At 65.9% G+C, this 56,636-nt stretch carries 51 protein-coding genes, 1 tRNA gene and 2 pseudogenes (2 of these 54 running past the window's edge); 25 read left to right on the top strand and 29 right to left on the bottom strand.

What is annotated here, in order from left to right; translation table 11 throughout:
- Positions 1-154 carry the end of an antitoxin Xre/MbcA/ParS toxin-binding domain-containing protein gene (locus AWJ14_RS22240; RefSeq protein WP_139112660.1) on the top strand. Its footprint begins 506 nt before the window's first position, so only the last 154 of its 660 coding nucleotides appear in the window; its start codon lies off the left edge, out of view; it ends in the stop codon at positions 152-154.
- A gap of 3 nt (positions 155-157) precedes the next feature.
- Positions 158-781, top strand: a complete 624-nt coding sequence (locus AWJ14_RS14445; RefSeq protein ID WP_083220277.1) for an RES family NAD+ phosphorylase — start codon at positions 158-160, stop codon at positions 779-781.
- 33 nt (positions 782-814) lie between these two features.
- On the opposite strand, the gene AWJ14_RS14440 is transcribed toward AWJ14_RS14445, so the two are convergent.
- The 4 genes and pseudogenes from AWJ14_RS14440 to AWJ14_RS14425 all read right to left on the bottom strand — a co-directional run bounded on the left by AWJ14_RS14440 (position 815) and on the right by AWJ14_RS14425 (position 4,213).
- On the bottom strand, positions 815-1,591 hold the full coding sequence (locus AWJ14_RS14440; protein WP_066180431.1) for an SDR family NAD(P)-dependent oxidoreductase: 777 nt from the start codon (positions 1,589-1,591) through the stop codon (positions 815-817).
- The gene (locus AWJ14_RS14435; protein ID WP_245304285.1) at positions 1,588-2,319 is read right to left on the bottom strand and encodes an SDR family oxidoreductase; all 732 of its coding nucleotides are present in this window, start codon (positions 2,317-2,319) and stop codon (positions 1,588-1,590) included. The genes AWJ14_RS14440 and AWJ14_RS14435 overlap by 4 nt, the downstream gene beginning before the upstream one ends.
- Positions 2,316-3,331 (bottom strand): annotated as a pseudogene (locus tag AWJ14_RS14430) (bifunctional riboflavin kinase/FAD synthetase). The gene AWJ14_RS14435 and the pseudogene AWJ14_RS14430 overlap by 4 nt, the downstream one beginning before the upstream one ends.
- Positions 3,332-3,352: 21 nt before the next feature.
- Entirely contained in the window at positions 3,353-4,213 is an 861-nt protein-coding gene (locus tag AWJ14_RS14425; RefSeq protein WP_245304284.1) for a TIGR01459 family HAD-type hydrolase, read from the bottom strand.
- A 237-nt stretch (positions 4,214-4,450) separates the two neighbouring features.
- Between AWJ14_RS14425 and groES the strand changes: the two genes are divergently transcribed.
- The 4 genes from groES to AWJ14_RS14405 all read left to right on the top strand — a co-directional run bounded on the left by groES (position 4,451) and on the right by AWJ14_RS14405 (position 8,033).
- On the top strand, positions 4,451-4,747 hold the full coding sequence (gene groES / locus AWJ14_RS14420; RefSeq protein ID WP_066180429.1) for a co-chaperone GroES: 297 nt from the start codon (positions 4,451-4,453) through the stop codon (positions 4,745-4,747).
- A 69-nt stretch (positions 4,748-4,816) separates the two neighbouring features.
- On the top strand, positions 4,817-6,460 hold the full coding sequence (gene groL / locus AWJ14_RS14415; RefSeq protein ID WP_066180428.1) for a chaperonin GroEL: 1,644 nt from the start codon (positions 4,817-4,819) through the stop codon (positions 6,458-6,460).
- Positions 6,461-7,090: 630 nt separating this feature from the next.
- The gene (locus AWJ14_RS14410; RefSeq protein ID WP_139112659.1) at positions 7,091-7,459 is read left to right on the top strand and encodes a hypothetical protein; all 369 of its coding nucleotides are present in this window, start codon (positions 7,091-7,093) and stop codon (positions 7,457-7,459) included.
- A 190-nt stretch (positions 7,460-7,649) separates the two neighbouring features.
- On the top strand, positions 7,650-8,033 hold the full coding sequence (locus AWJ14_RS14405; protein WP_066180422.1) for a DoxX family protein: 384 nt from the start codon (positions 7,650-7,652) through the stop codon (positions 8,031-8,033).
- 103 nt (positions 8,034-8,136) lie between these two features.
- On the opposite strand, the gene AWJ14_RS14400 is transcribed toward AWJ14_RS14405, so the two are convergent.
- From AWJ14_RS14400 to AWJ14_RS14375, 6 genes are all read right to left on the bottom strand, one after another.
- Positions 8,137-8,430 (bottom strand): hypothetical protein, encoded by a 294-nt coding sequence (locus AWJ14_RS14400; protein ID WP_066180420.1) that lies wholly within the window; start codon positions 8,428-8,430, stop codon positions 8,137-8,139.
- Positions 8,431-8,892: 462 nt separating this feature from the next.
- A complete protein-coding gene (gene hisG, locus AWJ14_RS14395) occupies positions 8,893-9,588 on the bottom strand; it encodes an ATP phosphoribosyltransferase (protein ID WP_066180418.1) in 696 nt (231 codons plus the stop codon).
- Complete coding sequence (locus AWJ14_RS14390; protein ID WP_066180672.1) at positions 9,585-10,706, bottom strand: ATP phosphoribosyltransferase regulatory subunit; 1,122 nt, start codon at positions 10,704-10,706, stop codon at positions 9,585-9,587. The genes hisG and AWJ14_RS14390 overlap by 4 nt, the downstream gene beginning before the upstream one ends.
- Before the next feature lie 13 nt (positions 10,707-10,719).
- Complete coding sequence (gene hisS / locus AWJ14_RS14385) at positions 10,720-12,378, bottom strand: histidine--tRNA ligase (protein WP_066180416.1); 1,659 nt, start codon at positions 12,376-12,378, stop codon at positions 10,720-10,722.
- 156 nt (positions 12,379-12,534) lie between these two features.
- Positions 12,535-13,020, bottom strand: coding sequence for a BA14K family protein (locus AWJ14_RS14380; RefSeq protein WP_139112658.1), 486 nt, complete (start codon positions 13,018-13,020; stop codon positions 12,535-12,537).
- Between the two features lie 42 nt (positions 13,021-13,062).
- Positions 13,063-13,923, bottom strand: a complete 861-nt coding sequence (locus tag AWJ14_RS14375) for a hypothetical protein (protein WP_210183546.1) — start codon at positions 13,921-13,923, stop codon at positions 13,063-13,065.
- 42 nt (positions 13,924-13,965) lie between these two features.
- Here AWJ14_RS14375 and copM point away from each other — a divergent pair, with 42 nt between their 5' ends.
- Positions 13,966-14,337: a CopM family metallochaperone gene (gene copM, locus AWJ14_RS14370; RefSeq protein ID WP_425349640.1), complete on the top strand. Its 372-nt coding sequence runs from the start codon at positions 13,966-13,968 to the stop codon at positions 14,335-14,337.
- Positions 14,338-14,419: 82 nt separating this feature from the next.
- Here copM and AWJ14_RS14365 read toward each other — a convergent pair whose 3' ends face one another.
- Positions 14,420-14,770, bottom strand: coding sequence for a hypothetical protein (locus tag AWJ14_RS14365; protein ID WP_066180408.1), 351 nt, complete (start codon positions 14,768-14,770; stop codon positions 14,420-14,422).
- Positions 14,767-15,414, bottom strand: coding sequence for a DNA-3-methyladenine glycosylase I (locus AWJ14_RS14360; protein ID WP_066180406.1), 648 nt, complete (start codon positions 15,412-15,414; stop codon positions 14,767-14,769). The genes AWJ14_RS14365 and AWJ14_RS14360 overlap by 4 nt, the downstream gene beginning before the upstream one ends.
- 253 nt (positions 15,415-15,667) lie before the next feature.
- Here AWJ14_RS14360 and AWJ14_RS14355 point away from each other — a divergent pair, with 253 nt between their 5' ends.
- Both AWJ14_RS14355 and AWJ14_RS14350 read left to right on the top strand, forming a co-directional pair.
- Positions 15,668-16,435: a L,D-transpeptidase gene (locus AWJ14_RS14355; RefSeq protein ID WP_066180404.1), complete on the top strand. Its 768-nt coding sequence runs from the start codon at positions 15,668-15,670 to the stop codon at positions 16,433-16,435.
- Between the two features lie 170 nt (positions 16,436-16,605).
- On the top strand, positions 16,606-17,322 hold the full coding sequence (locus AWJ14_RS14350) for a L,D-transpeptidase (RefSeq protein WP_066180402.1): 717 nt from the start codon (positions 16,606-16,608) through the stop codon (positions 17,320-17,322).
- Positions 17,323-17,391: 69 nt separating this feature from the next.
- On the opposite strand, the gene glcF is transcribed toward AWJ14_RS14350, so the two are convergent.
- From glcF to AWJ14_RS14335, 3 genes are all read right to left on the bottom strand, one after another.
- A complete protein-coding gene (glcF, locus tag AWJ14_RS14345; protein WP_066180400.1) occupies positions 17,392-18,732 on the bottom strand; it encodes a glycolate oxidase subunit GlcF in 1,341 nt (446 codons plus the stop codon).
- Positions 18,733-18,827: 95 nt separating this feature from the next.
- Entirely contained in the window at positions 18,828-20,042 is a 1,215-nt protein-coding gene (gene glcE / locus AWJ14_RS14340; protein WP_066180398.1) for a glycolate oxidase subunit GlcE, read from the bottom strand.
- The gene (locus tag AWJ14_RS14335; protein ID WP_066180396.1) at positions 20,039-21,520 is read right to left on the bottom strand and encodes an FAD-linked oxidase C-terminal domain-containing protein; all 1,482 of its coding nucleotides are present in this window, start codon (positions 21,518-21,520) and stop codon (positions 20,039-20,041) included. Before AWJ14_RS14335 ends, glcE begins: the two co-directional genes overlap by 4 nt.
- Before the next feature lie 239 nt (positions 21,521-21,759).
- Between AWJ14_RS14335 and AWJ14_RS14330 the strand changes: the two genes are divergently transcribed.
- The 10 genes from AWJ14_RS14330 to AWJ14_RS14285 all read left to right on the top strand — a co-directional run bounded on the left by AWJ14_RS14330 (position 21,760) and on the right by AWJ14_RS14285 (position 31,323).
- Positions 21,760-22,779 carry a LysR family transcriptional regulator gene (locus AWJ14_RS14330; protein WP_083220276.1) on the top strand — a complete coding sequence of 340 codons (1,020 nt, stop codon included), beginning with the start codon at positions 21,760-21,762 and terminating at the stop codon, positions 22,777-22,779.
- Between the two features lie 151 nt (positions 22,780-22,930).
- The gene (locus AWJ14_RS14325) at positions 22,931-23,770 is read left to right on the top strand and encodes an FCD domain-containing protein (protein ID WP_066180666.1); all 840 of its coding nucleotides are present in this window, start codon (positions 22,931-22,933) and stop codon (positions 23,768-23,770) included.
- Positions 23,771-23,781: 11 nt separating this feature from the next.
- Positions 23,782-24,552 carry a (Fe-S)-binding protein gene (locus tag AWJ14_RS14320; RefSeq protein ID WP_066180394.1) on the top strand — a complete coding sequence of 257 codons (771 nt, stop codon included), beginning with the start codon at positions 23,782-23,784 and terminating at the stop codon, positions 24,550-24,552.
- Positions 24,553-24,571: 19 nt separating this feature from the next.
- Entirely contained in the window at positions 24,572-26,008 is a 1,437-nt protein-coding gene (locus tag AWJ14_RS14315; protein ID WP_066180391.1) for a LutB/LldF family L-lactate oxidation iron-sulfur protein, read from the top strand.
- A complete protein-coding gene (locus AWJ14_RS14310; RefSeq protein ID WP_066180389.1) occupies positions 26,005-26,676 on the top strand; it encodes a LutC/YkgG family protein in 672 nt (223 codons plus the stop codon). Before AWJ14_RS14315 ends, AWJ14_RS14310 begins: the two co-directional genes overlap by 4 nt.
- A gap of 91 nt (positions 26,677-26,767) precedes the next feature.
- Positions 26,768-27,409: a LysE family translocator gene (locus tag AWJ14_RS14305; RefSeq protein WP_066180387.1), complete on the top strand. Its 642-nt coding sequence runs from the start codon at positions 26,768-26,770 to the stop codon at positions 27,407-27,409.
- Position 27,410: 1 nt separating this feature from the next.
- Positions 27,411-28,049 carry a hypothetical protein gene (locus AWJ14_RS14300; protein ID WP_066180386.1) on the top strand — a complete coding sequence of 213 codons (639 nt, stop codon included), beginning with the start codon at positions 27,411-27,413 and terminating at the stop codon, positions 28,047-28,049.
- Between the two features lie 31 nt (positions 28,050-28,080).
- Positions 28,081-28,815: a 16S rRNA (uracil(1498)-N(3))-methyltransferase gene (locus AWJ14_RS14295; protein ID WP_066180382.1), complete on the top strand. Its 735-nt coding sequence runs from the start codon at positions 28,081-28,083 to the stop codon at positions 28,813-28,815.
- A 145-nt stretch (positions 28,816-28,960) separates the two neighbouring features.
- On the top strand, positions 28,961-30,334 hold the full coding sequence (locus AWJ14_RS14290; RefSeq protein WP_066180380.1) for a glutamate--cysteine ligase: 1,374 nt from the start codon (positions 28,961-28,963) through the stop codon (positions 30,332-30,334).
- Positions 30,335-30,441: 107 nt separating this feature from the next.
- Positions 30,442-31,323, top strand: a complete 882-nt coding sequence (locus tag AWJ14_RS14285) for a DUF937 domain-containing protein (RefSeq protein ID WP_066180378.1) — start codon at positions 30,442-30,444, stop codon at positions 31,321-31,323.
- A 233-nt stretch (positions 31,324-31,556) separates the two neighbouring features.
- On the opposite strand, the gene AWJ14_RS14280 is transcribed toward AWJ14_RS14285, so the two are convergent.
- Positions 31,557-31,835 carry a DUF1127 domain-containing protein gene (locus AWJ14_RS14280; RefSeq protein WP_066180376.1) on the bottom strand — a complete coding sequence of 93 codons (279 nt, stop codon included), beginning with the start codon at positions 31,833-31,835 and terminating at the stop codon, positions 31,557-31,559.
- Between the two features lie 143 nt (positions 31,836-31,978).
- Here AWJ14_RS14280 and AWJ14_RS14275 point away from each other — a divergent pair, with 143 nt between their 5' ends.
- Positions 31,979-32,938, top strand: a complete 960-nt coding sequence (locus AWJ14_RS14275; RefSeq protein WP_066180374.1) for a LysR substrate-binding domain-containing protein — start codon at positions 31,979-31,981, stop codon at positions 32,936-32,938.
- A gap of 30 nt (positions 32,939-32,968) precedes the next feature.
- Here the strand turns inward: AWJ14_RS14275 and AWJ14_RS14270 are convergent, their stop codons facing one another.
- Positions 32,969-33,388: an MAPEG family protein gene (locus AWJ14_RS14270; RefSeq protein WP_066180372.1), complete on the bottom strand. Its 420-nt coding sequence runs from the start codon at positions 33,386-33,388 to the stop codon at positions 32,969-32,971.
- A 171-nt stretch (positions 33,389-33,559) separates the two neighbouring features.
- On the opposite strand from AWJ14_RS14270, the gene AWJ14_RS14265 reads away from it, so the two are divergent.
- On the top strand, positions 33,560-34,630 hold the full coding sequence (locus tag AWJ14_RS14265) for a hypothetical protein (RefSeq protein WP_066180370.1): 1,071 nt from the start codon (positions 33,560-33,562) through the stop codon (positions 34,628-34,630).
- Positions 34,631-34,645: 15 nt separating this feature from the next.
- On the opposite strand, the gene AWJ14_RS14260 is transcribed toward AWJ14_RS14265, so the two are convergent.
- From AWJ14_RS14260 to AWJ14_RS14250, 3 genes are all read right to left on the bottom strand, one after another.
- The gene (locus AWJ14_RS14260) at positions 34,646-35,230 is read right to left on the bottom strand and encodes a hypothetical protein (RefSeq protein ID WP_066180368.1); all 585 of its coding nucleotides are present in this window, start codon (positions 35,228-35,230) and stop codon (positions 34,646-34,648) included.
- Positions 35,230-36,729: an IMP dehydrogenase gene (gene guaB / locus AWJ14_RS14255; protein ID WP_066180365.1), complete on the bottom strand. Its 1,500-nt coding sequence runs from the start codon at positions 36,727-36,729 to the stop codon at positions 35,230-35,232. The genes AWJ14_RS14260 and guaB overlap by 1 nt, the downstream gene beginning before the upstream one ends.
- Positions 36,730-36,964: 235 nt before the next feature.
- Complete coding sequence (locus AWJ14_RS14250) at positions 36,965-37,939, bottom strand: MBL fold metallo-hydrolase (RefSeq protein WP_066180363.1); 975 nt, start codon at positions 37,937-37,939, stop codon at positions 36,965-36,967.
- A 198-nt stretch (positions 37,940-38,137) separates the two neighbouring features.
- Between AWJ14_RS14250 and AWJ14_RS14245 the strand changes: the two genes are divergently transcribed.
- Entirely contained in the window at positions 38,138-39,553 is a 1,416-nt protein-coding gene (locus tag AWJ14_RS14245; RefSeq protein ID WP_066180663.1) for an MFS transporter, read from the top strand.
- Positions 39,554-39,574: 21 nt separating this feature from the next.
- On the opposite strand, the pseudogene AWJ14_RS22865 reads toward AWJ14_RS14245, so the two are convergent.
- From AWJ14_RS22865 to AWJ14_RS14235, 3 genes and pseudogenes are all read right to left on the bottom strand, one after another.
- Positions 39,575-39,856: pseudogene (locus tag AWJ14_RS22865) on the bottom strand (SAM-dependent methyltransferase); the annotation flags it as partial.
- 4 nt (positions 39,857-39,860) lie between these two features.
- A partial coding sequence (locus tag AWJ14_RS22860; protein WP_245304283.1) for an RlmE family RNA methyltransferase occupies positions 39,861-40,270 on the bottom strand: 410 nt, incomplete at its 3' end.
- On the bottom strand, positions 40,267-41,904 hold the full coding sequence (locus AWJ14_RS14235; protein ID WP_066180660.1) for a Ppx/GppA phosphatase family protein: 1,638 nt from the start codon (positions 41,902-41,904) through the stop codon (positions 40,267-40,269). The genes AWJ14_RS14235 and AWJ14_RS22860, both read right to left, overlap by 4 nt.
- Before the next feature lie 353 nt (positions 41,905-42,257).
- Between AWJ14_RS14235 and AWJ14_RS14230 the strand changes: the two genes are divergently transcribed.
- Positions 42,258-42,331, top strand: a tRNA-Gln gene (locus AWJ14_RS14230).
- A 406-nt stretch (positions 42,332-42,737) separates the two neighbouring features.
- Here the strand turns inward: AWJ14_RS14230 and AWJ14_RS14225 are convergent.
- From AWJ14_RS14225 to AWJ14_RS14210, 4 genes are all read right to left on the bottom strand, one after another.
- Positions 42,738-43,598, bottom strand: coding sequence for a hypothetical protein (locus AWJ14_RS14225; protein WP_066180358.1), 861 nt, complete (start codon positions 43,596-43,598; stop codon positions 42,738-42,740).
- A gap of 3 nt (positions 43,599-43,601) precedes the next feature.
- Positions 43,602-46,352, bottom strand: coding sequence for a vWA domain-containing protein (locus AWJ14_RS23060; RefSeq protein ID WP_066180356.1), 2,751 nt, complete (start codon positions 46,350-46,352; stop codon positions 43,602-43,604).
- 12 nt (positions 46,353-46,364) lie between these two features.
- A complete protein-coding gene (locus AWJ14_RS14215; protein ID WP_066180354.1) occupies positions 46,365-47,351 on the bottom strand; it encodes a hypothetical protein in 987 nt (328 codons plus the stop codon).
- Positions 47,352-47,641: 290 nt separating this feature from the next.
- Entirely contained in the window at positions 47,642-48,595 is a 954-nt protein-coding gene (locus AWJ14_RS14210; protein ID WP_066180352.1) for a helix-turn-helix transcriptional regulator, read from the bottom strand.
- A gap of 186 nt (positions 48,596-48,781) precedes the next feature.
- On the opposite strand from AWJ14_RS14210, the gene AWJ14_RS22850 reads away from it, so the two are divergent.
- On the top strand, positions 48,782-50,512 hold the full coding sequence (locus tag AWJ14_RS22850) for a bifunctional helix-turn-helix transcriptional regulator/alpha/beta hydrolase (RefSeq protein ID WP_245304282.1): 1,731 nt from the start codon (positions 48,782-48,784) through the stop codon (positions 50,510-50,512).
- A gap of 221 nt (positions 50,513-50,733) precedes the next feature.
- A complete protein-coding gene (locus tag AWJ14_RS14200) occupies positions 50,734-52,893 on the top strand; it encodes a UvrD-helicase domain-containing protein (RefSeq protein ID WP_342587263.1) in 2,160 nt (719 codons plus the stop codon).
- Here the strand turns inward: AWJ14_RS14200 and AWJ14_RS14195 are convergent.
- Both AWJ14_RS14195 and AWJ14_RS14190 read right to left on the bottom strand, forming a co-directional pair.
- Positions 52,890-55,973 carry a DEAD/DEAH box helicase gene (locus AWJ14_RS14195; RefSeq protein ID WP_066180349.1) on the bottom strand — a complete coding sequence of 1,028 codons (3,084 nt, stop codon included), beginning with the start codon at positions 55,971-55,973 and terminating at the stop codon, positions 52,890-52,892. The genes AWJ14_RS14200 and AWJ14_RS14195 overlap by 4 nt on opposite strands.
- 2 nt (positions 55,974-55,975) lie before the next feature.
- Positions 55,976-56,636 carry the end of an EH signature domain-containing protein gene (locus AWJ14_RS14190; RefSeq protein WP_066180347.1) on the bottom strand. The gene runs 770 nt beyond the window's last position, so only the last 661 of its 1,431 coding nucleotides appear in the window; its start codon lies beyond the right edge, outside the window — the gene reads right to left on this strand; its stop codon occupies positions 55,976-55,978.

The raw sequence follows: 56,636 nt of genomic DNA, 5'->3' as shown, positions 1-56,636 counted from the left end.
TATTTTCGGGGATTGGGGCCGGGCAGAAGGCTGGCTCAGGGATGCGTGCCCGGCGTTAAACGGTGTGGTGCCCATCGCCCTGCTCGAATCCGAAACTGGAGCGCGTCTGGTGGAGGACGAGTTGTTGCGGATCGAACATGGCATTTTCCTCTAAGCCATGAGGCTGTGGCGCATATCCAGCCATGCCGATCTCTCCGGACGCGGCGGACTGGTCGTTGACGGACGCTGGCACCAGAAGGGGAACCCGGTCGTCTACTGCTGCGATCATCCATCAACTGCGCTTCTGGAAATCCTCGTCCACATGGACAAATCCCGCATTCCGCCAAATTTCCAGCTTCTCGGCATCGAGTGCCCCGATCGCATCGAGGTCTTCAATGACACCGCAGCCTCGCGGTTGGAATTAAGCCAAACCGAGACAACCGTTCTTGAACAGATAGCTCGAGGCTATTCTGCAAACGCAATTGCAGCCAATCCCGGCGTTTCCCGCGCGACCATCGACGGATATTTCCGCGCCTTCTCAAGCAAGCGGACGTCCCCTCTTTCCCGAAATGATGCGCAATGGATATCCGGGATCATGAATGCGCCGTCGATCGCTCTCGATGTTTCGCAAGCCATCGGCACGGCGCTGCTGCAGGACCGTCGGTTCCCCTTGATCCGGGTGCGCTCGGCTGTCATGCCCGCGGCCTGGAACTACCTCATCAATCCGCTTCATCCCGACTGCGCGGACATCGCCATCGCCGAGACCATTGAGTATCCCTTCGATTCCCGACTGCTTCGATAAGCGTTTGGCGCCGGCGCAGCGAGAACTGAAGATCTAACACACCAGCCGCCGGTAGATCAGTCGCCGCATCAGGGCCGTGACCGTTCGCGGCATGAGCCGGCCGGCAATGGCAAAGGCGTGCGTGGCGCGCCCTGGAACAGAGGTCTTTCGCCCCGACAGCATGTCCGCGAGGATCTGGATTGCGGCCAGGTCCGGGTCCATGCGCCGGCTTGCGTCGGCGCCCTTGGGCGCGTGGCGCTCGGCATGGGCGGTGCGCAGCGGACCGGGAAAGGCCACCGTGATGCCCACGCCCTTCCGCGCCGCCACAGCGCGCAGGCCTTTCGCATGGACCGCCAGCACGTCCTTGGAGGCGGCATAGCTTGCACCACCGGGATAGCCGGTGAAATGCGACAGCGAGGAGACGAAGCCCAGCGTCGCCGACGGCGTGAAGGCACCCGTTCCGAGCAGGCGGGACGCGATCACCATCGGCGCCTCGGCATTGACGCGCAGGATCTCGAGATGGGCTTCGGCCGAAATATCCTCGAAGCGCCCGGTGGCGTTGATGCCGGCATTGAGGATGACGAGATCGTAGGGCCCAGCGGTGACGAGGTCCGGCAGGGTGCGATCGAGGCTTTCGCGGCTTGCCAGGTCGCATCGGATGAAGTCCACCTGTGCGGTGTCGATGCCGGCGGGGTCCTTGTCGAGCACGGTAACCTCGCAGCCCTCGGCGAGCAGGCGCCGCACGAAGGCCGCGCCGAGGCCGTGGGCGCCGCCGGTCACCAGCGCGCGGCCGGGTTTGCGTCCGGCCGCATGGCCCTGCCCCGCGCTCACAGCCGCCGTCCCAGATAGGCGCCGCCAGAAAGATAGCGCAACCAGGACAGCGTGACCGGCGAGCGGCGGGAGGCGATCGCCGAGGCCATCATCGCCGCCACGTCCCCCGGCTCGAGAAACAGCGCCCGCATCCGCCCCGGATCATGGCCGGCCTTGGCATGCATGTCGGTCTTGGTCGGGCCGGGATGCAGCACCTGAACCGATACCCGTCCGCCCCATTCCGAGCGGAGCGAGCGGGCGAGCCCGTGCAGCCCGGCCTTCGACGCCGCATAGGCGGGAAACGTGGCCGATCCCGTGTGGGCGACCGAGCCGATGAAGGTCAGCGTTCCGCGGGATTTCGCAAGCAGCGGGAACAGCGCCTGCGCCTGCAGCATCGCCGCCACCAGGTTGACATCCAGGGTCTCGCGGATCGCCTCCGGGCCGTCGAGGCCATCGGCCGGCGCGAAACCGACACCCGCATTGAGCACAGCATTGTCGAGGCTGTCCCAGCCGAAATCACGGATGCCGCGGAGAAGGACTTCGGTCGACCGTTCCGGATCGCGCTGGTCGGCGACGATGTAGCCGGCGCCGCGCGGGAGCGCACCTGCCATCTCGATCTGGGATTTGCGGCCCGACAGCAGGAGCTTGTGATGCCTCGCGAGTTTCTTCGCGACAGCCAAGCCAAGACCGGAAGTGCCGCCGGTGATGAGGATGCGGCGCGCCCCGGAACGGGTCACCGAACCGGTCACCCGCCGGTCCCGAATGTCATGGCGCCGTCGAGCGGCGACAGCGGCGTGAGCGCGGCCAGCACCGCGCGGGCTTCGGCCTCGTCGCGCTTCATCTGTGCCACGAGCGGGTCGAGCCCGTCGAATTTCTCCTCGCCCCGGAGCCGGGAGACGAAGGATACGGTGCAGGTTTCGCCGTAAAGATCGCCTGAAAAGTCGAACACGAAGGTTTCGAGCAGCAGGTCCGCGCCCTCCTGCTCAACGGTCGGGCGACGGCCGAAACTCGCCACGCCGTCATAAAACCGTCCGTCGGCACGACGAAAGCGCACCGTCCGTCGGCACGACGGAAGCGCACCGCATAGACTCCCGGAACCAGCGCGGTCTCGGGCGGCAGCGCCATGTTGGCGGTCGGGTAGCCGAGGCTGCGGCCGAGCTTCTTGCCGTGCGTCACCTCGGCACTGACCGCATAGCGGTAACCCAGCAGGCCATTGGCCGTGCCGATATCGCCCTTCGACAGCGCCTCGCGGATGCGGCTCGACGACACCACCTCGCCGCCCTCGTCGCGGTAGGCCTCGACCAGCGTCACGCCGAAGCCGAAACGCTTGCCGGCGTCGATCAGGAAATCGGGATCGCCCTGCCGGCCCTTGCCGAAATGGAAGTCATAGCCGGTGACCACATGGGCCACGCCGAGCCGGCCGACCAGGATGTCTGTGACAAAATTGTTCGCCGAACGGGAGGCGAAATCGCGGTCGAACTGCTGCTCGAACACGGCATCGAACCGCATCAGGTCGAGAAGGCGCGCCTTGAGCGGCGCCGGCGTCAGGCGGAAGACCGGCGTGTCGCGGGCAAACACCGTGCGCGGATGCGGCTCGAAGGTGAGCGCGCTTGCGCACAGCCCGTGCCGCACCGACAGGTCCACGGCTTCCGACAGCACCTGCTGGTGCCCGCGATGGACGCCGTCAAAATTGCCGATGGCGACGACACCGCCCCTGAGCGCGGCAGGCACCTGGCCAAAATCTTGAATGCGCTGCGCCATCAGTCCCCCGTTCCGCGCCGCTCAGGCCAACCATTCCATCCAGTAGGACGGCGCCACGCCGGCTCTTTCAAGGAAGGCATGCAGCCGCGCCTCGTCGGTCGCCCGGCCCTCGCCATATTCGCGGGCATGGATGCCGCGCGCGATGAAGAGCGACGGCACGCCGTTGTCCATGGCGCCGCGGATGTCGGTCGTCACGCCGTCGCCGATGGCCAGCACGCGACCGGTATCGACCTCGCCGCGGATCGCCCGCGCCCGGGCCAGCGCTTCGCGGTAGATCGGCGCATGCGGCTTTCCGGCGATGCGGGTGGTGCCGCCCATGTCGGCGTAGAGATCGGCGAGCGCGCCGGCGCAGGGCACCAGCCGGTCGCCGCGCTCGACCACGCGGTCCGGATTGGCGCAAATGAACGGCAGGTCGCGTTCGCGGAACGTCTCGAGCAGAGCGCGATAGTCTTCCGGCTTTTCGGTTTCGTCCTCGAACAGTCCGGTGCACAGCACCGCCCCGGCGTCCGGGGCATCGACCAGCGCGACATCGAGACCGTCGACCAGCATCCGGTCGCGTTCGGGCCCCACGAAATAGATCGCGCGCGGCGCTTCCCTGACCAGTTGCCGGGTGACATCGCCCGAGGTCACCATATCGTCGAAACAGTCGGGATCGACGCCGATGGTTTCGAACTGGAGCCGCACATCGGAGGCCGGGCGCGGCGAATTGGTGATCAGGATCACCGTCTGCCCGCGTGCGCGCGCCGCCTTCAGCGTCTCGACCGACAGAGGGAACGGGTTGACGCCATTGTGGATCACCCCCCATACATCGCACAACAGGACGTCGACGCGGTCGGTGAGTTGATCGAGTTCGGTAATTCGGATCGCGGAAGGCATGGGCATGTTCGGGTGGTTCCTTTCGGGCACACGATGTCGCCCAGCTTGCAGCCGAATACAAGTCCCATGCAGCATTTTGCAAAGACCGGGCACGATCGCATGCAGCGCCCCTGCTTGACTCTTCGCGGCGCCATCCCTATTTCAACTCCGCTAGCACTCGACCAAGGGGAGTGCTAACACCATCGCCGTGGGGTCCTCAGACGGCCTCAGCCGCTTCTGTCATTCGATCAAGGAATTTAGACAATGGCAAAAACCAAGTTTCGTCCGCTCCACGACCGCGTTGTCGTTCGTCGTGTCGAGTCCGAAGAAAAGACCAAGGGCGGGATCATCATTCCGGACACCGCCAAGGAAAAGCCGCAGGAAGGCGAAATCATCGCAGTGGGTTCCGGCAATCGCGATGAAGCCGGCAAGCTCGTCCCGCTCGACGTCAAGGCTGGCGACCGCGTTCTGTTCGGCAAGTGGTCCGGCACCGAAATCAAGCTCGATGGCGAAGACCTTCTGATCATGAAGGAAAGCGACATCATGGGCGTTCTCGGCTGAGCCGGGATTTCATCCGTCAATCCAATTCTGCATCAACACGATGGGCCCCAGGCCCGGGAGTTAAGCTAAATGGCTGCTAAAGAAGTTAAATTCGGTCGTACCGCCCGCGAGAAGATGCTCCGCGGCGTCGACATCCTCGCCGATGCGGTGAAGGTCACCCTCGGCCCCAAGGGTCGCAACGTCATCATCGACAAGTCCTTCGGCGCTCCGCGCATCACCAAGGACGGCGTCACCGTCGCCAAGGAAATCGAACTGGAAGACAAGTTCGAGAACATGGGCGCACAGATGGTCCGCGAAGTCGCTTCGAAGACCAACGACATCGCCGGTGACGGCACCACCACCGCCACCGTTCTGGCCCAGGCGATCGTGCGCGAAGGCGGCAAGGCCGTCGCCGCCGGCATGAATCCGATGGACCTGAAGCGCGGCATCGACCTCGCCGTCAACGAAGTCATCGCCAACCTTCAGAAGAAGGCCAAGAAGATCAAGACCTCGGCTGAAGTCGAGCAGGTCGGCACGATCTCGGCCAACGGCGAAACCCAGATCGGCAAGGACATTGCCGAAGCCATGCAGAAGGTCGGCAACGAGGGTGTGATCACCGTCGAGGAAGCCAAGACCGCCGAAAGCGAACTCGAAGTCGTCGAAGGCATGCAGTTCGACCGCGGCTACCTGTCGCCTTACTTCGTCACCAACCCCGACAAGATGGTCGCCGAACTCGACGACGTCTACATCCTTCTCCACGAGAAGAAGCTGTCGAACCTGCAGGCCATGCTGCCCGTGCTCGAAGCCGTGGTGCAGACCTCCAAGCCGCTGCTCATCATCTCGGAAGACGTGGAAGGCGAAGCACTCGCAACGCTCGTGGTCAACAAGCTGCGTGGCGGCCTGAAGATCGCAGCCGTCAAGGCTCCCGGCTTCGGCGACCGCCGCAAGGCCATGCTCGAAGACATCGCCATCCTGACCGGCGGCCAGGTGATCTCCGAAGACATCGGCATCAAGCTTGAAAACGTGACGCTCGACATGCTCGGCCGCGCCAAGAAGGTGACGATCACCAAGGAAACCACCACCATCGTCGATGGCGCTGGCAAGAAGAAGGAAATCGAAGGCCGGATCACCCAGATCAAGGCCCAGATCGAGGAAACCTCTTCGGACTACGACCGCGAGAAGCTGCAGGAGCGTCTTGCCAAGCTCGCCGGCGGCGTCGCCATCATCCGCGTCGGCGGTGCGACCGAAACGGAAGTCAAGGAGCGCAAGGACCGCGTCGACGACGCGCTCAACGCGACCCGCGCTGCCGTTCAGGAAGGCATCGTGCCGGGCGGCGGCACCGCGCTGCTGCGCGCTTCGGTCGCCATCAGCGTCAAGGGCGGCAACTCCGACCAGGAAGCCGGTATCAACATCATCCGTCGCGCCCTGCAGGCTCCGTGCCGCCAGATCGCCGACAATGCCGGTGATGAAGCCTCGATCGTCGTGGGCAAGATCCTCGACCAGAAGAGCGACAACTTCGGCTACAACGCCCAGACCGGTGAATATGGCGACATGATCACCATGGGCATCGTCGACCCGGTCAAGGTCGTCCGCACCGCGCTTCAGGACGCAGCCTCGATCGCAGGCCTGCTGATCACCACCGAAGCCATGATCGCCGAGCTTCCGAAGAAGGAAGCAGCCGGCGGCGGCATGCCCGACATGGGCGGCATGGGCGGCATGGGCGGCATGATGTAACAGGGCCTGTCCCTGCTGCAGCTTGCGGCACCGCGAATGCCGGTTCCCGCAAGGCTTCGGGCCAGAAGATGGCCCGAAGCAGAGTGCGGATCCGAGAAAGGGTGGTCTTCGGACCGCCCTTTTTTTTGTCGCGCTGCCGTATCAAACCGAACGCAACAGTCGGAACCCGAACAGCGCCGCGAATGAAATCGTGACGAGATTAGGACAAGTTTAACCATTAACTGAAAATAAAGGGTAAGATTGACGTAGACACATAGCGTTATTTTTATGTTTCGCAGCCCTGTGACTGCAAGACGAAGACGACGCGGTGGGTGCTGATCGACGGTAGCGACCTGTCCAGGAGGCTGGAGGCGCGGATCAGGAACGGCTCCCTCGCACCAGAGCATCCTGCAGACAGGCGAAGACGCCCGACACAGGACGATATGCTCTCGGGTCAAAGAGACAGGACGACTTCCGCAGGTCCGGTTGGACGCAGGGAAGCCGCTCTGGACACCGAACGTGCATGACGCACGCCGGACTCACAGGCATCGTTGAAATGCTCGAATTGATCAGGCTCCGCCGGGGTGGACAGTGTTCAAGATTACGAAAGCGAACGATCTGGAGGGTTTTGGCGCGCCGCCGAAAGGTTTCGTGACTCCCGATCAGGATCTCGTTTCACATTACTGCAGAATAGAAAGCTGGACCGCCAATCTCGGAACCGGAGTGTTTTATATCGGCGCCGCCGCACGGCACCACCACGGCCTGCCCGATGACGGCGATTTCGGGCTTCTGAGCCTGGTCCGCTGCTACGATCCGCTGGACAGGCAGAAGGTGCTCGAACTCTACGAGGTGGCGGCCATGCGGCCATCCTCGTTCTGTTTTGCCACCACCATCTGCCATGACGACGGCACCACCGTGCCGATCGTCTGCACGGGCGAATCCTCCTCCTTCTCCGACGACGGCGGCGGCGCGATCAACGGCATCTTCATTTTCCCGACCTTCCGCCTGAACCAGAAATAGCGCTTGCGCGGCTTCGCCCGCGGGCAAGCCGCGCACACGGCCCGACATGACGGGCGAGCGACCTGCTGCGGCGGGGCGGGCAACCGCCCTCGCCTCCTTCGGCTTTGTGAACAATATGTTCAGAATTGTTCATATTTTCATCGGACCGCACTCGGGGTAGACCTGCCGTCACACTCAAACAGGAGCCCCCATGTCCACCAATCTCCAACTTCTCCTCAGCCGCGTGCTGCTGAGCATCATCTTCATCAGTTCCGGCTTCGGCAAGCTCGGCAATGTCGAGGGCACCGCCGGATACATGGCCAATCTCGGCGTTCCGGCCCCCGGGCTGACCGTATGGCTGGTCATCGCCCTGGAAGCACTCGGCGGCCTCGCCATTCTCGCCGGCTTCTTCACGCGCTATGCAGCCTGGGCGCTGGCAGCCTTCTGCGTTGCCTCCGCCTTCCTCGCCCACTACCAGCCGGCCGATCAGATGCAGATGATCAGCTTCATGAAGAACCTGGCGATCGCCGGCGGCTTCCTGGCGCTCGCGAGCAGCGGCGCCGGCGCCTGGTCGGTCGACGCCCGCCGTCGCTAAACCGCGCCACAGCCTGCCGCGCAGGCACGCAGAGCGAGACCCGGCGCCTTCGGACGCCGGGTTTCTTGTATTGCCCGTCGGCTTGTCGCGGCGGCGCGTCCGGTCAGCCGTCCTGCGACCGGCGGCCGACAAGCCGGGCGACGGCCACGATCGCGACAGCGGCAAAGCCGAGGATGACCAGCGTCTCCACCAGCGCCGATCCGAAATAGCCGCTGCCACCGAGCGCCATCATCAACAGACCGATGGTCAGGCCACCGGCGATCAGCACGCTGAACATCGCCGGCGCGAATTCGCCGCGCAGGATCTGCGGATCGGCGTGGGCCGCAGCGATCCGGGTGAGTATGGCAAGCAGAACCAGTGCCGACAGGAACACTGCCGATCCAATGGTGAATTCCATGGTGAACCCCTCGCTCCCAAACCGTCACGCGGTCAGCGAGGTGCCACGCACCGCACTGACCGCGGAACGAACCTGTTCCGGGGAAAGGCGGCTTGGTGGTTGGCGGAGCCGTTTCGCGCCCGGGCGGAGATGAAGCCGAGGCGGACGAAGGACGCGTTCAGGCCGGGTCTGTCCCCGGACCTCCGAGATTGCGCCATTCCGGGAGAAAAACAAGCGGGCGACACGGCCGCACGAAAAATATTTCGCAAATCCCGGTCCGGCCCGTGATCCGGGCGGCGCGGCCGCGCGTAGACCGGTTCATAGGCACCGGATGATGCGCCCCCAAACCATCATTTCGCGGTCTATCCGGCTGGCAGGGTTCCCGATGCCCCGCCACCAGAGCCGCCTCCTCGCGAGGCGGCTTTTTTTTGCCGAAACACGTCCGCCGAACGCAATGACCAGGCGCGGGAGCCGCCCCTCACCTCAACAGACGGCGCGGACCGCGGCCATCAGCGCCTCGATACGCGGGTCGTCGCCATGGGCGGGCTTGCGGGCGCGCACCAGGCAGGCTTCCGAGCGGAGGATCACGCCGTCCGACAGGATCCGCAGATGATTGGCCGTGAGCGTCGAGCCGGTGGAGGTGATGTCGACGATGATGTCGGCCGCCCCCGAGGCCGGCGCCCCTTCGGTGGCGCCCAGGCTCTCGACGATGCGGTAGAGCTGGATGCCGTGCCGGGTCGAGAAGAAATTCTGCGTGAGCCGCCAGTATTTGGTGGCGATCGTCAGCCGGCGGCCATGGCGGGCGCGGAAATCGGCCGCCACGTCGCCGAGATCGGCCATGGTGTCGACATCCTTCCAGATATCGGGCACCGCCACCACCACATCGGCATGGCCGAAGCCCAGCCGCGCGGCAATTTCTACGCGCTCGTCGGCCCGCGGCAGGCTTTCGCGCACCAGATCCTCGCCGGTCACGCCGAAATCGACCGCTCCGGCCCCCAGTTCGCGGGCAATCTCGGAGGCCGACAGGAACGCCACCTCGACACCATCGACGCCCTCGATGCGGCCGCGATAGCTGCGGTCGTTGCCGATCGCCGAGACGGGAAGGCCGGCGCGCTCGAAAACCGCGGTGGCGTCCTCTTTCATCCGTCCCTTCGACGGCAGCGCAATGGTCAGCGTCATCGGCCTGCCCTCACGGTTTCGATGCGGTCGAGCCAGAGCGAGAAGCCGACCGCCGGGATCGGCTCGCGCGCGCCCAGGAGCGCCATCAGCCGGTCGTAGCGACCGCCGCCGGCGAGCACCAGGCCGGCCTCGCCCACCGCGACCTCGAAGACGAGCCCGGTGTAGTAGTCGAGCGGGCGCCCGAAGGCTGCACGCCAGCGCATCGTGGCAAGATCCTCGCCGCGGGCGGCCAGCGCGGAGAGCCGCGCCTCGAAGCGGGCCTGCGCCGCCGCGATGTCGAGGCCGGCGTCGCGGGCGAAGCTTGACAGCGCCGCGGCCGCGCGGTCGAGCGTGACATCGAGCGCGAGGAAGGATTTCAGCGCCGCGAGCGAGGCCGCCGACAGGCGGGTGGCCGCGAGCGCCTGCTTGTCCATCAGCCGCGCGGTGATCTCGGCCGGCGAGCGGCTGGCATGGGTGGAATAGCCGGTGGCTTCCATCACGCTTTCGATATGGGCCTCGAGGCCCGCGGCATCGCCGGCGGCGAGAAATGCCGCCACGGCGCCATCCGGGGCGGCGGAAGAGTCCGGGCTTGCCAGCCGCGCGATCATGGCGCGCAGCGCCTGCTCGTTGCCGAAGGCGTGGATCAGCCGCTTCTGCCAGCCGGCCGGCAGGCCCAGGCCCGCGACCACCGCCTCGAACACCGACTGGTCGCCCAGCGTGATCGTGAGCGCCGCGCCGGGCGCGAATTCGGCGGCCAGCGCGCGGGCATCGGAGACGGCGCGGGCATCGGCGCGCGCCTCGTCGGGCTCGCCCAGATCCTCGACGCCGGCCTGGAAGAACTCGCTCGAGCCGTCGCGGCGCTGGCGGAACACCTCGCCGAGATAGGCGTAGCGGCGCGGCGTCGCCACCCCCTCGGCAATGTGGGCGCGGCAGACGGGAATGGTGAATTCGGGCCTGAGACACAGGCTCTCGCCGGTCTCGGATTCGGTGAGGAAGATGCGGCGGCGCAGGTCCTCGCCGGCCATGTCGAGAAACGGCTCGGCCGGCTGGATCAGCGGAATATCGACGCGATTGGTCTCGCGCGCAGCCAGCGCGCGGGCAAGATCGGCGGCGAAGGCGGGCGCTCCGAACTGGGTCATGCCGGCGCTCACCTTACACGTCCTGGGCGTCGGAAGCCTGTTCGGCCAGAATCCGCTCGACGGTCAGCACCAGATCGGCCTCGTCGACCAGGTGCTCGCCGGCCTTGGCCTCGCGCCATTCGGCGTTGTCGGTGATGGTCTCGGCGATGCGCTTGCCCTCGATCAGGTCCTTGACGATGAGCTTGCCCTCGGCCTTCTCGTTGCCGCCCTGGATGATGGCAATGGGCGCGCCGCGGCGGTCGGCATAGCGCAGCTGCTTGGGGAAATCCTTGGGATTGCCCTGGAACAGCTCGACCGGAACCGTGGGACCTGTCGGCTGGCCATCCACGCCGAGCGGGTTCAGCGCCGCGCGCAGCTCCTGCGCCATCTTCGCGTAGTCGCCCAGCCGGTCGCGGTCCATCACGGTGACCAGGATCGGACCGGACGCGGCCTCGCCCGAGATCTTGCCCAGATTCTTGAGCGCGGTCATAAGTCGCGACACGCCGATCGAGAAGCCCGTGGCCGGCACTGGCTGGCCCATGAAGCGCGAGACCAGCCCATCATAGCGCCCGCCGCCGCCGACCGAGCCGAACTGCACCGTCTGGCCCTTCTCGTTGGTGACGTCGAACAGGAGTTCGGCTTCGAAGACCGGGCCGGTGTAATATTCGAGGCCGCGGACAACGGAGGGGTCGATCTTGATGCGGTCGGGACCGTAGCCCGCTTTCGATACGTAGGCAGCTATCTGGATGAGTTCCAATAGACCTTGTTTGAAAGTTGAATTCGCATTGAAACGGGACTTTGCCAAAGTTGTCAGTGTGACCGAGGAATCTATAGTGGATTCGTCATTGCCATGCCCAGATACTATCTGTTCAAGCAATTCGGCTTGTTCGTCAGGGACACCAACAAGGTTCTGAATATCGGAATCAATGGCAGGAGCAAGGAACATGTTGACGAGTTCCTCTATAGCCTCTGCTGTCAAGTTTGCTCCGGGAGTAAAGTCGCCCTCTCCTTCTTTGCCACCATCCCAACGGCCAGAACCCAGAAGCAACTCAACACCATTAACGCCAAATTTATCAAACTTGTCGAGAGCCCGAAGAACAGAGAGCTTTCTTGCTGGATCGTTGGCAACTCCGATCGCTTCCATCACGCCGTCGAGCACCTTGCGGTTGTTGACGCGGATCACGTAGTCGCCGCGGGCAATGCCCAAGGCTTCCATGGTGTCGGCCATCATCATGCACATTTCGGCGTCGGCCTGGACGCCGGGCGCGCCGACGATGTCGGCATCGAACTGCATGAACTGGCGGAACCGGCCGGGGCCAGGCTTTTCGTTGCGAAACACCCAGCCCGCGCGATAGGTGCGGTAGGGAAGCTGGATGTCGTTGAAGTTCTCGGCCACGTGGCGGGCGAGCGGCGCGGTCAGATCGTAGCGCAGCGAGAGCCACTGGTCGTCGTCGTCCTGGAACGAGAACACGCCCTCGTTGGGCCGGTCCTGGTCGGGAAGGAACTTGCCGAGCGCATCGGTGTATTCGACGAAGGGCGTTTCCACCGGCTCGAAGCCGAAGCGTTCATAGACCTTGCGGATCTTCGCCATCATCAGGTCGGTGGCGCGGATATCGGCGGGCGAGCGGTCGGGAAAACCGCGCGCGAGGCGGGCTTTCAGCTTCTGGGGCTTCTTCTGCTTCTTGTCGGACATGAAAATAGGCCTGCGAAAAGGAGAAACGGTTCGATGCGCTTCTCCTAACCGACAGGCCCATGGGCTGCAAGGCTTGGCTGTTGCCGGAGGGCTAGGGCCTGGCCGAAATCCGGCCAGGCCCGCCTCACCTATCCTAAGACTGATCCTGACAAAGCCTCAGTAATAGGGCGAGCGGCATTGCCGGCGCGGACCGTTGTAAGGCTGATACGTATTGTCGCCTGCACGGTAGGACCGGTACCTGTCATAGCACCAGCTGACGTGCTGCGGGTTGGTGTAGCCCGGACGGACGCCGGAATTGTTGTTCTGGATTGCGCCGCCGACGATCGCGCCAAGTGCGAAGGCGGCAGGCGGGAACCAGTAGCCGTTGTAGCGGCGATAGCCGGGACGCCGGTCACGATAGCCGCGGTGACCGTTGTAATAGTGGCGGTTGTTGTGGCGGTAGAAGCCGCGCCGGTCATCGCGATAGTAATTGCGATATTTGGGGTTGTGGCCGCGGCGCCATTCGCGTCCCTGAACCTGGACCACCTGATTGTTGATCTCGGCCGCGGGTTGCTGCACCACCATCGGCGCGGCACCGGCCGGCACGAGCATGGCAAGGCAAAGGGATGCGGAGAATATGGTTTTCATCATTGTATTCAACATCGGACACTCCTTATGTCGGGTCGGATCGATCCCTTCACGGGATCAATGCATGGCGCGAAATTTTGTTCCTTTCAGGACAGGGTTTTGTTTCACGCGGTGAAAGCGGGACAGGAACGCAGCCCCGCCGGGCGCCGCGCAGACAATGGGCACGGCGAAAATCGGGCTCGGAACAGGCAATGGGACCAAAGCGGGAGCGGGCAGACCGGGCCTGGCCGGAGAGCCAGGATGGCCCCAGGCGCGGGCGCCGATCGTCCCGATTGCAGTGCCGGTCATGGTCTTCCCCCTCCCATCGGGGCCATTGCCAATTGCCATGCGAAAATCGTAGCCGGGTCCGGCTGAACGCCAAATGATCCGGCCGTTCATCCTGCGTTCAGGAATCATATGCGGACTGGCCGCGAATCGCGCTGCGGCCTGCACAAGCTTCACCCACCGACCTTTGCAGGCGGCGGCGCCAGCCTTGCTTTTGACCCAATCGCGGCTCATCTCGGAGCCATGAAACGGATGCTGCTCCTCCTGCTGCTGACCGCGGTCCTCGCCTACGGCGCCGTGCAAAAGCATGGCATGGATGCGGCTCTGCCCGTGCAGGACGCGGGCACGGTGGTGACCGCGGAAGCCTCCCGGCATCCGCATGCACCGAGGTCCGCTTCCCGGAGCGCGCCCTGCCCTCACGGGGCCAGCCCCGCCGATGCGACGCACTCCGGACAGACGCACCCCGGACATATGAATTTTGGTGGGGTCCACTGCAGCGCGTGCCTGACGCTTGCGCCAACAGTCCTTCTCACCGATTTCAATCTTCCTTTCCGGATGGCAGAAGCGCCAAGCCCAGCGCCGCATCTCAAGTCCATCCCCGCCACGCCGCTGGAACGCCCGCCTCGCCTCGCCGGATGAGCCGATGACGGCCATCGGACCGTCACACTGCGTCCACTCATCCCAACAAAAACGGGTATTCCAATGAAGACCACACTGATGGCGGCGTCTCTGGCGTTTGCCCTTTCCACCTTCCCCGCGCTTGCGCAGGAGCACAGCGCGCAGCACGGCCACACCATGGCTGGCGAGAGCGAAAGCGCTTCGTCGAAGGCCTTTGCCGAGGCCAATGCGAAAATGCATGCCGACATGGCCGTGCAGTACACCGGAGACGCCGATGTCGATTTCGTCCAGGGCATGATCCCGCATCACCAGGGCGCCATCGACATGGCAAAGATCGTGCTTGAGCATGGCACGGATCCCGAAATCCGCAAGCTCGCGGAAGAGGTGATCGAGGCCCAGGAAGGCGAAATCGCGATGATGCGGGCCTGGCTCGCCGCACGCGGCCGCTGAGGCGGAGCGAATCTGAAGACAATGGCAATGGCGGGCTTCCCGCCATTGCCACTTCGTGCTTGCGTGAAAGAGAGACCTGATATCAGGCGCGGCCACGCTTGCGCAGCTTGAAGGTGAGTGCAAGCGCGATGCAGTGCTCCAGCGCGGCAAGATCGGTCGGCCCGGAGGAGCGGACGACGATGGCGCGGTTGCCCTCGAACTCCAGCGCATCGGGATAGAGCGACCGGAACTCGTCGACCAAATGCGTGTGGCAGATGAACATCAGCGCCAGTTCGCCGTTGCCGCGCGGCGCGATCCGCACCGAACTGCCGACATTGCGCCGGACCGGCGCGAAACTTTGCTCGCCCCATTTGACGCTTTCCTCAAGCGCGCCGACGCCGGGGGTGCGCGCCGCCACGCCCTCGATCAGCGCCTTGGCCTCAGCCGGCGTCAAGCGCCTGCCACACGAGGCCGCTCGAAGCGCGCGCGCAACGCCTCCACCTCGCCCCGGCAACAGCAGCCTTCGAGATGGTCGTTGACGAGGCCCATCGCCTGCATGAAGGCATAGACCGTGGTCGGGCCGACAAAGCTCCAGCCGCGCTTTTTCAGGTCCTTGGACACCCGCACCGAAGCGGCGCTGGTCGGATTGGCCCGGAGTGTGTCGTAATCCATGCGCGCCGGCCGCTCGTCGGGGCCGGGCTCATGGCTCCAGAAATAGGCCGCGAGCGAGCCGAATTCCTCGACCATCTCGATCGCCCGGCCGGCGTTGTTGATGGTCGAGACGATCTTGCCGCGATGACGGACGATGCCCTTGTCTTCGAGCAGCCGCGCGATGTCGTCCTCATCGAAGCGGGCGACCTTGTGAAAATCGAAGCCGGCGAAGGCCGCACGGAAATTCTCGCGCTTGCGCAGGATGGTGAGCCACGACAGGCCCGACTGGAAGCCTTCGAGGCAGATCTTTTCGAACAGGCGGATATCGTCGGTCACGGGCCGGCCCCATTCGGCATCGTGATAGGCGAGATAATCGGGCAGTTCGCCCGGCCAGAAGCAGCGGATCCGGCCATCGGCGGAGGTGATCAGACCGTTTTCATGCGCCATCAGATCGCTCCCTTTTCGCCGGTGCCTGCATGGTTAATCCAGAATCAGGCGCGATTAAGCGGTCGTTCACCGCGTTTGGCAAGGCGGCGATAACCCTAAGAAGAGCTTTCCGGCCCGAGCCGGATTTTATTGACAGGGATTCACCAATTGATTCCGACCCTGCTCCCAGCATGGATCCTTGGAAGCAGGCTCTGCGCGCCGTGGTCACGGCGCAGCCTGCAGGCAATCAGGCGAAAGGGAATGGGTCCGTCCGATGAAAAATCTTGCCCTCCTCATGATGTCAGGCGCGGCATTGGGCCTCGTCTGGGCCGCGCCCGCGGCCAATGCGGGCGACCGCTACGGCCAGCGGCCGCCGGTGGTGCTGAGCCCGGATCTCTCCGCGCCGTGGGTGATGCAGCTTGGCGGCCAGGCAGCGCCGCGCGGCGGCGTGGTCTACCGCGCCCAGCCGCAACGCCAGCGCCAGCAGGTCTACCAGGCGCGCACGCCGCAGGCCGAACCGCGCCGGGTCCAGAACGTCTCGCTCGCGGCGCCACGCCCGAAGCCTGCGCCTGCGCGCCAGCTCGATCCGAAGTTCCTGCCGCAGACGGTCTCCTATGACGGCGACCAGAAGCCAGGCACCATCATCATCGATACCCGCCAGCGCTTCCTCTATCTCGTTGAAGGCAATGGCCAGGCGCGCCGCTATGGCGTCGGCGTCGGCAAGGAGGGCCATGCCTGGAGCGGCACCGAGCGGATCAGCCGCAAGGCGGAATGGCCCGACTGGCGCCCGCCAGCGGAAATGATCAAGCGCGTGCGCGAGAAGGAAGGCCGGATCCTGCCCGTGCACATGGCTGGCGGCCCGGAAAACCCGCTCGGCGCGCGGGCGCTCTATCTCGGCTCCACGCTCTACCGCATCCACGGCACCAACCAGCCCTGGACCATCGGCAACGCGGTCTCCTCGGGCTGCATCCGCATGCGCAACGAGGACGTGACCGAGCTTTACGAGCGCGTCTCCGTGGGCGCCAAGGTCATCGTGATGTGACGCCGGGCCGGATCTCCGGCCCCCATGACGATCCCGGTCCGGCGGCCTCGCCGGGCCGCTTTTGCTGTCGGCTGTGGCACAAGACGCTGCCGGCTTTCAGCCCAACCACGCTTGATCCGATGTGAATCGATGGTAGTTTTCGTCCAAAGGGTCACAAAAGAGGGGGCAAGATGACATTGCCAAAGATTTCCATCCGCTCTTCCATTCTGGCGGCAGGGGCGTTCGCCCTGCTGCTGGCGCCGTCGCTTCCCGCCGCGTCAGCCATGCCGATCGGGTCAATGGGCGCGGCCCCGCAGGCGCAGGCCGGCCTTCCGGTCGTGCAGGTGGCGCAGTCGAAGAAGCCGAAGCCCGAGTTCTGGCGCAAGAAGGTCCGGCTGCAGACCAACGAGAAGCCCGGGACGATCATCGTCGATACCAACACCAAATATCTCTACTACGTCGAGGGCAAGAACCGGGCGACCCGCTACGGCGTGGGCGTCGGCCGCGAAGGCTTCGGCTGGTCGGGCACCGTCAATGTCGGCCGCAAGGCCGAGTGGCCGGACTGGCGGCCACCGGCGACCATGATCGCCCGCGAGCGCCGCAAGGGCCGCAACATTCCGGCCTTTGTGAAGGGCGGCCCCAACAACCCGCTCGGCGCCCGCGCGCTCTATCTCTACAAGGGCGGCCGCGACACGATCTTCCGCATTCACGGCACCAACCAGCCCTGGACCATCGGCCAGAACATGTCGTCGGGCTGCATCCGCATGATGAACGAGGATGTCGAACACCTCTACAACCGCGCCGGCATCGGCTCCAAGGTGATCGTGATCGGCCCCACCGGCAAGGGTGCGGACGGCATCTACACCGACCGCGGCATGGATTTCTTCGGCTCTATGTTCGGCGGCTGAGCCGAGCCTGAAAACTCAAAAGGAAGGCGGCGTCCGAGGAGGCCGCCTTTTTCGTGCGCGGCTCCGCGGTCAGGAGGGCTGCACGGCCCGCTGCTCCCGGGTCGCGCGCGCCGGCAGGCCCTCCGGCCGGTCGCCGCCATAGGCCCAGTCGAGCAGTTCCACCGTGTGCAGGATCGGAATCCCGGTGCCTTGGGCGATCTGGGTGATGCAGCCGATATTGCCGGTGGCGATCACCTCGGGCCGGGTCAGTTCGATGTTGCGGACCTTGCGGTCGCGCAGGGCAAGGGCGATCTCAGGCTGGAGGATGTTGTAGACCCCGGCGGAGCCGCAGCACAGATGGCCCTCGGGCGGGTCCTTGACCACGAAACCCGCCCCCTTCAGCAGCGTCTTCGGCGCCGTCGTGATCTTCTGGCCGTGCTGCATCGAGCAGGCCGAATGATAGGCCACCACCAGGCCCGACCCGTTGACAGGGTCCGGCAGGTCGATCGAGGCGAGATATTCGATCACGTCCTTGGCGAGCGCCGAGACCCGCGCGGCCTTGTCCGCATAAGCGGGATCTTCGCGCAGCATGTGGCCGTAATCCTTGATGGTGGTGCCGCAGCCCGAGGCGGTGATGATGATCGCGTCGAGGCCGCCGGCGTCGATCTCGCGCGTCCAGGCGTCGATGTTCTTGCGCGCGGCATCGAGCGCGTCGGGCTCGCGGCCCATGTGGTGGACCAGCGAGCCGCAGCAGCCCTCCCCTTCGGGCACCACCACCTCGACGCCGATGCGGTTCAGTAGCCGGATCGTGGCCTCGTTGATGCCGGGTTTCAGCACCGGCTGGGCGCAGCCCGACAAGATCGCCACCCGCCCGCGCTTCGGCGCGGCCGCGGCATGATTGCCGGGACGCGACACGGGAGAGGCCGCCGGAACCGAGGCGGGCGCGAGATCGAGCATCGCCGCCACCGGTTTCAGGCCCGGCACCGTCCTGAACAGCGGCGCGAAGGGACGGCCGAGGCGGGCCAGATGCAGCGAGGCGCGCAGCCTTGCCGGATAGGGCAGCACCAGCGCCAGCATCCGGCGCGTGAGCCGGTCCATCAGCGGCCGCCTGTAGGTCTGTTCGATGTGGATGCGGGCGTGATCGACCAGATGCATGTAATCGACGCCCGAGGGACAGGTGGTCACGCAGGACAGGCACGACAGGCAGCGGTCGATATGGGTGACCACCTGCTCGTCGGCGGGCCGACCGTTTTCGAGCATGTCCTTGATGAGATAGATCCGCCCGCGCGGGCTGTCGAGCTCGTTGCCGAGCGTCACATAAGTCGGGCATGTGGCGGTGCAGAAACCGCAATGGACGCATTTCCTCAGGATCTTCTCGGACATCGCCACGCCCGGATCGGCAAGCTGCTCGGCGGTGAAATTGGTCTGCATGGCGCGGATACCTCGGGACTATCGCATTCGTGTGTGCGCCGGCTGGCTGGGACAGCCGGTGCGGCGGGCATCGACCGGCAGCCGGCTGCCGCGGCTCATGGCGCGACCGTCATCCGGCCGGGATTGAGGATGCCGCGCGGATCGAACTGCTGCTTGATCCGCCGCGACAGCGCTTCGAGCGGCGCGGGCTGCGGCTCGAACACCGGCAGCGCCGCACGGGTTGCGGCATCGGCCCTGACCAGCGTGGCATGGCCGCCGCCGAGCGCCTTGACGTATTTGCGCAGCATCTCGGCCTCGGGATCGGCCTCCATCTGCAGCCAGACGAGCCCGCCCTGCCAGTCGTAGAAGGCGTCGACGCCGGTCTGGAGCCTGAGTGCGGCGACCAGCTGATGGCCGGCGCTCGGGGCCACCGACACGCGCCAGACCGGCTTGGTGCGCTGCGCGGCAAACGGCATTACATCGCGGATGTCGCGCCACACTTTCGCGCTCGCCTGCGCATTAAGCACCGAAACCGCGCCGCGGCGGCCCATTTCGGCAACCAGGCGCTCCGAGCGCACGGCGACCGACGCGTCCAGTCCTTCGAGCCGGAGCACGGTCGCGGCCTGGCCGTCGAACAGATCGCCGAACTTGTAGGAGACGCTCACCGGCAGATGCGCGGCACCCGAAACTTCCACCGACATCGCCATGGCAGACGCCATGGCCTCGGCGGCTTCGGCATCGTTGAGGTCGCGGACCACCACGGTGCGGGTCGCTTCGGGACGCGGCAGCACCTTGAAGATGACCTCCGTCAGCACCCCGAGCGTGCCCCAGGAGCCGGCCATCAGCTTGACGAGATCGAGGCCGGTCACGTTCTTCATCACCCGACCGCCGGTCTTGACGATCTCGCCCGAGCCGTTGACGAAGCGCACGCCGAGCAGGCTGTCGCGCGCAGCGCCCGCCGACAGCCGCCGTGGGCCCGAGACATTGGCCGCGAACAGGCCGCCGATCGTGGGGGCCCCCTCCGAACCCAGCAATGGACGGTGATCCATCGGCTCGAAGGTCAGCATCTGGTTGTTGGCCGCGAGCGCCGCCTCGATCTCCGCAAGCGGGGTGCCGGCACGCGCGGCCATGACCAGCTCCGAGGGATCGTAATTGGTGACGCCGGAGAGTTTCGACAGCGAGAGGGCTGTATCGGCCTCCACCGGACGGCCGAGGCCGGACCGGGTGCCGCCGCCCGACACGGCGAGCGTCCGGCCCGCCTCGCAGGCGTCGCGGACGATCCGGGCGACCTCGTCCTCGGTTTTTGGGTTGAGGATGGCGTCAGCACTCATGCCGCGGTCTTTCCCGCAGTCTCGCCGGTCTCGTCCGCATAGGCGCCGTTGCGGCCGTCGAGCGGAAACACCTTGGAGGGGTTGAGGATCCATTTCGGATCGAAGGCGGCGCGCACCCGCATCTGCTGGGCGAGATCGGCGTCGGTGTACTGGTGGCGCATCAGGTCGCGCTTCTCGATGCCGACGCCGTGCTCGCCGGTCAGGCAGCCGCCCGCATCGACGCAGAGCTTGAGGATGTCGTTGCCCGCCATTTCCGCCTTCCTGCTTTCGTCGGGATCGTTGGCATCGAACAGGATCAGCGGATGCATGTTGCCGTCGCCGGCGTGGAAGACATTGGCGACCCTGAGGCCGTAGCGGGCGACGATCTCGGAGGTCTTTTCGAGGACGTGCGAGAGTTGCCCGAGCGGCACGGTGCCGTCCATGCAGATATAGTCGGCGATGCGGCCGGTGGCGCCGAAGGCCGACTTGCGGCCCTTCCAGATCAGCGCCGCCTCGGTGGCGGACTGGCTTTCGCGGATGGTCTTCACCCCATGCGTGCGGGCGATCTCGATGATGCGGCCGAGCATCGCGTCCATCTCGGCATCCGAGCCCTCGACCTCGACGATCAGCAGCGCCTCGACATCCATCGGATAGCCGGCCTGCGCGAAGGCCTCGCAGATCTCGATGGCCGGCTTGTCCATGAATTCGATGGCGACGGGGATGATGCCGGCGCCGATGATGTCGGTCACGCAGGCGCCGGCGGCAACCGAAGACGGAAAGCCGAACAGCACCGGCCGCGCGCCCTCGGGCCTGGCGATCAGCCGCACGGTCGCCTCGGTGACGATGCCGAGCTGGCCCTCCGAGCCGCAGACCAGGCCGAGCAGGTCGTAGCCCGGCGCATCGAGCGCCTTGCCGCCGATCTCGACGATCGAGCCGTCGAACATCACCATTTTCACGCCCAGCAGATTGTTGGTGGTCACGCCGTATTTGAGGCAATGGGCGCCGCCGGAATTCATGCCGATATTGCCGCCGATGGTGCAGGCGAGCTGGGAACTCGGATCGGGCGCGTAGAAGAAGCCGTCGGCCTCCACCGTCTGGCTGATGGAGATGTTGGTGACGCCCGCCTGCACCCGCGCGCAGCGATTGGGAAGATCGACTTCCAGGATCCGGTTCATCTTGGAAACGCCGATGACGATCGCGTCCTCCTGCGGAATGGCCCCGCCCGACAGCGAGGTGCCGGCGCCGCGCGGCACCACCGGGATGCCGTTCCTGTTGCAGTATTTGAGCACCGCCGCCACCTCGGTCGTGGTCTCGGGCAGCACGACGGCGAGCGGCATGCGGCGGTAGGAAACGAAGGCATCGGTATCGAAGGGAACCAGTTCGCGCGCGTCGGTGATCAGCGAGCTGGCGGGCACCAGATCCGCAAGATCGGCGATGATCGCCGCGCGCCGGGCGATGACCGACCGGTCCGGCTCAAGAAAGGCAATCAGCTCCGACATGATGGTCTCCTCTCCCTGCCCTGCATCCGTCCACCTCCTTGAAGCCGAAGTGGTATTTTTTCTTTACCACTTTTGCCGCCGTCGGGCAATGCGCAATATCCGTCGCACCGGCCCGGCCAGCGGCCAAAAGTCCACTTCCCGGAGGCCCCGCCATTTTGTTTTCCTTAGCAAAGTGATCCGCCACGCGGTAGCCTGCGTAGCGCGAAAGGATGTATGTGTAATGGGGGCGACGACTAAATATGAACAATCTTGGGGACCTGGAGATCTTTGCTCGCGTAGTCTCCGCCGGCTCGATGTCGGCAGCCGGGCGTGAGCTCGGCCTGTCTCCCGCCGTGGTATCAAAGAGGCTTCGCAGGCTTGAGGACCGCCTTGGAACACGGCTGATGCAACGCACCACGCGGCAGATTTCGCTGACCGAAGCCGGACAGGGATTCTACGAGCGCGTGGTGGCGATCCTGGCAGGAATCGAAGAGGCCGAAGCCTTCGTCTCGCGGCGCTCCGCGCTCGCCCGCGGCGTGCTCAAGGTGTCGGCACCGACCTCTTTCGGGCGCATGCACATTGCGCCGCATATCAACAAATTCATGCAGGCCAATCCCGATCTGGGCGTCAACCTGATGCTGCGCGACGAGTTCGTCGATATCGTCGGCGACGGCTACGACCTCGCCGTTCGCATCGCGGAACTGAGCGATTCCAGTCTTGTAGCGCGCAAGCTGGCGCCCGTGCGCCGGATTCTCGTCGCGTCTCCCGACTATCTCGAACGCCACGGCGAACCCGAAAGCCTGCACGACCTCGACCGCCATATCTGCCTTGCGCCCCACAACAACGACACCTGGAAGCTGGAAGGCCCCGACGGGCCGATCCTGCACCGGCCGATCGGGCCGCTGCAGACCAATTCGAGCGAAGTCGTGCGCGAAGCGGTGATCGGCGGCGTCGGAATTGCCCTGCGTTCGACCTGGGACATCGGCGCCGAACTCGCCGACGGACGGCTGCTGCGGGTGCTTCCCGACTACGAGGGCTCACGCAACGTGGCGATCCACGCGGTCTATGCGAGCCGGCGCTTCCTGCCCGCGAAGGTACGGCTGTTCATCGACTATCTGGCGGAGCTTTACGGACCGACGCCCTATTGGGAAAACCAGATCGCCGATGCCGCGGGGCTGGCGCCAGGGTCTGCCGATGGCGCCCCGCAACAGCCGCCCCAGCAAGCCGTGAAAGGCAATGACGACGGCAGCCAAGCGGACGCGGCCAGCGCGGCTGAATGACGCGCACCCGGTCCGGCGGGGCTTGCCGCGCCGGACCGGGCACCGAAAGCTGCAGGGAAACTGGATAAAAATATTGACCAGCTTTCCCGCCAGTTGATACGGTCTGGCCTTGCCCTGCTCCGCGGATTGCGCGGAGCCTATGGAAAGCATCATGGCCGCAGACATTTTCGCACGGATCGAACACAGCCGAACAGCCGACGAGGTGGTGCACCAGATCGAGATCCTGGTGCTCGAGGGAATCCTGCGCGTGGGCGACCGGCTTCCGGGCGAGCGGGAACTGGCCAAGCAGTTCGACGTCTCGCGACCGATCCTGCGCGAGGCGCTCAAGGTTCTCGAAGCCCGCGGCCTGCTCACCACCCAGCACGGCGGCGGCACCTTCGTGGCCGACGTGATCGGCCAGGTGTTCACAAGGCCCGTGATGGAGCTGATCGCGCGCCACCAGAAGGCGACGCTCGACTATCTCGAATACCGCCGCGAAATCGAGGGCGTGACCGCGGAATTTGCCGCCCGGCGCGCGACCGAGGCCGACAAGGCGCTGTTGAGCCGCATCATCACCGCCATGAAGGCCGCGCACCAGAAGGACGATTTCGCCGAGGAGGCGAGCATCGACGTGGAATTCCACAATGCGGTGGGCGAATGTGCGCACAACATCATCCTGCTGCACACGCTGCGCTCGTGCTACCGGCTGCTGACGGAGGGCGTGTTCTACAATCGCGCCCTGGTCTACACGCTGCCCGGTGCGCGCGACCGCTTGCTCGACCAGCATCTGGCGATCTATGAGGCGGTGATGGCAGGCAATCCAGAGGCCGCGCGGCGCGCGGCACAAGGCCATATCGAATTCGTCGCCAAGGCGATGACCGAAGCCAAGCGATCGGGCGACTGGGAGCGGGTGTCGAACCTGCGCCTGCAGCAGCGCGCGCCGGACCTGACGGGCGTCGCCAGCAAGACAAAGACCAAGTCCAGGATCAAGCAATCGGAGGCCGCAGAGTGACGTCGAGTGAAATGAAGGGCGCCGGACAGCCGCGCGTGGGTCTGTTCGCGACCTGTCTGGTCGACCTCTTCAGGCCATCGGTGGGGTTCGCGAGCGTGAAGCTCTTGCAGGACGCAGGCTGCGAGGTGCATGTGCCGGTGGCGCAGACCTGCTGCGGCCAGCCGACCTACAACACCGGCGACCGCGCCGACACGCGCGAGATCGCCGAACAGGTGATCGAGGCGTTCGAGGGATTCGACTTCATCGTCGCGCCGTCGGGTTCCTGCACGGCGATGCTCAAGAAGCACTATCCGGGCCTGTTTGCCGGCGACCCCGCCTGGGAAGGCCGCGTCCAGCGGTTTTCCGACAAGTGCTTCGAACTGATCTCGTTTCTCACCGACGTGATGATGGTGCGCGACACCGGCGCCGAGCTTCAGGCCAAGGTCACCTATCACGACTCCTGCTCGGGCCTGCGCGAACTCGGCATCAGGGAGCAGCCGCGCAAGCTGCTTGCCAATGTCGAGGGCCTGGAATTGCAGGAGATGCAGGATTCCGACGTCTGCTGCGGCTTCGGCGGCACCTTCTGCGTCAAATATTCCGACATTTCCAACGCCATCGTCACCAAGAAGGTCGGCAATGTCGGCGCATCGGGCGCACACCTGCTGCTCGCCGGCGAAGTCGGCTGCCTGATGAACATGGCCGGCAAGCTCAAGCGCCAGGGCTCGGACATGGAAGTCCGCCATGTCGCCGAAGTGCTCGCGGGCATGACCGACCAGCCGCCGATCGCCGGCGGCAGCAAATAGGCCGAGGGGAGCAGAACCCATGGAACTTGCCGCCAAACACTTCAAGACTGCCGCCGCCAAGGCGCTGGTCGACGCGCAGCTGCAGAAGGCGCTCGGCAATGTCGAGAAAGGCTTCATCGGCAAGCGCCAGATGGCTGCCGACGCGCTGCCCGAATTCGAGGCGCTTCGCGACAATGCGCGCGACATCAAGAACCATACGCTCGCCCATCTCGACCTCTATCTCGAGGAATACGAGCGCAAGGTGACGGCCGCGGGCGGGCATGTGCACTGGGCGGAAACCGCCGAGGATGCGCGCCGCATCGTGCTCGACATCTGCAAGAAGGCCGGCGCCCGCACGGTGACCAAGGGCAAGTCGATGATCACCGAGGAAATCGCGCTCAACGATCACCTTGCGGCCAACGGCATCGAGCCGGTGGAAACCGATCTCGGCGAATACATCATCCAGCTGCGCGGCGAACATCCGAGCCACATCATCGCCCCGGCGGTGCACCTGAACAAGGAGCAGGTCGAAGGCGATTTCCGGCGGGTGCACACCCATCTGCCCGAAGGCCGGGACCTGAGCGAGCCGGTGACGCTGCTCAGCGAAGCGCGCGAGGTGCTGCGCAAGCGCTATTTCGCCGCCGATGTCGGCATCACCGGCGCCAATTTCCTGATCGCGGAAACCGGCAGCTCGGTGATCGTCACCAACGAGGGCAATGGCGACCTCACCCAGACGCTCGGCAAGGTCCACGTGGTGGTGGCCTCGATCGAAAAGATGGTGCCGACGCTCGAGGACACCGCACAGATCCTGCGCGTGCTGGCGCGCTCGGCGACCGGCCAGGACATGAGCGTCTACACCACCTTCTCGACCGGTCCGAAGCGCCCCGAGGACCCCGACGGGCCGGACGAGTATCACGTGGTGCTTCTGGACAACGGCCGCTCGTCGATGCTCGGCACCGAATACCAGGACATGCTGCGCTGCATCCGCTGCGGCGCCTGCATGAACCATTGCCCGGTCTATCACGCGGTCGGCGGCCACGCCTATGGCTCGGTCTATCCCGGGCCGATGGGCGCGGTGCTGACCCCGTCGCTCAACGGCATCGAGGAGACCGGGCAACTGCCCAATGCCTCCACCTTCTGCGGCCGCTGCGAGGCGGTGTGCCCGATGCGCATTCCGCTGCCGAAGATGATGCGGCACTGGCGCGAGCGCGAATTCGAGCGCAATCTCACGCCCGCCACCGCGCGTTACGGCATCCGTGCCTGGGCCTTCGTCGCCAAGCGGCCGAAGCTCTACCGCATGGCCGTCTCGCTCGGCATGCCGATCCTGTCGAAGCTGGGCGGGTCGTCGCGGCGGCTCAAGTCACTGCCGTTTGCCGGCGGCTGGACCCGCCACCGCGACCTCCCCGCCCCGGAAGGCAAGACCTTCCTGCAGGCCTGGGCAGAGCAGCAGGCGGGCAAACAGGGAGCCGCACGATGAGCAGCCGCGACAATGTGATGCGCAAGATCAAGGCCGCGATCAAGGTCAAGGGCGACGACGCCGAGCGCCGGGGTGCGGTGGCCGAGCGATTGCAGCAGGCGCCGGTGGGCATCGTGCCGCAGCGCGGACAGCTTCCGGACGCCGAGCGGCTCGAGCTGTTCTGCGCCATGGCCGCCCAGGTGGGCGCCACCACCGCGCGGGTCGACGACTACCGGGATGTGGCCGCGGAGGTCAGCGCCTATCTGCGCGCCCGCAACCTGCCCGCCGAGGTGCGGCTCGGCGCCGACGAGCGCCTGCAGGACGCCGGCTGGGACACCCAGAAGCACCTGGAGATACGTCACGGCGCCTCCGACGGCGGCGACCTTGCCGGCGTGAGCCACGCCATGGCGGGCATTGCCGAGACCGGGACGCTGGCGCTGTTCTCCGGCCCGGACAATCCGACCACCATCAATTTCCTGCCCGAACACCACATCGTGGTGCTCAAGGCATCGGACATCGAGGGCGACCTCGAAAGCGTCTGGGCACTGCTTAGGCAGCACAAGGGCAAGGGCGAGATGCCGCGCGCGCTCAATCTTGTCACCGGGCCGTCGCGCTCGGGCGACATCGAGCAGACCATCATTCTCGGCGCCCACGGCCCGCGCGCGCTGCATGTGATCGTCGTCGCCTGACGCCTGTCGCGGGCGGCGCCGCACCGGGTTGACGCCAAATCCGAATTGAGGCTTGCTCGATGGCCAGATACGGCCGTCGAGGAGGTCCGCCATGCCCGTTTCCGCCGATCATTTCGCGGCCTTCGTGCTCGCGAGCGTGATCCTGCTCGTGATCCCCGGGCCGACCATCATCATGGTGATCACGCAGGCGCTCGCGCATGGGCGCAAGATCGCGCTCGCAAGCGTGCTGGGCGTGGGCCTCGGCGACCTTATGGCCACCTCGCTGTCGATCGCCGGCGCCGGCGCGCTGCTTGCGACCTCGGCGACGCTGTTCCAGCTGCTCAAATTCCTGGGCGCCGCCTATCTCGTCTATATCGGCTACAAGATGTGGCGCACGCCGGCGGAGGTGCCCGCCATGCTCGCGACCGACAGCCTGCCCGCCGCCGCGCGTCCGGCGGCGATCTTTCGCGATTCCTTCCTCGTCACCGCGCTCAATCCCAAGGGCATCCTGTTCTTCGTGGCCTTCGTGCCGCAATTCATCGATCCCGCGCTCGCCTATGCCCCGCAGGCGGCGACCTATGTGCTGACCTTCACCGCGCTCGGCATCGTCAACGCCACCCTGTTCGCGCTTGCCGCGGCGGGCGCGCGCCAGACCATCCGCAAGCCGCGAGTGATGCAGGCGGCAATGCGCACCGGCGGCTCGCTCTTGATCATGGCGGGGCTGGCCGCGGCACTCACGCGGCGCGCGGCCTGAGATGCCGCTCCAGAACCGGGTCGATCCGTCGGGCGCGATCCTGGCCCACCCAGCGCGCGGCGAGGTCATGGGCAACCGTGGCGGTCCGCTTCACGGTATCGGCCAGACCATCGTCCGAAGCCAAAGGAGCAGGAGCTGGATCGTCTGCCTGACCGAATTCAAGGGCCGGCGGCGGGGGCTGATGCAGCCCGGTCGCTATACCGAGCTGTTCTTTCTCGACGAGGTCACGGCGCTGGCCGCCGGGCACAGGCCCTGCTTCGAGTGCCGCCGGCGCGACGCGCTTGCCTTTGCCGACGCCATCGGCCGCAGCCGGAACGAGACCCGGCCAAAGGCCGGCGCCATCGATCGCCTGCTCGATGGCGAACGCCGGCTGAGCGCCGACGACCCCGCGCGGCGTGTCGCGGCCGGCTGCATCGGCGCCCTGCCCGACGGCGCCATGATCCGGCAGGATACCCGCTTTTTCGCGCTGCGCGGCGGTGCGCTGCTGCCCTGGTCGTTTGAAGGCTACGGCCTGCCGCTCGGCGTCGACGCTCTCTCATCCGCGCCGGTCTATCTCGCCACGCCGCCCGCGACGGTGGCCGCGCTTCGCTCCGGCTATCGCCCCATCTTCCACTCCCGGGCGCCCAAAGCCGAGACTTGATCTTGGCGCCGGCTTGGGCAAGAAAACGGGCATGCGCGCCAACTACAAACTGCAACGTCTTTATCTCGATGCCCCGCTCGCCAGCGGCGACACGATCCCGCTTGGCAAGGACCAGGCGCATTATCTTCTCAATGTGCTCAGGCTTGGAGACGGCGCGGAGCTTCTCGTCTTCAACGGACGCGACGGCGAGTTCGAGGCCACGCTCAAGCCTGCCGGCAAGAAGAAGGCCGACCTCGAGATCGGCACGCTCACCCGCGCGCAACCGGAGCGCCCGCGGCTCGTCTTCCTGTTTGCGCCGCTCAAGGTCGGCCGGCTCGATTATCTGGTGCAGAAGGCGACCGAAATGGGGGTGGGCCGGATCACGCCGGTGTTCACCGACCACACCCAGCTTCACAAGGTCAATCCGGAGCGGCTCGCGGCCAATATCCTCGAAGCCGCGGAGCAATGCGGCAATCTCGCGATTCCCGAGCTCGGCGAGGCGGTTCGGCTCGATGCGCTGCTTTCAGGCTGGGACCCGGGCCGCCGCATCATCTTCTGCAACGAGAGCCAGGCCGGCAACAATCCCGCAGCCGCGCTCGGCGCGATCGCCGAACGGGATCTCGCGCTTCTGGTGGGACCCGAGGGCGGGTTTTCCGAGCGCGAGCGCGAGATGCTGCTCGCGCTCCCCTTCGTCACACCGATTCCGCTCGGGCCACGCATCCTCAGGGCGGATACGGCCGCCGTGGCCGCGCTCGCCGTGGTGCAGATGACGATCGGCGACTGGTAGGCGCGCGAGGCGTCGTCGTCCCATCAAACATGTTTGATGGAGCGTTCAGGTATTTTCGCTTGCAAGACAGGCCGGTTCCGGTCCAAGCAGCATCTTCGTGCGCGGTTTCGGGCCGCGACAATGACCAGACGATGAAGGGCCGGACATGGCGCGCGACACCACCGACGACACACCGATCAGCTCCGTCGAAGACCTCGCGGACTGGATGGCGGCAGGCTGCAAGCCGAAGGAAAAATGGCGGATCGGCACCGAACACGAGAAATTCGTGTTCTTCACCGACAGCCACGCGCCGGTGCCCTATGAGGGCGAGCGCTCGATCCGGGCGCTGCTCGAAGGCATGGCCTCGATGCTCGGCTGGGAGCCGATCATCGACGCCGGCAAGATCATCGGCCTGGTGGAACCGACCGGCCATGGCGCGATCAGCCTGGAGCCGGGCGGACAGTTCGAATTGTCGGGCGCGCCGCTCGAGAACATTCACCAGACCTGCCGCGAATCGAACGCGCATCTGGCGCAGCTCAGGGAAATCGCCGAGCCGCTCGGCATCCGCTTCCTCGGCATCGGCGGCAGCCCGGCCTGGTCGCTGGCCGACACGCCGAAGATGCCGAAATCGCGCTACGACATCATGACCCGCTACATGCCGAAGGTCGGCAGCCAGGGCCTCGACATGATGTACCGGACCTGCACCATCCAGGTGAATCTCGATTTCTCCTCGGAAGCCGACATGCGCAGCAAGCTGCAATTGGGCCTCAAGCTGCAGCCGCTGGCGACCGCGCTGTTTGCCTCCTCGCCGTTCACCGAAGGCAAGCCCAACGGGCTCGTCTCCTGGCGCGGCGACATCTGGCGCGACACCGACAACCAGCGCTCGGGCCAGCTGCCCTTCGCCTATTCCGACACGTTCGGCTTCATGGATTATGTCGAATGGGCGCTCGACGTGCCGATGTATTTCGTGCTGCGCGACGGCCGCTACCACGAAGCCACCCATGTCACCTTCCGCCAGTTCATGAACGGCGCGCTCAAGGGCGAGCTAGAGCAGCCGATGCCGACCATCGGCGACTGGACCAACCACCTCGGCACGCTGTTTCCCGATGCGCGGCTCAAGCGCTTCATCGAGATGCGCGGCGCAGACGGCGGCCCGTGGCGCAGGATCTGCGCCTTGCCGGCCTTCTGGGTCGGCCTGCTCTACGACGAGAGCGCGCTCGACGAGGCGCTGGCGCTGGTCAGCGACTGGACGCTCGACGAGGTCAACGCACTCCGCGACACCACGCCCACGGAGGGCCTCAAGGCCCGCATCCGGGGCCGGTCGCTGCAGGAGATCGGCAAGCAGGTGCTCGGTATCTCGCGGCGCGGCCTCGTCGCCCGCGCCCGGCTCAACCAGGAAGGCAATGACGAAAGCCATTTCCTGGCGCCGCTCGAGGAAACCGTCGCGCGCGGCACCACGCTCGCCGAGGAAATGCTCGCGCTCTACAACGGTCGCTGGAACGGCGATGTCGACCCGGTATTCGTCGACTACGCCTACTGAGCTGCACGCGCGCCCCTCTGCCGCCGATCGGCGGACGACCCTAGGCACGCCCGGCCCGGCGGTATAGTCTTTTCCCGACCCCGCAAGGGATGGAGGAGAGACGACCGATGATGCCGCTTTACGACATGATGATGAATGCCCAGAACGGCGAGGCCGCGCGCGCCATGGCCGCCCAGTTCGGGCTGAGCGAAAGCCAGGTGGAACAGGCGATGGCGGCGCTGATGCCCGCGTTTTCGACCGGGCTCAAGCGCAATGCCGCCAATCCGATGGACGTATCGGCGTTCCTGTCGGCGCTGGCGAGCGGGCGGCATGCGGCCTATTTCGACAATATGCAGGCAGCCTTCACGCCGCAGGCGCGGGAGGAAGGCAACGGCATTCTCGGCCACCTGTTCGGGTCCAAGGAGGTGAGCCGCGCCGTCGCAGCCCAGGCGGAAGCCGCAACCGGGATTGGCCAGGAGATCCTCAAGCAGATGCTGCCGGTGCTCGCCACCGCGATCATGGGCGGGCTGTTCAAGCAGGCGACCGGCCAGGCGACCGGGCAACCGGCCCACCAGGCGCAGGCCGGCGCGATGGGCAGCGCCAACCCGATCGGCGAGCTGATCGCCGAAATGATGCGCCAGGGCATGGGCGGCGCCAGGACCACGCCCCAGCAGCGGCCGTCCGACAATCCGCTCGGGCAGATCCTCGAAGGCATGTTCGGCGGCGGACAGTCAGCCAGTCCGCAGCCGCGGTCCGGGACGCCGTTCGACGACAACCCGCTGGGCAAGATCTTCCAGGACATGTTCGGCGGGGCCATGGGCGGGGCAGATGCCCGCAAGGCCCCCGCGCCGGAGCCCGAACCCGACCGCATGCCCTCGGGCCGGGCGCGCAATCCCTATGACGACCTGTTCGGCAAGATGTTCGAGGCGGGCAAGGACGTGCAGCAGGGCTATCAGAAGAACATGGAATCGATCTTCGACCAGTATCTCAAGGGCATGAACCGGCGCTGATGCCTGTCGCGTTCAAATGTATTCATTTGAACGACAACGACATGCATTCATTCAAGGTTTTACAGTGTCCTTTGCGTATCCGGACGGATGCGCGGCGCTGCACCTCCCGCGCGCGGCCTGCCCCGCGCGGGCGCACAAAAAACCCGGCCGGGCGGCTCTCGGGGAGCGGCGCGCGGCCGGGGAAATGCGGGATACAGGGCGGCATCCCGCGGGGGAACCTTCAAAAGGCGCGGTCAGCGAAGGGTATTGCGCCGCGCGCGGCGGGCGATCTCGGCGGTCGGGTCGGCGCTGAAGGGAAACGACCGGTTGAAATGCAGGTCGTCGCGGGTCAGCCCGATATCGCACAATTCATGATCCGAAAGCTCGTGGAGTTTCCCCAGCTGGCGTCGGTTGAACAGCGCGCGTGCCAGTGCCGTGGTCCGCGCGGCAACGGCAGACACGAGATGCAGGAAACCCGGACCAACACTGATGGAGCTGGGCGCCCGGGCGGCAGCAAGATTACGGGCGTTCATTGTAATGTCCTCGAAAGCAGCGCCGAATGAAGAGGGCGGTCGGCGCGGAACCGTCTGTGCGCGATCTCTGTCGCAAAAACCGATTGATCATACCAGCGAATGTTTCTAATCTTTATCATCAGGACTTTTGATAGGATGCCCCCATGGCCGCGCCCCTTGATATCGATCAGTTGCAGACCTTCGTTGCCATCGTCGACACCGGCAGTTTCACCCGGGCCGCCGACAAGGTGTTCAAGACCCAGAGCGCGGTATCGATGCAGATGCGGCGGCTGGAGGAGCGGGTCGGCAAGACGCTGTTCGTCCGCGACGGCCGGCTCAACCGGCTGAGCGAGGATGGTGAGCGGATGCTCGGCTATGCGCGGCGCATCATCCGGCTCAACAACGAAACCATCGCCGCCTTCGACGACCATCAGTTGGAAGGCTCGATCCGGATCGGTACGCCCGACGACTATGCCGACCGCTACATGCCCGGCATCATCGCCCGTTTCGCCAAGACCAATCCGAATGTGGAACTCTATATCGAATGCGAGCCCTCGATCGAACTCGCCGCCAGGCTCGCTCGCGGCGAACTCGATGTCGCGCTGGTGACCCACAATCCGCGCGAGCGGACCTCCGAAGTGGTGCGCACCGAGCCGCTCTACTGGGTGACCTCCATGAACCACACCGTGCACGAGGACCCGATCGTCCCGCTCGCGGTCGGGCGCCGCTCCTGCGCCTGGCGCAACCTGGCCTGCACCGCGCTCGATTCCGCCGGGCGCGACTACCAGGTGCTGTTCACCAGCTGGTCGGCAACCGTGGTGGCCTCGGCGGTGCTGTCGGGGCTCGCGGTGTCGCTGCTGCCCGAATGCGCGGTGCGGCCCGGCATGCGGATTCTCTCGCCCGCCGAAGGGTTCCCCGCGCTGCAGCCGGCACAGATCGGCCTGATGAAGCGCCCCGGCGCGCCGACCGCGCTGGTCAACGCCATCTGCGGCCATATCGCGGCAAGCCTCGACAACATCACGCCGGTGGCGACGGAGGAAAAGCCGATGTCGGCGATGGCGGGGTCGTCGTCGCGGCGGGAAAGCCGGAACCGGACCGACATTGCCGCAGTGCCGGCCTGGTAGGCCGGGGCTGCGACCGGAGGAATTCCGGCGTCAGGCGGTCGCGATATGCACGGCCAGCAGCAACCACTGCACGCAGTTGACGGCAAGGCTTGCGATGAACAGCCGGCGGCGCAGCATCACCGTGTTGGAGGTCACGTGCACATAGGCATGGACGGCGCGGGCGGCGACGAAGGCCCAGGCCACCACCACCGCGACCGTCCCTGCCCCGCCGGTCACATAGAGCGACAGGCAGGCCGCATAAAACAGCACCGGCAGCTCGAACTGGTTGACGAGGGCGCGCGCGGCGGTGGCACTCGGTTCCGGCTCGACCGAGGGCACCTTGAAATCGGAGGCCCTGGCCTTTCCCGCCTTGATCGCGCTCATCCGCCTGCGCGACATCAGCACATAGATGGCATAGGTCAGGAGAACCTGGCCCAGTATCGGCCAGAAGATTGCGAGCGAAGGGGTCATGGATGGGGCAGTTCCGTTCATTAAGGAGTTGCTGAACCTAGAGGGGATCGGCGCGGATCACAAGGTCCGACCCGCAGGCCTGGAGCGCCGGCCGCCGGGGTCATTTACCGGATCCTAACCACCCCGGTGGCAGACTTCCGCAATTGTCTTATCGATTTTCGGAACGAGATCATGATGCTGCCGACCGCCACCACGGCATTGAGCCCGGCCCTTTCCATCATGCAGTCGATCGTCAGCGATCAGGAACGCGGGCTGCAACCGGGAACGCCGGGTGACGACGGCATGCCCAATGTTGCCGTGACACCGGCCTACGACACCCGGTCGACCCAGAAGCTGAACGACTTCTACTTCGGCGACCACCAGCGGGCGAGCGAGGTGCAGGCGAAGATCTTCAACGCCCTGGTCCAGTACATGGACAAGCAGATTGGCGCCGCGGAAAATCCGGACGCGCCGGACACCGAGACGCCGCACGCCAGTGCCGCGCTGACCGACAGTCTCGAGGAAATGGACGGCGATGTCCGCCAAGGCCTCAAGGCCTCGCTCGCGGACTATACCGAGGGCCGGCAATCGATCCAGGCGACCGCCACCCGGATGCTGATGACGCTGGACCTGGACGTGCTGAGCACCGACCGCACCATCACCCGCTATCTCGAACAGATGGTCGGCTTCGACCTCAAGGGCATGAGCGCCAAGGAAATCCTCGAAGCCTTTGCCGACCCCGGCGGAAAGGAGAGCAACAAGCTCACCGCGATCATTTCCGACGCGCTGGCCGGCGAAGAGGGCAGCAAGGTGCGCCAGCGGCTCGAGGATGCGACCAAGGGCCTGCGATCGGCCGAAGAAACCCAACGCGACATCGAGGACGTCAAGCCCTATGATGAGGTCGATCAGGAGACCAAGGACGAGGACCAAGACGACCTCAAGCTCGCCAAGGCCTTCGACACGCTGACCGACACCCGCGCCCTTGCCGAAGCGGCGACGGAGCAGGAGGCCGACCTCGCTAAGGCGAAGATCGCGATCGAACGCGCGGGCGCGCATTCGGGCAAGGCCGATGCGACCGGCGAGACGCCGCCCGCCGGGGACGGAGCCACAGACGCCGTTGCAGGGGCTGTCGCCGACGACACGGCGAAGGCCGGCGCAGGCGAAGCCCGGGAGACGGCCGGAAGCTGGGTGCTCGCCGCCTATGCCCAGGACGAAACGCGACCGGATGCGCCGGCCGCCACCGGCTGGACATTTTATCTCTGAAAGATCGGGCGGCCCTCAGGCGCGGGCGCGTTTCCAGCGGGCACCCCACAGGCCTGCGATGAGCACCCCCGCCAGGATCAGGGTTGCGAACTTGCCGATGGTCATGACCTTGAGCACCGCCGCAAGCGACGGGTTGAAACCCGCCTGCATCGCGGCGGGGCCGAAAAGCGCGTCGGCAATCGCGTTTTCCAGAAAATCGCTGGCGAGATAGCTGAAGGCCAGCGCCAGCACCAGGCCGATGGCGATGCCGCCCGGACGCGAGGGATGGACCCAGGTTCCACCCGAAAACGCCGAGGCGAATGCGAGAAACGCCAGGCTTGCGGCGATCAGCGGCGGGGCGGCGAGATCCTGCCCGGCATGCAGCGCCACATAGGCGGCCGAAGCGCTTTGCCGTCCCGCGGCCGCCGCTTCGGCAAAATCCGCGGCAAAGGCCGCATGCAGCGCCTGCGCGCCCGTGACGTCATAGCCGAGCGGCACCGTATCCGGCAGCGCCAGCCCGCCCAGCAGGGCGCTGATTTCGGGGACCGAAACAAGCACCATGTGGGCGACCAGGCCGACTGTCGCCAGACACAACAGCCAGCCCGGCCAGAGCCGTTTCATCACATCGCGCCGGGGTAGTTCGGGCTCTCACGGGTGATGGTGACATCGTGGGTGTGGCTTTCGCGCAGACCTGCCCCGGAAATGCGCACGAAGGTCGCCCGCTCGTGGAAGTTCTTGAGGTCCGGCGCGCCGACATAGCCCATGGCCGCCTTGAGGCCGCCGGCGAGCTGGTGCAGCACGCCCGAGACCGGGCCCTTGTAGGGCACCTGGCCCTCGATGCCTTCCGGCACCAGCTTGAGCGTGTCGCGCACCTCGGCCTGGAAATAGCGGTCCGCCGAGCCGCGCGCCATGGCGCCGACCGACCCCATGCCGCGATAGGCCTTGAAGGAGCGGCCCTGGTGCAGATAGACCTCGCCCGGGCTTTCGTCGGTGCCGGCGAGCAGCGAGCCGACCATGACCGCGGATGCGCCGGCGGCGATCGCCTTGGCAAGGTCGCCCGAATATTTGATGCCGCCGTCGGCGATCACCGGAATGCCGTGCTTGGCGGCTTCGTCGACCGCGCTCATGATGGCCGACAGCTGCGGCACGCCGACGCCGGCGACAATGCGCGTGGTGCAGATCGAGCCCGGGCCGATGCCCACCTTGACGGCGTCCGCGCCCGCATCGATCAGCGCCTTGGTGCCTTCCGCGGTGGCGACGTTGCCGGCCATGATGCGCACGGAGTTCGACAGTTTCTTGGCGCGGGTGACGGCATCGAGGACGCGCTGCGAATGGCCATGCGCCGTGTCGATCACCAGAAGGTCGACGCCGGCCGCGATCAGCCGCTCGGCGCGCTCGAACCCGTCCTCGCCGACCGAGGTGGCGGCAGCGGCACGCAGCCGGCCCTGCTCGTCCTTGGAGGCATTCGGGTTGAGCTGCGACTTCTCGATGTCCTTGACCGTGATGAGGCCGACGCAGCGGCCCTGGCCGTCGACCACCACCAGCTTTTCGATGCGGTGGGTGTGCAACAGCCGCTTGGCTTCGCCCTGCTCGACGCTTTCCTTGACCGTGACCAGGTTCTCATGGGTCATCAGTTCGCGGATCTTCTGGTTCGGATCGGAGGCGAAGCGCACGTCGCGGTTGGTGAGAATGCCGACCAGATGACCCGGATCGGACGGGCCGCCGCGATGCTCGACCACCGGAATGCCGGAAATGCCATGCGCCTTCATCAGCGCGAGCGCTTCGGACAGCGTGGCGTCGGGGGTGATGGTGACCGGATTGACCACCATGCCGCTTTCGAACTTCTTGACCTGGCGCACCTGCTCGGCCTGTTCTTCCGGTGTCAGGTTGCGGTGAATGACGCCGATGCCGCCTGCCTGGGCCATGGCGATGGCGAGGCGCGCCTCGGTCACGGTGTCCATGGCGGACGAGATGATGGGCAGGTTCAAATCGAAATCGCGGGCGATGCGGGTGGCGATATCGACCTGGCCGGGCATGACCTCGGAGTGGCCGGGCTGCAGCAGCACGTCGTCAAAAGTCAGCGCCTCAACGCCGGTAATGGATTGGATTATAGTCGCCATCGCCTGTCGGTTCCGTCTGTTCGGGGCGGCCCTTGGGCTACCCGCTTTCGATTGGGGTATCATGCGTTGGCAGCGGCAAGTACCACGCTTCCTCGGCTTGGGAAAGCCGCAATCGTGATTGGCCCCTGAATTTTGCCGCAGTGCAAACTTCGTCCCCGATCACCAGGCCGCAGAGCGACAAAACCCGGGCATCGCTGCCCGGGTTCTGGCTCTCACGCTGGTCCGAAACCGCAGCTCACAGATCGAGCTGGTAGGTCTCGGGGATGAAACGGTAGCCTTCGGCGGCCTTTTCGACGAAGCCGACCGAAGGAAACGGCATGTGATAGCCGATGAAGGGCAGCCGGTCGGTGGCGATCATGTCGAACACGGCCTTGCGGGTCTTGGCGGCCATCGCCTTGTCGGTGTCGAACACCACCTCCCAGTCCGGCCGCTGCAGCGACAGCACGAAATGATTGGCGGTATCGGCGGTCAGCAGCAGCTTGCGCCCGCCCGATTCGAGCGCATAGATCATGTGGCCCGGCGTGTGGCCGAAGGCCGCCATGGCGGTGATACCGGAGACCACGCTGTCGCCGTCCTTCACGAAGCTCATCTTTTCGGCCAGCGGCGCGACCTTGGTCATCACCGTCTTGTGGCCGTTCTCGGCGCCGGTGCCGATGCGGTCTCCCGAGGTCCAGAAATCATATTCGACCTGGCCGGTGACATAGCGCGCATTCGGGAAGGCCGGCTGGTCGCCTTCCATCAGCCCGCCGACATGATCGCCATGCAGATGCGTCAGCACCACGACGGTGACCTGGCCCGGATTGTAGCCGGACGCCTCGAGATTGGCCAAGGTGCGGCCCACGCCGCCCTCCCGGCCGCCCTCGCCGTTGCCGGTGTCGAACAGCACCAGCTCCTCGCCGGTGTTGACGAGCGTCGGCGCGAAGGTGAACTGCATCTTGTCGACGGGCAGGTAGTTGCTGTCGAGCAGCGCGCGCACATCCTCCTCGCTCTGGTCGGTGCCGAAGATCTTGCGCGGATCGGGCACGATGCGGTGGCCGTCCGAGAGCACGGTGATCTCGAAATCGCCGAGTGTGAAGCGCTTGAAGGCCGCCGGCCTGGTGGCGGCCATCGGCACCTCGGCCTGCGCCGCACGCACGAGAATCTGCGGTGCCGCAAGCGAGGTGGCACCGGCGAGCGACAGCCGGAAGATGGAACGTCTCGATAGATGCATGCCGAATTCCCTCCTGTTGATCCGGAATACGGAATCTAGGGCGAACCGAGCAGCGGGCAATGCACGCATGCGCCCGGCTGCGATGGACATTGCGTCAACCGATCGGAAACGATGCGGCAGCGGCTTTTGCCCGGCGGGTGCTTGACCGGGGGCCGCAAAAGGCGAAAAAGAGCCGTGCCCGCCCACCGGATGACACTCGTGAATCGCCGCATCCCCCTCGTTCTGGCCGTCGCCCTGTTTATGGAACAGATGGATTCGACCGTGATCGCAACCGCCCTGCCGGCGATCGCCGCCGACATCAACACCAGCCCGATCGCGCTCAAGCTGGCGCTGACGGCCTATCTGGTGTCGCTCGCGGTGTTCATCCCGATCTCCGGCTGGATGGCCGACCGGTTCGGCGCGCGGCGGATCTTCGCGATCGCCATCGGCGTGTTCCTGGTGGGCTCGATCGCCTGCGCCGCCTCGGGCAGCCTCGTCGAATTCGTGGTCTCTCGCTTCCTCCAGGGCATGGGCGGGGCGATGATGACGCCGGTCGGGCGGCTGGTGCTGTTGCGCTCGACCGAGAAATCCGAGTTGGTCAGCGCCATGGCCTGGCTTACCATCCCGGCGCTGATCGGGCCGCTGGTGGGCCCGCCGGTGGGCGGTTTCCTGACGACGTTCCTGACCTGGCACTGGATCTTCCTGATCAATATCCCGATCGGGCTCGCCGGCATCGTCTTCGCGCTCACGGTGCTGCCGAAGGATGACGGCCGGCCGACGGGCCGGGTCGACTGGGTCGGCTTCCTGCTCTCGGGGGCCGCGGCCTCCGGCATCGTCTTCGGGCTGTCGGTGATCAGCCTGCCGGTGCTGCCGCCGGTCTGGGGGCTCGCCGCAACAGTTGCGGGCATCGCCTGCCTGGTTGCCTATCTCGGCCATGCCCGGCGGCACCCGCGGCCGCTGCTCGACCCAAAACTGTTTTCGAACCGCACCTTCGCGCTGTCGCTGATGGGGGCCAACCTGTTCCGCATCGGCGCGGGCGCGGTGCCGTTCCTTTTGCCCTTGATGCTGCAGCTCGGCTTCGGCATGTCGCCGTTCCAGTCGGGCATGATCACCTTCGCCTCGGCCGCCGGCGCGATCGTGATGAAATTCGTCATCCGCCGGGTGCTCAAGTCCGGCGGCTTCCGCCGCACGCTTCTGGTCGCCGCCGCCGGTGCTGCGGTCTCGATCGCGATCAACGGGGTCTTCACGCCGCTGACACCCGTGCTCGTGATCATGACCATCCTGTTCCTGGGCGGGCTGGTGCGCTCGATGTTCTTCACCTCCGCCAATGCGCTCACCTTCGCCGAAATCGGCGAGGCGGAAGCGGCGCAGGCCTCATCGATCACCTCGGCGCTGCAGCAGGTGTCGATCGCCATCGGCGTGGCGCTGGCGGGCGGCATTCTCGACGTCGTCAGCAGCTACAATGGCGGGGAACTCACGCTCGGCGCCTTCCATGCGGCCTTCTTCATCATCGCCGCGATCACGGCGCTGGCGATCATCCCGTTCCTGAAGCTGCCGCCAAACGCCGGCGAAGCCGTCTCCGGCCATGGCATCGAGCGCGCGGGCCCGCGCGCTGCCTCGCCGGTGCGCAACTGATCACCGGCCAATCGGCAACGATCAGTCGCGGCCCTTGAAGCCCTTGGCGAGCACGAACATCTCGACCGATTCGGCGCGCGAGGATGGCGGCTTGATGTGCGAGACCGACTTGAAGTTCTGCTTGAGCAGGGTGAGCAACTCGTTCTCGGTGCCGCCCTGGAAGGTCTTGGCCAGGAAATGGCCGCCCGGCGCCAGCACCTCGATCGCGAAATGCGCCGCCACCTCGCACAGATGCATGGTTCGCAAATGATCGGTGCGCTGGTGGCCGGTGGTGGGGGCTGCCATGTCGGATGCAACTGGGCCNNNNTCGGGCGCGCCGCCGAGCGCATCCTTGAGCGCCTGCGGCGCCGCGTCGTCGAGGAAGTCCATCTGCAGGAATTTCACGCCCGGCAGACCGTCCATCTCGAGAAAGTCGATGGCGACCACCTTCGCGTCCGCATCGGTCGACCCGGTCACCCGCGCGGAGATCTGCGACCAGCCGCCGGGAGCGGCGCCCAGATCGATGATGCGCCGCGCCTTGTCGAGGATGTGGTGCTTCTCGTCGATCTCGAGCAGCTTGTAGACGGCGCGCGAGCGATAGCCTTCCTGCTTGGCCTGCTGCACGTAAGGATCGTTCAGGTGCCGCTCGATCCAGCGCCGCGAGGACGCCTTGAGCTTGCCCTTCTTGACCTTCTGCCCGAGCTTGCGGCCGGTGGGGCCGGAGGGTGGACGGGTCATGGCTGGTCCCCTGCCGTTTGGCGCTGGGTGCGGAACCGGTAGTTCCGCCCGGCCCGGCGCCAGGCGCCGTCTGACGCCATCATTTCGTTGAGCAGGCCTTCGCGCAGGCCGCGATCGGCCACGCGCATGCGCTCCGACGGCCAGCGCTTGCGGATCGACTGCAGGATCGCGCAGCCGGCAAGCACCAGGTCGGCCCGATCGGCGCCGATGCAGGGATTGGCCGCCCGCGCCTCGAAATCCCACGACAGCAGCCGGTCGAGCATGCGGTCGACCTCGCCATTCGAGAGCCACAAGCCATCGACCTTGCGCCGGTCGTAGCGCGGCAGGTCGAGATGCAGGCCCGCAAGCGTGGTCACCGTGCCGGAGGTGCCCAAGAGATGGATCCGGCGGTTGCCGCGCCCGGAGAAGGCCGGCAGGTCCGGCGGGCTGAAGCGGGCGAGCATGGCATCGACCTCCTCGACCATCGCCGCGAACACTTCGGGCGTGACCAGGCAGCCGCCATGGCGCTCCGACAGGGTGACGACGCCGACCGGCAGCGAGGTCCAGGCCTTGATGTGATCGGCCAACCGGTTGGAGCGGTTCTCGGTCAGGTCGATCATGGCGATCTCGGACGAGCCGCCGCCGATGTCGAACAGCACCAGCCCGTCGGTGTCGCGCCCGACCAGCGACGAGCAGCCGGCCACCGCCAGACGCGCCTCGGTCTCGCGGGTGACCACTTCGAGCCTGAGCCCGGTTTCCGCCTCGACCCGCTCCAGGAAAGCCAGGCCGTTGGAGGCCTGGCGGCAAGCCTCGGTGGCGATCAGCCGGTGGCGCCGGACCGGGCGGTTCTTGAGCTTGCCGGCGCAGATCTTGAGCGCCTCGACGGCGCGGTCCATGGCCTCGTCGGAGAGCCGGCCTGCAGCATCAAGCCCCTCGCCGAGCCGGACGATGCGGGAAAACGCGTCGACCACGCGGAACTGCCCCGGCCGGGTCGGCTGGGCGATCAGCAGGCGGCAATTGTTGGTGCCGAGATCGAGCGCGGCGTAGAGATCGTCGGCCTGCCGGCGCGCATGCGCGACCGGGGCCTGCGCCGGCGCCGATGCGGCATTGGCGTGGCTTGAAGCCCGGGATGGCCCGGCGGCCTGCACCGATGCCTCGGCGGGTGCCGCGCCCGCGGGCCGTTCATGGGGAACCTTCTGCGGGGTCAGCGGCCGGCCCTGGATCTCCCGGCCGGACTTGCCGCGGCGGCGGCGGCGCTTGCGTTGGCCGTGGCCACGCTCCTCGCAGCCCTCGCCCGCCGAGCCGCCCCGCGGCCCGGAGCCTGCCGGACCGCCCTCGGCTGCACAGCCGCCCGCTTCCGCGCTGGAGGAAGCGGCCGGTCCGGTGTCGGATTTGCGCGCGGATTTCCTGCGCCGCCGCCTGCGGCGGCCACCCGGCCCGAGGCCGGACCTGTTGCTCGCGGAGTCGCTGGCGGGACCCTGTTGCGATGGCGCGCCATCGGAACCGGAGCCTGAAGACGCGGCTTGGCCGCGCTTCCGCTCCCTGCCGCCGGTCGCAGCCTTCGCGGCGCGTTCAGACGGCTCATCACCTGCCAGTGGTACCCCCGCGTTTGGCCTGTCGCCGTCCCGAAGGTCTGTCACTGTGTGTCCTGTCATGCGCGGCGGGCTTTTGCGCCCCGCATCGCGCGTCACGGTTTGTCGTTGTCCCGAGAGTAGCAAAGCGGCCGCCGGAAGGCAAAAGCCTTTTTTAACCGAAAGCCCCCGACGCCGACCCAGGCGCCGGCGCGCCCCGCCCCGCCTTCATCCCCGGCCACGCTGCTCCGGCCTTGGCGACCCGGGCACGGGATGCGTCCGCGATCCACTGCCGAAAACGGCCAAACGGGCGCGTCCCGGAGGGCAAAACCGGCGAGAGTGGACATCCCTCAAAAAAACCGCTCAGGGTGTTTGCATCCGCCGCACGAATTGGTTATAAGCCGCCCGCTGCCCCGGAAAAACCGGCGCCGGCACGTTGGGGAATAGGTTAACGGTAGACCCACGGACTCTGACTCCGTTAGTCCTGGTTCGAATCCAGGTTCCCCAGCCACTTTCTTCCTTCTTTGCGTTTCGTCCGCATGGGCGACCAGGCCTGAAAGCAAGCGGAGCGTTTTTTCCGACCTCGCCGCGCCGAGGCCGATAGTTGGGTGCACTCCGGATTCGGGCTTGCGGTGTGCTGCCTTGCGCGTGTCGCGGAGGGGTTCGGGTTTCGGCTGCGGGACAACGGTTGTTCGCCATGGGACGGGGCGGCGTCTGCTCAAGCGCTTTGCTGCCCCGGCCGCCCGTTGTCATCCCGTCGTCACGGTGCGCGAGCGACGAGAAGGTTGGATGGCGCTTCCCAGGCCGGTGCGGAGCGGCCGGCTTTCAAGCCTGCTGCGGGCGATCTTCGGCGGGGTGCCGCATGGTTCCCGCCGTCTCCCGCCGCCCCTTGTGTTGGCGGCTTCCGGCCGTTCCGGTCAATCCGAGACCCTGACCCAGTGGTTGCGACTGACCATGCGGCAGTTGCCGCTCCCGCCCAGCACGGCCGCAGCTTCCCTGGGCAGGACGATCTCGAGGGTCGAGAGGTGTTCGATCTCGCTCGCGCTCTTCAAGGTGAGCTGCCAGGTCAGCTTGCTGCCCGCCCCCTGCCCTGCGGGAATCTCGCCGAAAAGCTCCGGAAAGACATCGGTCGTCCAGGCATTTTCTCCGGCACTGCGCCAGGCAATCCGGCTCAGGCCTTCCGCCGAAAGGCGGCCGGTCATTTCGAGCTGGTCGGGATGGAACGGCTTCTCGAATTCGAGTTTTCGCGGCGCCAGCCATTCTGCAGGCAACGCGCCGGGCGATGCCGGAAAGGCCTGCTGCAGCAGGGCCGGGCAGCCATCGAGCCGGGTGTCGCCGAGACGCGCCTGCCAAAGGCCGGACTGCGGCTCGATACCGGGGAAAAGCTCGATCGGCAGCTTTCCGGGCGGAAGCTCCTCCGGCGAGCGCTTCGGGTCCGGCAGATCCACGGGCAAGCCGGGGGGCAGGCAGTGGCTCGGGCCCGCGTAGACAAACCCATCGCTTTCCGCCCCGAACCCCGCCAGGACCCCCGGTAGATCTGTCGGTGCGATCCATGTGCCCCGACGGGTGCGAGCATCGACAACGAGGATCGAGCCTGGCCCCGGCGACGCCCCATAGAAGCTCTCCATGTCGCGCGTGACGTCGCGGTCGGGGGAGATGAATTCCGCCTGCCCGTCGGCATCGATGGAGATGACTGGGTCGTGGCAATCGCCGGCGGCCAAAGAAGGAAAGGCGGTCGCCAGAAGGAAGAGGCTTGTCGCAAGGATGTGGCGGCGCATGTTTCAGTTCCCCCTGACGATGGAAAGGGCGCGGTCGAATTCGGCCGGCGCAAGCGTCCCGGCACCGGATGAGGCAGGCACCCCGGCTTTCAGGTTTGTGCGGATGAGGTCGAACTCGTCGGTCGCGATGTAAGGCGTGAACTCGCAGAGCATCTGCCCCTCCCCGGCTTCCAGGCAATAGTCGCCGCCGGGCTGATTGAGGCCGATCAGCTTGAAATTGCCGGCGCGGTCGCGATCCCAGAACCAAGTGGAAATCCGGCCATCGGGAAGCCGCCGCCCGACTTCGACGGACCAGAGCGCCGGCAGCCGACCCGACAGGGCGGGATCGGGGTGCGCAAAGTCGCACGCCGCGTCGCCGCAGCGGCGCAGGACTTGACCTGTCGTCAGCGTGAACTGCAGCGTCTGCAGCACGCGCGCAAGCGTTTCGTCTCCGCTGTCGGGATCCGCGCACAACTGCCCCACCCGCGTCAGGAAACAGCCGCGCGCGCCGAGCGGCCAGTCTTTGGGGTTGAGCCAGACCGAATGGGCCGATCCCGCCTGTTGCGCGAACTCGGCCCGCGGAAACGGTGTCGAGGGCTCGACCTCCGCGACCCAGGTCTCGGGCAGATGGAAGAAGAGATTGGAGGCCTCGTCCCGCATGTCGCAGCTTTCAACCGTCCTGTCCCCGGGAAGGCATCGGTGCGGGTAGTCCGAAAAGGCCTTGCCGCCGGCCTCCTCTCCGTTCTCGCAGGCATCCGGCCCATGGCCGGCTTCGTCGGCACAGTCGCCGCCAACAGAAGGTTGCCCTTGCGGCGGGTCCCATTTCAAGGTCGCCCTGACGAGCTGATAGGCGGCGAGCACCTGCGGATCCGCGCTCTGGAACATGCAGAACTGGCCGAGCGGCCCCACCTCTTCGCAAGGCCCGTTCATGGCAAGCCATTGGCGCGGGCCGAGGACCAGCGCATCGTCAGTGCCCGACCGGAAGAAATTGACCCGCGGGGCAAAGGCGCCGCCCGAGGCCTGGGCTCCGACCGTATATCCCTCGGTCACCGGATCGTCCGCCCACCAGCCGGCCGGCAGCAGGAAGGAAAGACCGGTTCCGCCATCCGTGATCGGGCAAGGCGCAGGCCCCGCGCAGGAATAGGCGACATCCCCACCAGGCCCCGCGGCCGCGGCGGAACCGGCATCGGCCTTTTTCTGCAGCGCCCCTGCTCCCGATCCCGACGCATCCGGGGTGCCCACTTCGAAGGACAGGCGCGCCTTCTCCCGGCGTTCGCCCAGGGAATCGTAGCCCATGTAGACGAGGTCATAGGTGCCCGGTTCGGCAGGCGCGACCAGAGGCTGGCCTGTCGCAAGTTCGCTGAGCGGCCGCCCCCAATCGATCTGGGTGTCGCCCTGCCAGATCTCGATGCCGTCATCGCGCAACTGGCTGCCGGTGGTTTCCACGGGGATCGGCGCTCCCGGTGCAATCACCGGCGGGGCCTGCAACGTGACGCCGGGGGCGGCCGCGACAAGGATGTCCATTTCGTCGAGCGTCTCGCCGCCCCAGGTTTCCAGCCTGAGAAGATATGCGCCAGGGGCGGCAAGCTCGATTGCGGCGTCCTTGGCCCCCTCGGTGCCCTCGACCGTGCTGTAGGTGATGGCGGCGTCTGGACTGGCGTTGCCGCTCGGATAGAGCCTCAAGGCCAGCGCGGCGCCGCCGGTCTCGCTTCCTGCCGCAAGCACGCCGAGCTCGATCTGCGCGACGCCCACAGCATAGGGCCCGCGATTGACCATGCCTGCCTTGCCGGACTCGGCTTTGGTCTCCTCAAGCGGGCGCACGAACAGGATCGCATCCGTCTTGAAACCGGAGACCCAGCCGTCTTCCGGCGCATACTTGCCCCAATCCAGTTCCGTGGCATAGCTGAAAAGAGTGCAGCGCGGTTCCTCGATGAAATAGCTGCCGGGCGGCGAAAACATCCAGGCGGCGGCTGACGGATCCGCTTCCGCCAGGGCGCGACACTCCTCGGCGGTACCGTTACGGGGAAAATCAGGCTGGTCCGGCGTTGCGGCCTCGACACCGATCGAGCGTCCGGTCGGCTGGAGCTGGATCGTCGGCATCAGCGGGCGGCCCGGGAAATGCGTCGTCTCGGGCGGCGGTGCCGTGGTGATGGCCTCGCTCAGCGCATCGCTGAGTTCGCCGGCATTCGCCGCCTCGATGTATCGCCCGCCGGTGTTTTCGGCGAGACAGGCCACCTGCGCACCTTCTTCCCGCGACAGCCCGAAGCCGACCACATGGGCGGTGAAATTGACGCCGGCCGCCTCGAGTTCCGAAGCCAGCGCGCAAGGGTCGGCCTCGCAGGTCTCCAGTCCGTCGGTGACAAGCACGACGGTCGCGCTTTCCTCGCCATAGCGCAGCGCCTCGGCGGCCTGACGCACGGCTGCGGAGAGCGGGGTCTTGCCGAGGAATCGCATGGCGTTGACCGCGCTGACGATGGTCTGTCCGGTGTTCCTGCCCGGCGGCACCAGAAGCTCGATATCGCCGCAATTGCCCTTGGAGCGGTGACCATAGGCGATGAGCCCGAGTTCCTGCCCGGCCGGCAGGCGCGTCACCACGTCGGCGACCGCCTCGCGGGCCATTTCGAGTTTCGCCCGACCGTCAATCTGCCCCCACATCGAGCCCGAACCATCCATGACGATGATCGTGCGGGGGGCGTCTTCGGCCGCTACGGCCGGGATCTGGACGAGCAGGACAACTGCAAGGAGGCTCGCGATTTTCAGCACTGCGCTTTTCATGACTTGCTCCTCTCAAGCCGATGCCGCAAGGGGACGGACAGGGGGTTGCCGACCCGATGCCCAGCTTGCGGCCTTGCTGCCGATGTCCCTGAATTTGCCGGACAGGTCGCGCAGGCGCGCGCGCCATTGCGGATCGGGAACCTGCCCCTCGGTCGTCTTGAAATAGACCTGCAGCATGCAGGTGATGGCGAGCGGCTCAAGCAGGGCTTCCTTGAAGGCCCAGGCGAAGAGAAGGGCGAAGACGAAGCCGCCCGCGCCGAGTGCGCCGGGCATGAGATAGACAAGTGCGGCAGCGGGCGCCAGCGCCAGCAGGAACACGACGAAGGACAGCCCGTAGATCAGGACCGCGAGCCAGGCCGCGTTGCGCAGCATGGTCTTGTAGTTCTGGCCGTAGAGGACAAGCGCTTCCTCGGCCGAGGCCCAGGGATTGTCGGAACGGGTTCGCAGCGCATGGGCAAGGATCACCTCGTCGGTGAAGCCGACCGCGATCTTGAGGAACCCCCGGAACATGCGGGCGGCGGCTTCGAGGCCGGGAATGGGCAGGAACGACGCGATCCCCTCGACCAGCCCTGCGATGGCGGCAATCACCCCCTTGACGAGCTGGTCGACGCCGAACAGGACGCTCGCCTCGGTGAAGCGTTCGCGCACCATCCGGCTGCCATAGCTCACCTGCCCTTCAGCCTCGGGCAGCGCCCGACCGTCCATCAGTTCCACCAGCACCGCGATATGACCCGCCTTGACGAGATAGAGGACGTATTCCCTCAGGAGATAGAGCACCGCCGCAACGATGCCGAAGCCGGCGAAGCCTCCGACTGCCGTGCTGGATGCCAGGAAATCACCGTCTCCGAACTGGCCGACGCCATACCCGATCGCAGCCCCCGTTCCGGTCGCGATCACATAGGCGCAGGCGATGGCAAAATAGACGGCCATCCGGAAAAGAAGAAAGGGAGCGGTGCGCGCCATCAGCGCCAGCGCGCCGGATAAACTGAAATTCCACATAGAACTGGATCCTCAAGAGGGTCACGAAAAAGCATGTCCGGGCGAAGCAGTGCCCACCGGGATCGAAAGTAGAGTGTGCCGAAGACCCGGTCTTGGGGCCGATGGCACCCATTTGCGGGGGCAATGGCACAAGGTCTGGGGCACAGGGTGCAGGGGGCAAAAGCTCTGGGAGGCGCAAGGACCCGGGAGCACGGGGACTGGGGAGCACGCGGGCGCAGGGGCACAAGGGATCAACCGCCCCGGGAGGAACAGGGCGCACAGGGGCGGAGCCGCCTGCCCGGGTCAGGCGGTCATGCGATTTGAGCCCGCACGTCCCTTGGTGTCATGCCGTAGGTCTGCTTGAAGCGGGTGTTGAACCAGGACAGATCCCCGAACCCCGCATCCATGGCGATCCGGGCGATGTTGAGATGCTGCAAGGCGGGATCGCTCAGCATGCGATAGGCACGCGCCAGGCGCCGGCCCGCCACATGGTCGCGGAAGGAGGTTCCCTCCCGCTCGAAGAGGGCACGAACATAGCGTGAGGAGAGGCCGAGCCGGCTTGCGACACTGTCGGCACTCAAGCCCGGCGAGAGCAGGTTTTGCTCGATCTCCCGTTTGACGTCCTTCAATCGCGCGGCCCGCACGCCGCGTCCGGCGGCAATCTCGGTCGCCTCCCGGGTGGCCCCCAGCGCCATCAGGGCGAGATCCTGCACATGCGTCACGCAGCGGGCAGCCTCCTCCGGCGCCAGCGCCGGCAGTTCGGCGTGCAGGCCGCGGGCATAGGTGAGAAACAGCCGCCATTGCGGCGTAAGGGGGGCGGAGCGCCTGAGCGCAACCTCGAGCCCGGCCGCCGCCGAGCTCAGATGCGCCCGGGGGATGGAAACATAGATGCCCTCCATGTGCTGGCCACCAAAGCGCACGGTTCCGGGCACGTCACCCGGATCGACATAGACAAGCCCGGGATGCAGCACCTCTTCCTTGCCGCCGGTCTGCGAAATCGTCCCGCCACCGGCCAGCGGGATATGAAACATCACGTCGTCGCTGCAGTCGGCGGCATGGCTCCGGGTCCGGATGGCGGTCGAGGCCGAATGCCGGCCATGCCCGATGATCGCCCCGGGCAGGACGGCGATCGATGTCTCCGAGTTGAAGTGCTGCCGGTCATCGGGAATAAAATCGACCTTGGTCATGCTGGCAACCACATTGCGAAACGCATCGACGCGACTTGCCCTGTCGAAATCCTCCGATCGAATGGACAGCAATGTCATGATCCCCTCCCCCTGTCGCTTTTCTCCTCTCCAGTCTAGTTATACCCGCCCTTTGGCGCATACACCATCTGGTGTATGATCGCGATCAGGGCATGGGACGGGAGATTGGCGATGGTCGCAGACACAGGCGGTTTGGAGCAGTCCGCGAAGCCGGCCACGGGTCCCGAACACGGACCGGAGGCCTCCGTGACGATCGATCCGGACCTCGACCTGGACATCATCTCCCACACCTACCGGGCCATTGTGGATCAGGAGGCGTTCGACGCCATGATCGACAGCTGGCAGGCGAAACTGGATCGCATTCCGGATGACGGGAAAGCTTCGACGCAATTGTCCGGCGCACTGCTGGCACAACTGGCGCTGGCACGCACGACGCTCGACGGCCTCGACATTCCGGCCCAGAGCGATCCCCTGGCACGCGCGGTGCAGGATGTGCCGGGCCCGGCACTCGTTCTGTCCCCCGAAGGCCGCGTCGTCGTCACCAACACCGAAGGGGCATCCGTTCTCGGCGCGCGACAGGGAAGCTATCTCAACCCTGACCGGATAGACCCGCGATCGCTCGAGGCCTTCCGGACCATGATGCGCGCGGCGAACAGGCGCGCCAATCGCTCGCAGGCCATTCTCCGGATGGCGCCGCTCGATGGCGGCGAGGCCATTCTGGCGGAGGCCTGGCTGCTGAGCCCGAAGGCCGGGGACGCCGCCTTTGTCGTCATCCGGTCGCTGGAGATCGAGTGGACCGAGCGGGCCTCGGAGATGCTCGGACAAGCCTTCGGGCTCTCTGCCGCCGAAGTGGAGATCGCACGCATCTTCTTCCATGTGCGTGACGTCGCCGCGGTCGCGGCCGCACGCCATGTTTCCTTGCTGACGGTGCGCACCCAGCTCAAGAGCATCATGGCAAAGACGGAAGCCCCTTCGCAGGTCGAGCTCATGCGGCTTCTGGCGATGACGGCCGGACGTGCCATCCAGGACCGCCAGGGCAAGACCGACACGTGGAAAGATCCGCTCGGGCGCGAAGACGTTCTCAGCCTGCCGGACGGGCGCTCCATCGCCTGGACGTGGCTCGGCGACCCCGACGGTCGCCCCGTCGTCCTGTGTCGCGGCCTGCCGATGTGCTATCTCCTGCCTCCCGACAGCGAGGGGCAATTGCGCGAAGCCGGCATCAAGCTGCTGGCGCTTTCCCGGCCGGGCTTCGGCAATTCCAGCCAGCATGCCAATTTGTCGCCGCTTGAGGACAATCTCGCTGCGCTTCGCGGCTTTCTCGATCACGTGGTCAAGTCCCCCTGCATCGCGATCGGGCTCAGCAACGGGGTGTTGCCGCTGCTCGCGGAAGCAAGCCGGCGTCCGGAGCGGTTCCACGCCCTTGTCGCCATCGGCTATACCGGCATCCTGGACCGCAGCGGCATCCGGCGTCTGCAGCCGACACAACAGGCGATGATGCGGCTCGTCGGCATGGTGCCGTGGCTTGTGGACCTGATGGCCAAGCAGGCTCACCGGATGATCCAGACCCATGGCGTGGATTGGTATATCGAGCGCGCCTATCGCACCCGCCCCCTCGACTACTCGACCTGTGCGGATCCCAATCTCGCGCCCTTCATTCGCAACGCCTGTTCGCATCTGCTTGCCCAGGGACACCAGACATTTGTCCGGGAACTTGTTCTTGCCCGCTCCGAGATCGATGCGGTCATCGACACCTTGTCGGTTCCCTTGACATGGGTGGCGCCGGAACAGGACGGCGTCTTCGACGAGGCCAGCTTTCGGCGGATCGAGAGAAGAAATCCCCTCGTCCGTGTAGCTCCCCTGGAGAATGCCGGCGAGCTCGCGCTTTACCAACGGACGTCCCGCATTGTCGATCTGATCGTGGACATCGCGAACGGCACGCCCCTCGGCGCGGACCAGACACGTCACACCACTCGCTGACGCCCTCCACGCAACCGGTTTCCCCGCGCCCCGGGCCTCGGCAACCTGAACCGCCTGCCGCTGTTCTGCCCAGCCGACATCAGCCCGAAGCCGGCGCACAAGCGCGAGCACCCACGGGCGCTCGCCGTGAACCTGCATGGGAAACCAGGGGCGGTCCTTGTCCATCGGGATGGCCACGAGACGCAGAAGATCTTGAATTGTTCGCGGGTCCGGGTGCAAAAATGGTTTCCGGCACGACGCGCGGACCGGCGCCGCCGCCTTGGACAGTTGACAGTGGGGGACCTGAAATGACCGACCTGGCGAACGCGCCGCTTGATGAGGTTCAAAAGCGCTTCGTTCTCGCCCCCGACGAGGACATTCGCCTGCTCGCACCGGCCGGAAGCGGCAAGACCCATTCTCTCCTCTACCGCTGTCTGGAACTGTTCGACCGCTCGGGAGGCGAGGCTCGCTTCCTCGTCGTGACCTTCACGCGGGCAGCCCGCGACGAGTTGCGGGCGCGGCTCGGTGGCGGATCTTTCGCCCGGATCGCTCCGGCCTGTGACGTCGTGACGCTGAATGGATATGGCTGGCGTCAGGTCCGAAGCGCTTTCACCAATTCCCGGCTGGCCGCTTCCGAGTTTGACCGGCAGAACCTGATCAGGGGCCCGCTTTCGGGTGCCTGGTCTGAAATCGAGCCCTTGCGCGCGACAATGGAATCGCAGCCGGTGAACCTGCCCCGCGTCCTTGCCAATCTGCTCGACACCATGAAGACGCTCGGGTTCGATCACGAAACCGGAACGCTGCGGCACGCGAACGACAGGCTGGACGCGCTTGAGGAACTCGGCCTCATCGATCTTCTCAACGAACCGAAGGAAAAGCTCCTGGAGTTCGGCGCCCTGGAAAACGGACGCTGGGAGAGCTTTCTCGATGTCACGCTTCCCTTCTTCGCGAATGCCTGCAAGCAACAGCAAAGCCAGGCTGCCTTCACGCTCGAGGACCAGAAATATTTCGGCTGGCTTGCCTTGCGGCGCAGGCTGAAGGACGGGAACCTGCCTGCGGGCAACGAGGCGATCACCCATATCCTCGTCGATGAATTTCAGGACATCAATCCCCTCGACCTGTCGCTCGTGCTGACGATTGCCGATCTCAATCGCAGCAAGCTGACGCTGGTCGGGGATGACGATCAGGCGATCTTCGAATGGCGCGGCGCGGCACCGGACTTCATCCTCTACCCGCGCGAACACCTGAAGCGGCCGTTCACGACGCATATCCTGACGCGAAACTACCGCTGCCCCCGCAACATCGTCGAAAAGAGCGCCCGGCTGATCGCCTTCAACACACGCCGGGAAAAGAAGGAGATGATCGCCGTTGCCACCACTGAAGCCGCGATCGACCGGCTGAACGGCGACACATTCCTCGATACAACCCGCCGGATCACCGGGGAAATCAAGGCTTTCGTGGCCGCTCAACAACCCGGCGCCCGCATGGCGCTCCTCTCACGCAAGCGCGCGCAGCTGATCCCCTACCAGATCCTCCTTGCCCGGGACGAAATTCCCTTTTGTGCAGCGGAGGACCTGCACGTCTTTCTGTCCGACACCTTCGATCGCCTGCTGTCGGCGCTCCGGATACGGCACATCGCAAGCCAGATGCCGGCTCTGGCGCAAATGGGCATTCGGCTGCCCACGATCGTCGATGACATCATGGCGCTGTGCAACAGCGTGCAACGGTTTCCGCTGCGCAAGGCGGAGGCCGATGCGCTGTCAAGCCATCTCAGGCGCGGTCAACCGGCAACCTACGACGCCGCGCTTGAAGCGCTGGAAGCCTATGCCGGCCCGATCCGCGGCAAGCAGGATGACGGAAAGACCGTGAAGGATTTTGCGATCCGCCTGCGCAAGTTCCTGCACTCCCCCGACGTGCATTCATCGATCGAAGCCCTGCAAACCCTTTATCGCGGTTTCCAGCAGGATTACGGCCGCAGCCAGGAGGACATCTTCCTGGCAGATCCGCCGTTCTTCTATCTGGCCGCGTTTGCCGAAACCTATGGCAGCGACTACCAGAAATTCATCGACGATCTCGACAAGGCCAAGGCGACATTGGTCAGGCTTCCCGGAATGGATGGCGATGATGACGGCACCTCGTCTTCACACTGGAGAAAGCCGGTCCATCTGATGACTGCGCTCCGGGCAAAGGGTCGCGAATTCCACACGGTGGTGATGCTCGATGTGGTCGACGGCATCTGGCCGTTGCGACGCGCCAAGACCGCGCGGCAGATCGAAGGCGAACGCCGGTTGTTCTATGTGGCGATGACGCGTGCAAAATCCAGGCTCATGCTCACGACCAGCGGGCGCATTGGCGAGGAGGTAACCGCTCCCTCTCCCTTCCTGGCGGAGGCCGATCTCTAGGCCGCGTTGACAGCCTCGCCGAACAGGATCTCAAGGTCGCTGTCCTCGACTGGCGGTCGCAACATGTGGCGGGACAGGGATCGCTTGTTCTCAAGCAACCGATCCAAGGTGACGTCGAAACTGGCCTCCCCCAGCGCGGGATGGACGGCAATCGGGACATGCACGGTCACAGGCTTGTGCTGTCCGATGCGATAGCAGCGGTCATTGCACTGATCCTCCACCGCCGGGTTCCACCATCGCGACAGATGGATGACGTGATTGGCAGCGGTGATCGTCAGGCCGACGCCTGCGGCCTTCGGCGAGAGAACCAGAAGATCGAACCCAGCGGGCGCATTCTGAAAGCCGTCCACGATCGCCAGCCGCCGTTCGCCGGGCACGCTGCCGTTGATGATGGCCGGCGTCGAAGCCAGCGCGAATTTCGTTGCCGCTGCCGTCGCGAATATCCTCTGCATCGTGAGATCCTCCAGGAACACGAGCGCCTTCTCGCCACGGGCAGCGATCTCCTCCAACACCGTCATGGTCTGCATAAGACGCGCCGATTTGCCGACCCACAGGTCCACCGAGGCGGGATCGAACGGATCGACATTCTCCACCTTCTCCGGATGCAGCGAAACACCTCTGAAGGCGTGGATGGCGCGGAGCATGTCGCCATGCCGACGCCCTCCATTCTGCGCATCAAGGCGGGCCCGGGCATAGGCCAGTGCCTGCTCCGGCGGCATCGGCATCTTCACCTTCCGGACCTCCCGGCGGGGCAAACCCTCCAGAATGTCGACTTTCATCCGGCGGAGCATCGGGGCCGGCGTCCTGGTGTCGGGACGATCGAGTTTCGTCTTGAGTTCCTCCAGTTCCGCCTCGGCGCCGTTTTCATAGCGTTTCACGAACCCCTTGAGTTCGCCGAGATAGCCCGGGATCGCGCGATCCATGATGCACCAGAGGTCGGCGAGCCGGTTCTCGATCGGCGTTCCGGTCATGGTCAGCGTGAAATCTGCATTCATGGCTTTGGCGGCCTGCGTGTTGATCGTCCCCGGCATCTTTATTTTCTGCGCCTCGTCAAAAAGGGCGACGGAAAAGGCAACGCGTGCGAAGGCGCGATGGTGATTGGCGAGCGTTTCGTATGTCGTCAAAACCCAGTCGGCGCTTCGCAGCCGGGCCACATCCAGGGAATCCTCCTGCGCCCATTCCCCCGGCTGCGCGAGCCGCAGGCGGTTGAGGCCGTAGCCGAAGGCATCGATCCGCTTGCCCAGCACATCGGGCTGAAGATGCCGCTCGGCTTCCTCGATCCAGTTGCGCAACAGCGCGGTCGGAGCGACGACCAGAACCGGCTGGCGCGCCACGCCTTCGGCCATGCCCTGGCGAGACCGGTTCTTCCGGACCCAGGCGAGAAAGGCGAGCGCCTGAAAGGTTTTTCCCAACCCCATGTCGTCGGCCAGCAGCACGCCCGGCCATCCGGCCACCCAGGCCTCCGCCAACCACCGAAACCCGTCCTCCTGGTGCGGTTTCGGCAGGGAGCGCGTCAACGAGCCCACGGGGAAATCATTGGAGAGCACTGATACCCGCCGGGCGTGGCTCATGCGGTAATCGACACCTTCGAAATTCTGCAGGATCTGCAGCACCTGCCGCTCGGCCGGAAGGGCGGAATCACTGCCGTCGCCACCGAGGTCCGTCGCGCCAGAGGATGCGGATGCGGGGGCCTCGCCGCCGTCCGCTGCCATGTTCGCCGGATCGGGCGCCGCCGCGGCAGGCCTGGCCAGCCCCAGGCTTTCGAGCACATGCCCGACCTGCTCGGTCGATATTCGCTGGCCTTGGACGACCATCTCCCCGTCACCGGCCTCCAAAGCCATCGTGTAACCGCTGACGATCTTTTCCGATTCCTTCTGATCCATGACAACGGTGGCGGAACCGATCCGGACCGGGAAGCGCTCCGGCATCCATTGGCCGGAGGGCGTCTGCAGCCAGGGAAGGCTCGGCTTCTGCCATATTTCGAGCCCGATGACCCGCTCGGCATATTGATGCGTTTCAACGAGCAGCAACGACGCCGAGCGCTCTTCCCAGCCATCGGCTTCCGCCTCCAGCCCCGGCACCGCCGCCTTTTCCCGCTTCAAGGCACCAGCCAAGGCCGGTCGCGGGTTGCGAACGAATTCCTCCCGCTCGGAGCGGGACGCCCGTCGTTTCTGGCGCACCACGTCCAGGGCCGATCGCAAACCCGGCTCGATCACCAGATATTGCTGCCGGCCGAGGACATAGGCCTGGCGGGTCTCGGTTTCCCGCACGAAACTCTGCAGAAATCCCTGCTGCAAGTCGGCGGGCAACAGGGCATCCGATATGGCATCGCGCGGACGCACGACCGCCGACGGATCTTCCGCCGCTTCCGGAATGGGGGCCTCGTCATCGGTCTGTCCGGCGGCCTTCTCCCGATGCATGACGATCGGAACGAAATCGGGGCCGTCTGCCGTCTGGCGGACATCGAGAGCCATGGCTCCGGCCTGGTAGAGCGTCAGGTGTGAAAGGTAGTCGTCGGCCTTCACCTGCCTGCCGGTGACGTCGCGGTAGCCGTTCTGAACCGGCATCCATGCGGAAATGCGCGCTGCGGGCGGCTGCCCTTCGCTTGCATTGTAGGCGTCCGCCGCCTCGACGAGCCGGAAGATCGTTTCGGAAAGCCGCCCGCGCCTTCGTCCGTCGGCCCAGCTGACGATGCAGCCGCAACGTCCGGGACGGATGGCCTGGGTGTTCTCGTCGTACCAGCGGATCCGGATATGCCCGTCCGGATCGGTCATCAATCCCTCGAAAGACAGGGTTATGGACAGCGACGTCAGCGGCGGCACGCCGATCGCTTCGGCCACCGATGCCGGCAGGCGGACCGCCGCATCGTGGGAAACGAGCAGGCCTTCCCCGTCGCCGGCGCCGTCATGAAGCGTGGCATTGCCTTCGTCGCGCAGCGACAGCAGGAAAGCCGCCAGGCGCTGTTGCGTGCCCGACAACCGCCCCCAGTCGTTCACCGGCACAACCTGTTTTCTCAGCAGGTGTCGCCGGTGCAGACGAACGACCAGACCTTCGGGGATCGCGTCGGACGAAAAGCCCATGGCTATCGATACCGGCTTTGCGGGATCCGGATGCGGATCAGGTCATAGAGCTTGTCGGCGACGGCATCCTGCCAGGAAAGCGTCTCCGGGCTCATATGCGCGCGCTCCCAGTCGGGGTAATAGGACCGACCCGACTTCAGTTCGGCCGCGGAGTAGCTTTTCTGGTACAGTCTCGGCGCGCCGTCCCGCTTCGCATCGGACCAGATGCGGACCCTGCCGTTGTGGCTCCATTCGGCGATCACCATTCTTCCGATTCTCAGAAGCAACACGGATTGGCCTGCCTGAACATTCCCGCCGCCGCGCAGGAAACGGCCGACCGTCAGGTCCTCGATGCCCATCTGCCGCGCCCGGTCGTATCCGACATCGTCGAAAACGACATAGGCCTCCTCGACAATGCTCTGGCCGTCCTGGCCCCTGGTCTCGAAAACGGCATTCCAGAATTTCCGGCGCCAGCGCCACATCCTGTCCAGCGCGACCCGGTCCACCACCTCCAGAAAATGGTCGATGCTCTGCTTCGTGAGCCAGCGGCGGGCAATCCGTGCCGCCTCCTCCATGGACCGCCATTCCGCCCCGTGGGAGCGCGGGTCGCCGATCGCCTTGCGAAGCAGGCTGAGGGTTTGTGCCCGGATGTCGTCCGGAGGCGTGTCCTCGATATAGGGCAAC

The sequence above is a fragment of the Parahoeflea olei genome, assembly GCF_001703635.1.
Lineage (GTDB): Bacteria > Pseudomonadota > Alphaproteobacteria > Rhizobiales > Rhizobiaceae > Hoeflea > Hoeflea olei.
This window is presented reverse-complemented; position numbering and strand designations above follow the sequence as displayed.

Coding starts and splice junctions, on each gene's coding strand:
- AWJ14_RS14445 (WP_083220277.1), top strand. CDS start 158: ATGAGGCTGTGGCGCATATCCAGCCATGCCGATCTCTCCGGACGCGGC.
- AWJ14_RS14425 (WP_245304284.1), bottom strand. CDS start 4,213: ATGCCCATGCCTTCCGCGATCCGAATTACCGAACTCGATCAACTCACC.
- groES (WP_066180429.1), top strand. CDS start 4,451: ATGGCAAAAACCAAGTTTCGTCCGCTCCACGACCGCGTTGTCGTTCGT.
- groL (WP_066180428.1), top strand. CDS start 4,817: ATGGCTGCTAAAGAAGTTAAATTCGGTCGTACCGCCCGCGAGAAGATG.
- AWJ14_RS14405 (WP_066180422.1), top strand. CDS start 7,650: ATGTCCACCAATCTCCAACTTCTCCTCAGCCGCGTGCTGCTGAGCATC.
- AWJ14_RS14400 (WP_066180420.1), bottom strand. CDS start 8,430: ATGGAATTCACCATTGGATCGGCAGTGTTCCTGTCGGCACTGGTTCTG.
- hisG (WP_066180418.1), bottom strand. CDS start 9,588: ATGACGCTGACCATTGCGCTGCCGTCGAAGGGACGGATGAAAGAGGAC.
- AWJ14_RS14390 (WP_066180672.1), bottom strand. CDS start 10,706: ATGACCCAGTTCGGAGCGCCCGCCTTCGCCGCCGATCTTGCCCGCGCG.
- hisS (WP_066180416.1), bottom strand. CDS start 12,378: ATGTCCGACAAGAAGCAGAAGAAGCCCCAGAAGCTGAAAGCCCGCCTC.
- AWJ14_RS14380 (WP_139112658.1), bottom strand. CDS start 13,020: ATGTTGAATACAATGATGAAAACCATATTCTCCGCATCCCTTTGCCTT.
- AWJ14_RS14375 (WP_210183546.1), bottom strand. CDS start 13,923: ATGGCCGTCATCGGCTCATCCGGCGAGGCGAGGCGGGCGTTCCAGCGG.
- AWJ14_RS14360 (WP_066180406.1), bottom strand. CDS start 15,414: ATGGCGCATGAAAACGGTCTGATCACCTCCGCCGATGGCCGGATCCGC.
- AWJ14_RS14355 (WP_066180404.1), top strand. CDS start 15,668: ATGAAAAATCTTGCCCTCCTCATGATGTCAGGCGCGGCATTGGGCCTC.
- AWJ14_RS14350 (WP_066180402.1), top strand. CDS start 16,606: ATGACATTGCCAAAGATTTCCATCCGCTCTTCCATTCTGGCGGCAGGG.
- glcF (WP_066180400.1), bottom strand. CDS start 18,732: ATGCAGACCAATTTCACCGCCGAGCAGCTTGCCGATCCGGGCGTGGCG.
- glcE (WP_066180398.1), bottom strand. CDS start 20,042: ATGAGTGCTGACGCCATCCTCAACCCAAAAACCGAGGACGAGGTCGCC.
- AWJ14_RS14335 (WP_066180396.1), bottom strand. CDS start 21,520: ATGTCGGAGCTGATTGCCTTTCTTGAGCCGGACCGGTCGGTCATCGCC.
- AWJ14_RS14330 (WP_083220276.1), top strand. CDS start 21,760: ATGAACAATCTTGGGGACCTGGAGATCTTTGCTCGCGTAGTCTCCGCC.
- AWJ14_RS14325 (WP_066180666.1), top strand. CDS start 22,931: ATGGCCGCAGACATTTTCGCACGGATCGAACACAGCCGAACAGCCGAC.
- AWJ14_RS14320 (WP_066180394.1), top strand. CDS start 23,782: ATGAAGGGCGCCGGACAGCCGCGCGTGGGTCTGTTCGCGACCTGTCTG.
- AWJ14_RS14315 (WP_066180391.1), top strand. CDS start 24,572: ATGGAACTTGCCGCCAAACACTTCAAGACTGCCGCCGCCAAGGCGCTG.
- AWJ14_RS14310 (WP_066180389.1), top strand. CDS start 26,005: ATGAGCAGCCGCGACAATGTGATGCGCAAGATCAAGGCCGCGATCAAG.
- AWJ14_RS14305 (WP_066180387.1), top strand. CDS start 26,768: ATGCCCGTTTCCGCCGATCATTTCGCGGCCTTCGTGCTCGCGAGCGTG.
- AWJ14_RS14300 (WP_066180386.1), top strand. CDS start 27,411: ATGCCGCTCCAGAACCGGGTCGATCCGTCGGGCGCGATCCTGGCCCAC.
- AWJ14_RS14295 (WP_066180382.1), top strand. CDS start 28,081: ATGCGCGCCAACTACAAACTGCAACGTCTTTATCTCGATGCCCCGCTC.
- AWJ14_RS14290 (WP_066180380.1), top strand. CDS start 28,961: ATGGCGCGCGACACCACCGACGACACACCGATCAGCTCCGTCGAAGAC.
- AWJ14_RS14285 (WP_066180378.1), top strand. CDS start 30,442: ATGATGCCGCTTTACGACATGATGATGAATGCCCAGAACGGCGAGGCC.
- AWJ14_RS14280 (WP_066180376.1), bottom strand. CDS start 31,835: ATGAACGCCCGTAATCTTGCTGCCGCCCGGGCGCCCAGCTCCATCAGT.
- AWJ14_RS14275 (WP_066180374.1), top strand. CDS start 31,979: ATGGCCGCGCCCCTTGATATCGATCAGTTGCAGACCTTCGTTGCCATC.
- AWJ14_RS14270 (WP_066180372.1), bottom strand. CDS start 33,388: ATGACCCCTTCGCTCGCAATCTTCTGGCCGATACTGGGCCAGGTTCTC.
- AWJ14_RS14265 (WP_066180370.1), top strand. CDS start 33,560: ATGATGCTGCCGACCGCCACCACGGCATTGAGCCCGGCCCTTTCCATC.
- AWJ14_RS14260 (WP_066180368.1), bottom strand. CDS start 35,230: ATGAAACGGCTCTGGCCGGGCTGGCTGTTGTGTCTGGCGACAGTCGGC.
- guaB (WP_066180365.1), bottom strand. CDS start 36,729: ATGGCGACTATAATCCAATCCATTACCGGCGTTGAGGCGCTGACTTTT.
- AWJ14_RS14250 (WP_066180363.1), bottom strand. CDS start 37,939: ATGCATCTATCGAGACGTTCCATCTTCCGGCTGTCGCTCGCCGGTGCC.
- AWJ14_RS14235 (WP_066180660.1), bottom strand. CDS start 41,904: ATGACAGGACACACAGTGACAGACCTTCGGGACGGCGACAGGCCAAAC.
- AWJ14_RS14225 (WP_066180358.1), bottom strand. CDS start 43,598: ATGCGCCGCCACATCCTTGCGACAAGCCTCTTCCTTCTGGCGACCGCC.
- AWJ14_RS23060 (WP_066180356.1), bottom strand. CDS start 46,352: ATGAAAAGCGCAGTGCTGAAAATCGCGAGCCTCCTTGCAGTTGTCCTG.
- AWJ14_RS14215 (WP_066180354.1), bottom strand. CDS start 47,351: ATGTGGAATTTCAGTTTATCCGGCGCGCTGGCGCTGATGGCGCGCACC.
- AWJ14_RS14210 (WP_066180352.1), bottom strand. CDS start 48,595: ATGACATTGCTGTCCATTCGATCGGAGGATTTCGACAGGGCAAGTCGC.
- AWJ14_RS14200 (WP_342587263.1), top strand. CDS start 50,734: ATGGTTTCCGGCACGACGCGCGGACCGGCGCCGCCGCCTTGGACAGTT.
- AWJ14_RS14195 (WP_066180349.1), bottom strand. CDS start 55,973: ATGGGCTTTTCGTCCGACGCGATCCCCGAAGGTCTGGTCGTTCGTCTG.